At 42.9% G+C, this 46,473-nt stretch carries 64 protein-coding genes; 52 read left to right on the top strand and 12 right to left on the bottom strand.

Going from position 1 to position 46,473, the window contains the following annotated elements:
- Positions 1-196 precede the first annotated feature (196 nt).
- Positions 197-2,764 (top strand): DUF1542 domain-containing protein, encoded by a 2,568-nt coding sequence (locus H7198_RS06235; protein WP_274458903.1) that lies wholly within the window; start codon positions 197-199, stop codon positions 2,762-2,764.
- Between the two features lie 144 nt (positions 2,765-2,908).
- Positions 2,909-3,454: a GNAT family N-acetyltransferase gene (locus H7198_RS06230; protein WP_274458902.1), complete on the top strand. Its 546-nt coding sequence runs from the start codon at positions 2,909-2,911 to the stop codon at positions 3,452-3,454.
- Between the two features lie 47 nt (positions 3,455-3,501).
- Here H7198_RS06230 and H7198_RS06225 read toward each other — a convergent pair whose 3' ends face one another.
- Together H7198_RS06225 and H7198_RS06220 are read right to left on the bottom strand one after the other, a co-directional pair.
- Positions 3,502-3,762 carry a hypothetical protein gene (locus H7198_RS06225; RefSeq protein WP_274458901.1) on the bottom strand — a complete coding sequence of 87 codons (261 nt, stop codon included), beginning with the start codon at positions 3,760-3,762 and terminating at the stop codon, positions 3,502-3,504.
- Between the two features lie 103 nt (positions 3,763-3,865).
- On the bottom strand, positions 3,866-4,255 hold the full coding sequence (locus tag H7198_RS06220) for a ribonuclease HI family protein (protein WP_274458900.1): 390 nt from the start codon (positions 4,253-4,255) through the stop codon (positions 3,866-3,868).
- A gap of 94 nt (positions 4,256-4,349) precedes the next feature.
- Here H7198_RS06220 and H7198_RS06215 point away from each other — a divergent pair, with 94 nt between their 5' ends.
- The 8 genes from H7198_RS06215 (at position 4,350) to H7198_RS06180 (ending at position 13,795) form a co-directional block, all read left to right on the top strand.
- Complete coding sequence (locus H7198_RS06215) at positions 4,350-4,742, top strand: EbsA family protein (protein ID WP_274458899.1); 393 nt, start codon at positions 4,350-4,352, stop codon at positions 4,740-4,742.
- The gene (locus tag H7198_RS06210; protein WP_274458898.1) at positions 4,729-5,643 is read left to right on the top strand and encodes an RluA family pseudouridine synthase; all 915 of its coding nucleotides are present in this window, start codon (positions 4,729-4,731) and stop codon (positions 5,641-5,643) included. The genes H7198_RS06215 and H7198_RS06210 overlap by 14 nt, the downstream gene beginning before the upstream one ends.
- Before the next feature lie 30 nt (positions 5,644-5,673).
- Positions 5,674-6,201 carry a bifunctional pyr operon transcriptional regulator/uracil phosphoribosyltransferase PyrR gene (gene pyrR / locus H7198_RS06205; protein WP_274458897.1) on the top strand — a complete coding sequence of 176 codons (528 nt, stop codon included), beginning with the start codon at positions 5,674-5,676 and terminating at the stop codon, positions 6,199-6,201.
- A 35-nt stretch (positions 6,202-6,236) separates the two neighbouring features.
- Positions 6,237-7,316 (top strand): carbamoyl phosphate synthase small subunit, encoded by a 1,080-nt coding sequence (locus H7198_RS06200; protein WP_091501423.1) that lies wholly within the window; start codon positions 6,237-6,239, stop codon positions 7,314-7,316.
- The gene (locus H7198_RS06195) at positions 7,297-9,813 is read left to right on the top strand and encodes an ATP-binding protein (protein WP_274458896.1); all 2,517 of its coding nucleotides are present in this window, start codon (positions 7,297-7,299) and stop codon (positions 9,811-9,813) included. The genes H7198_RS06200 and H7198_RS06195 overlap by 20 nt, the downstream gene beginning before the upstream one ends.
- Before the next feature lies 1 nt (position 9,814).
- Positions 9,815-10,081, top strand: a complete 267-nt coding sequence (locus H7198_RS06190; protein WP_274458895.1) for a DUF7671 family protein — start codon at positions 9,815-9,817, stop codon at positions 10,079-10,081.
- A 136-nt stretch (positions 10,082-10,217) separates the two neighbouring features.
- Positions 10,218-11,387 carry a metallophosphoesterase family protein gene (locus H7198_RS06185; protein ID WP_274458894.1) on the top strand — a complete coding sequence of 390 codons (1,170 nt, stop codon included), beginning with the start codon at positions 10,218-10,220 and terminating at the stop codon, positions 11,385-11,387.
- Positions 11,384-13,795, top strand: coding sequence for an ATP-binding protein (locus H7198_RS06180; RefSeq protein ID WP_274458893.1), 2,412 nt, complete (start codon positions 11,384-11,386; stop codon positions 13,793-13,795). Before H7198_RS06185 ends, H7198_RS06180 begins: the two co-directional genes overlap by 4 nt.
- A gap of 47 nt (positions 13,796-13,842) precedes the next feature.
- Here the strand turns inward: H7198_RS06180 and H7198_RS06175 are convergent, their stop codons facing one another.
- From H7198_RS06175 to H7198_RS06165, 3 genes are read right to left on the bottom strand one after another with little or no spacing between them, the layout of a single operon-like run.
- Positions 13,843-14,739 carry a peptidyl-prolyl cis-trans isomerase gene (locus tag H7198_RS06175; RefSeq protein ID WP_274458892.1) on the bottom strand — a complete coding sequence of 299 codons (897 nt, stop codon included), beginning with the start codon at positions 14,737-14,739 and terminating at the stop codon, positions 13,843-13,845.
- A 47-nt stretch (positions 14,740-14,786) separates the two neighbouring features.
- On the bottom strand, positions 14,787-15,002 hold the full coding sequence (locus H7198_RS06170) for a hypothetical protein (protein WP_274458891.1): 216 nt from the start codon (positions 15,000-15,002) through the stop codon (positions 14,787-14,789).
- Positions 15,002-15,430 carry an HIT family protein gene (locus H7198_RS06165; protein WP_274458890.1) on the bottom strand — a complete coding sequence of 143 codons (429 nt, stop codon included), beginning with the start codon at positions 15,428-15,430 and terminating at the stop codon, positions 15,002-15,004. Before H7198_RS06165 ends, H7198_RS06170 begins: the two co-directional genes overlap by 1 nt.
- A 72-nt stretch (positions 15,431-15,502) precedes the next feature.
- On the opposite strand from H7198_RS06165, the gene H7198_RS06160 reads away from it, so the two are divergent.
- The 3 genes from H7198_RS06160 to trmB are packed head-to-tail and all read left to right on the top strand — an operon-like array spanning position 15,503 to position 17,988.
- Complete coding sequence (locus H7198_RS06160) at positions 15,503-16,213, top strand: ABC transporter ATP-binding protein (protein ID WP_274458889.1); 711 nt, start codon at positions 15,503-15,505, stop codon at positions 16,211-16,213.
- The gene (locus H7198_RS06155) at positions 16,210-17,313 is read left to right on the top strand and encodes an ABC transporter permease (RefSeq protein WP_274458888.1); all 1,104 of its coding nucleotides are present in this window, start codon (positions 16,210-16,212) and stop codon (positions 17,311-17,313) included. The genes H7198_RS06160 and H7198_RS06155 overlap by 4 nt, the downstream gene beginning before the upstream one ends.
- A 15-nt stretch (positions 17,314-17,328) precedes the next feature.
- Positions 17,329-17,988 (top strand): tRNA (guanosine(46)-N7)-methyltransferase TrmB, encoded by a 660-nt coding sequence (gene trmB / locus H7198_RS06150; RefSeq protein ID WP_274458887.1) that lies wholly within the window; start codon positions 17,329-17,331, stop codon positions 17,986-17,988.
- Positions 17,989-18,036: 48 nt separating this feature from the next.
- Here trmB and H7198_RS06145 read toward each other — a convergent pair whose 3' ends face one another.
- The 7 genes from H7198_RS06145 to H7198_RS06115 form a co-directional block, all read right to left on the bottom strand.
- Complete coding sequence (locus H7198_RS06145; RefSeq protein ID WP_274458886.1) at positions 18,037-18,294, bottom strand: hypothetical protein; 258 nt, start codon at positions 18,292-18,294, stop codon at positions 18,037-18,039.
- A 606-nt stretch (positions 18,295-18,900) separates the two neighbouring features.
- Positions 18,901-19,977, bottom strand: coding sequence for a site-specific integrase (locus tag H7198_RS06140; protein WP_274458885.1), 1,077 nt, complete (start codon positions 19,975-19,977; stop codon positions 18,901-18,903).
- Between the two features lie 80 nt (positions 19,978-20,057).
- A complete protein-coding gene (locus tag H7198_RS06135; protein WP_274458884.1) occupies positions 20,058-20,303 on the bottom strand; it encodes a hypothetical protein in 246 nt (81 codons plus the stop codon).
- Entirely contained in the window at positions 20,303-20,449 is a 147-nt protein-coding gene (locus tag H7198_RS06130; protein ID WP_274458883.1) for a hypothetical protein, read from the bottom strand. Before H7198_RS06130 ends, H7198_RS06135 begins: the two co-directional genes overlap by 1 nt.
- A complete protein-coding gene (locus tag H7198_RS06125; RefSeq protein ID WP_274458882.1) occupies positions 20,446-21,141 on the bottom strand; it encodes a potassium channel family protein in 696 nt (231 codons plus the stop codon). Before H7198_RS06125 ends, H7198_RS06130 begins: the two co-directional genes overlap by 4 nt.
- A gap of 4 nt (positions 21,142-21,145) precedes the next feature.
- Positions 21,146-21,553, bottom strand: coding sequence for an ImmA/IrrE family metallo-endopeptidase (locus H7198_RS06120; protein WP_274458881.1), 408 nt, complete (start codon positions 21,551-21,553; stop codon positions 21,146-21,148).
- Positions 21,553-21,915 carry a helix-turn-helix domain-containing protein gene (locus tag H7198_RS06115; RefSeq protein ID WP_274458880.1) on the bottom strand — a complete coding sequence of 121 codons (363 nt, stop codon included), beginning with the start codon at positions 21,913-21,915 and terminating at the stop codon, positions 21,553-21,555. Before H7198_RS06115 ends, H7198_RS06120 begins: the two co-directional genes overlap by 1 nt.
- Positions 21,916-22,171: 256 nt before the next feature.
- Between H7198_RS06115 and H7198_RS06110 the strand changes: the two genes are divergently transcribed.
- The 39 genes from H7198_RS06110 to H7198_RS05920 all read left to right on the top strand — a co-directional run.
- Positions 22,172-22,396, top strand: coding sequence for a hypothetical protein (locus tag H7198_RS06110; protein ID WP_274458879.1), 225 nt, complete (start codon positions 22,172-22,174; stop codon positions 22,394-22,396).
- 229 nt (positions 22,397-22,625) lie between these two features.
- Positions 22,626-22,814, top strand: coding sequence for a hypothetical protein (locus H7198_RS06105; RefSeq protein WP_274458878.1), 189 nt, complete (start codon positions 22,626-22,628; stop codon positions 22,812-22,814).
- A 93-nt stretch (positions 22,815-22,907) separates the two neighbouring features.
- Positions 22,908-23,072, top strand: coding sequence for a hypothetical protein (locus H7198_RS06100; protein ID WP_274458877.1), 165 nt, complete (start codon positions 22,908-22,910; stop codon positions 23,070-23,072).
- Between the two features lie 93 nt (positions 23,073-23,165).
- Positions 23,166-23,384 (top strand): helix-turn-helix domain-containing protein, encoded by a 219-nt coding sequence (locus H7198_RS06095; protein ID WP_274458876.1) that lies wholly within the window; start codon positions 23,166-23,168, stop codon positions 23,382-23,384.
- A 54-nt stretch (positions 23,385-23,438) separates the two neighbouring features.
- Positions 23,439-23,738 carry a VRR-NUC domain-containing protein gene (locus H7198_RS06090; protein WP_274458875.1) on the top strand — a complete coding sequence of 100 codons (300 nt, stop codon included), beginning with the start codon at positions 23,439-23,441 and terminating at the stop codon, positions 23,736-23,738.
- Entirely contained in the window at positions 23,719-24,876 is a 1,158-nt protein-coding gene (locus H7198_RS06085; RefSeq protein ID WP_274458874.1) for a DNA helicase, read from the top strand. The genes H7198_RS06090 and H7198_RS06085 overlap by 20 nt, the downstream gene beginning before the upstream one ends.
- Entirely contained in the window at positions 24,877-25,290 is a 414-nt protein-coding gene (locus H7198_RS06080; protein WP_274458873.1) for a hypothetical protein, read from the top strand. It begins immediately after the preceding gene.
- Positions 25,280-25,693: a hypothetical protein gene (locus H7198_RS06075; RefSeq protein ID WP_274458872.1), complete on the top strand. Its 414-nt coding sequence runs from the start codon at positions 25,280-25,282 to the stop codon at positions 25,691-25,693. The genes H7198_RS06080 and H7198_RS06075 overlap by 11 nt, the downstream gene beginning before the upstream one ends.
- Entirely contained in the window at positions 25,686-26,435 is a 750-nt protein-coding gene (locus H7198_RS06070; RefSeq protein WP_274458871.1) for a PD-(D/E)XK nuclease-like domain-containing protein, read from the top strand. The genes H7198_RS06075 and H7198_RS06070 overlap by 8 nt, the downstream gene beginning before the upstream one ends.
- Positions 26,428-26,622 (top strand): hypothetical protein, encoded by a 195-nt coding sequence (locus H7198_RS06065; RefSeq protein ID WP_274458870.1) that lies wholly within the window; start codon positions 26,428-26,430, stop codon positions 26,620-26,622. Before H7198_RS06070 ends, H7198_RS06065 begins: the two co-directional genes overlap by 8 nt.
- Positions 26,615-26,827 (top strand): hypothetical protein, encoded by a 213-nt coding sequence (locus H7198_RS06060; RefSeq protein ID WP_274458869.1) that lies wholly within the window; start codon positions 26,615-26,617, stop codon positions 26,825-26,827. Before H7198_RS06065 ends, H7198_RS06060 begins: the two co-directional genes overlap by 8 nt.
- Before the next feature lie 3 nt (positions 26,828-26,830).
- A complete protein-coding gene (locus H7198_RS06055) occupies positions 26,831-27,523 on the top strand; it encodes an AAA family ATPase (protein WP_274458868.1) in 693 nt (230 codons plus the stop codon).
- Positions 27,524-27,537: 14 nt separating this feature from the next.
- The gene (locus H7198_RS06050; RefSeq protein ID WP_274458867.1) at positions 27,538-28,014 is read left to right on the top strand and encodes a hypothetical protein; all 477 of its coding nucleotides are present in this window, start codon (positions 27,538-27,540) and stop codon (positions 28,012-28,014) included.
- The gene (locus tag H7198_RS06045; protein ID WP_274458866.1) at positions 28,014-28,718 is read left to right on the top strand and encodes a bifunctional DNA primase/polymerase; all 705 of its coding nucleotides are present in this window, start codon (positions 28,014-28,016) and stop codon (positions 28,716-28,718) included. Before H7198_RS06050 ends, H7198_RS06045 begins: the two co-directional genes overlap by 1 nt.
- Entirely contained in the window at positions 28,718-29,935 is a 1,218-nt protein-coding gene (locus H7198_RS06040; protein WP_274458865.1) for a VapE domain-containing protein, read from the top strand. Before H7198_RS06045 ends, H7198_RS06040 begins: the two co-directional genes overlap by 1 nt.
- 319 nt (positions 29,936-30,254) lie before the next feature.
- Positions 30,255-30,446, top strand: a complete 192-nt coding sequence (locus H7198_RS06035) for a hypothetical protein (RefSeq protein ID WP_274458864.1) — start codon at positions 30,255-30,257, stop codon at positions 30,444-30,446.
- 26 nt (positions 30,447-30,472) lie between these two features.
- Positions 30,473-30,607, top strand: coding sequence for a hypothetical protein (locus H7198_RS06030; protein WP_274458863.1), 135 nt, complete (start codon positions 30,473-30,475; stop codon positions 30,605-30,607).
- Between the two features lie 12 nt (positions 30,608-30,619).
- Complete coding sequence (gene pnuC / locus H7198_RS06025; protein ID WP_274458862.1) at positions 30,620-31,312, top strand: nicotinamide riboside transporter PnuC; 693 nt, start codon at positions 30,620-30,622, stop codon at positions 31,310-31,312.
- Positions 31,312-31,653: a DUF3310 domain-containing protein gene (locus tag H7198_RS06020; RefSeq protein ID WP_274458861.1), complete on the top strand. Its 342-nt coding sequence runs from the start codon at positions 31,312-31,314 to the stop codon at positions 31,651-31,653. The genes pnuC and H7198_RS06020 overlap by 1 nt, the downstream gene beginning before the upstream one ends.
- On the top strand, positions 31,650-31,829 hold the full coding sequence (locus H7198_RS06015) for a hypothetical protein (RefSeq protein WP_274458860.1): 180 nt from the start codon (positions 31,650-31,652) through the stop codon (positions 31,827-31,829). The genes H7198_RS06020 and H7198_RS06015 overlap by 4 nt, the downstream gene beginning before the upstream one ends.
- A gap of 122 nt (positions 31,830-31,951) precedes the next feature.
- Positions 31,952-32,401, top strand: coding sequence for a DUF722 domain-containing protein (locus H7198_RS06010; RefSeq protein ID WP_274458859.1), 450 nt, complete (start codon positions 31,952-31,954; stop codon positions 32,399-32,401).
- Between the two features lie 180 nt (positions 32,402-32,581).
- Positions 32,582-32,788 (top strand): hypothetical protein, encoded by a 207-nt coding sequence (locus H7198_RS06005; protein ID WP_274458858.1) that lies wholly within the window; start codon positions 32,582-32,584, stop codon positions 32,786-32,788.
- Positions 32,789-33,019: 231 nt separating this feature from the next.
- Positions 33,020-33,421 carry a hypothetical protein gene (locus tag H7198_RS06000; RefSeq protein WP_274458857.1) on the top strand — a complete coding sequence of 134 codons (402 nt, stop codon included), beginning with the start codon at positions 33,020-33,022 and terminating at the stop codon, positions 33,419-33,421.
- A 205-nt stretch (positions 33,422-33,626) separates the two neighbouring features.
- Positions 33,627-34,067 carry an HNH endonuclease gene (locus tag H7198_RS05995; protein ID WP_274458856.1) on the top strand — a complete coding sequence of 147 codons (441 nt, stop codon included), beginning with the start codon at positions 33,627-33,629 and terminating at the stop codon, positions 34,065-34,067.
- Positions 34,068-34,261: 194 nt separating this feature from the next.
- Positions 34,262-34,711, top strand: coding sequence for a phage terminase small subunit P27 family (locus H7198_RS05990; protein WP_274458855.1), 450 nt, complete (start codon positions 34,262-34,264; stop codon positions 34,709-34,711).
- Complete coding sequence (locus tag H7198_RS05985; RefSeq protein WP_274458854.1) at positions 34,708-36,594, top strand: terminase large subunit; 1,887 nt, start codon at positions 34,708-34,710, stop codon at positions 36,592-36,594. Before H7198_RS05990 ends, H7198_RS05985 begins: the two co-directional genes overlap by 4 nt.
- Complete coding sequence (locus H7198_RS05980) at positions 36,587-36,781, top strand: DUF1056 family protein (RefSeq protein WP_274458853.1); 195 nt, start codon at positions 36,587-36,589, stop codon at positions 36,779-36,781. Before H7198_RS05985 ends, H7198_RS05980 begins: the two co-directional genes overlap by 8 nt.
- Positions 36,781-37,947, top strand: a complete 1,167-nt coding sequence (locus tag H7198_RS05975; protein ID WP_274458852.1) for a phage portal protein — start codon at positions 36,781-36,783, stop codon at positions 37,945-37,947. Before H7198_RS05980 ends, H7198_RS05975 begins: the two co-directional genes overlap by 1 nt.
- The gene (locus tag H7198_RS05970; RefSeq protein WP_274458851.1) at positions 37,934-38,674 is read left to right on the top strand and encodes a head maturation protease, ClpP-related; all 741 of its coding nucleotides are present in this window, start codon (positions 37,934-37,936) and stop codon (positions 38,672-38,674) included. The genes H7198_RS05975 and H7198_RS05970 overlap by 14 nt, the downstream gene beginning before the upstream one ends.
- 14 nt (positions 38,675-38,688) lie before the next feature.
- Positions 38,689-39,897, top strand: a complete 1,209-nt coding sequence (locus H7198_RS05965; protein WP_274458850.1) for a phage major capsid protein — start codon at positions 38,689-38,691, stop codon at positions 39,895-39,897.
- A gap of 69 nt (positions 39,898-39,966) precedes the next feature.
- A complete protein-coding gene (locus H7198_RS05960; protein WP_274458849.1) occupies positions 39,967-40,308 on the top strand; it encodes a head-tail connector protein in 342 nt (113 codons plus the stop codon).
- Entirely contained in the window at positions 40,289-40,627 is a 339-nt protein-coding gene (locus tag H7198_RS05955) for a phage head closure protein (protein ID WP_274458848.1), read from the top strand. Before H7198_RS05960 ends, H7198_RS05955 begins: the two co-directional genes overlap by 20 nt.
- Complete coding sequence (locus tag H7198_RS05950) at positions 40,624-41,043, top strand: HK97 gp10 family phage protein (RefSeq protein WP_274458847.1); 420 nt, start codon at positions 40,624-40,626, stop codon at positions 41,041-41,043. Before H7198_RS05955 ends, H7198_RS05950 begins: the two co-directional genes overlap by 4 nt.
- Entirely contained in the window at positions 41,040-41,405 is a 366-nt protein-coding gene (locus tag H7198_RS05945; RefSeq protein WP_274458846.1) for a DUF806 family protein, read from the top strand. The genes H7198_RS05950 and H7198_RS05945 overlap by 4 nt, the downstream gene beginning before the upstream one ends.
- Entirely contained in the window at positions 41,405-42,040 is a 636-nt protein-coding gene (locus H7198_RS05940; RefSeq protein ID WP_274458845.1) for a major tail protein, read from the top strand. The genes H7198_RS05945 and H7198_RS05940 overlap by 1 nt, the downstream gene beginning before the upstream one ends.
- A 78-nt stretch (positions 42,041-42,118) precedes the next feature.
- Entirely contained in the window at positions 42,119-42,514 is a 396-nt protein-coding gene (locus H7198_RS05935) for a phage tail tube assembly chaperone (RefSeq protein ID WP_274458844.1), read from the top strand.
- Between the two features lie 62 nt (positions 42,515-42,576).
- Positions 42,577-42,741 (top strand): hypothetical protein, encoded by a 165-nt coding sequence (locus tag H7198_RS05930; RefSeq protein WP_274458064.1) that lies wholly within the window; start codon positions 42,577-42,579, stop codon positions 42,739-42,741.
- A gap of 12 nt (positions 42,742-42,753) precedes the next feature.
- Positions 42,754-45,852, top strand: coding sequence for a tape measure protein (locus tag H7198_RS05925; protein WP_274458843.1), 3,099 nt, complete (start codon positions 42,754-42,756; stop codon positions 45,850-45,852).
- An 11-nt stretch (positions 45,853-45,863) separates the two neighbouring features.
- Positions 45,864-46,473 (top strand): phage tail domain-containing protein (locus H7198_RS05920; RefSeq protein ID WP_274458842.1); only part of this gene is annotated, 610 nt, incomplete at its 3' end.

Here is a 46,473-nt window from a genome sequence, read left to right as displayed (position 1 = left end):
AAGAGTAAATTTGAGCTGGTTACGCGAATATCACGCTATATCCATCGATATAATCATGAACGGATTCATACCTATGAATCGAACCTAGTGATGTAAAAAAAGTGTCTAACTTATTGACATACGAGCACTACTGTATCAAGCTGCTGACCAACGGATTAAGCGTTTCGAGGCCATTGAACACGTTGACCCTGTTAGCTTGAAGAAGCAAACAGAAGAGGTTCGGACGATTGAAGGAAAGGCAGCGGATGATATTCAAGCTTCTGCAACACGTGGTAGTGTTGATCAGACTTTGACATCGGCTATCCAATCAATTAATGCCGTTAAGGAGCCAGCCTTATCCGCAGGATTCGAACCAATTACACCTGAAGACAAGCGATCAGCAACTAGTCAGGTTGTTGTTGCTGGTCGAACTAAGAAAGAAGAGTTTACACTAATTCCTTATGTTGACCAGGGTTCATTGAAGCAACAGATGGACCGTGTTGATGCAATCGTAGATAAAGCCACGGAAGATATTAATAATGCAAACACGAAGAGTGAATTAGATGGCTTGATTAGTAAGGCAATTATGGATATTTCTCAAGTGCCTGCACCAAAGGCTAAGCCAGCTGACCAACCGGCTAGCCAAGAGATGAAGGATATCTACAAGGCAATGCTCCAGCGCTATGCTGATGAAAAGAAGCAGAAGTTTGAGGCCATTGAACATGTTAGCCAAGTTAGTCTAAAAGAAGAACTTGACATTATGCAGGATATTTTAACTAAGGGTCAAAATGCTATTCAAAAGGCAGATACGAATTGGTTCGTTATCTTCCAGTATCGTCAATACATTGGTTTGATTGACACAGTTCCAACTCCTGAGCTGGAATATGACTACCAGACACCAACAAGTTTGGATATTAAGGCAGCGACAAACCGTTTGACTTGGGATGGTGATAACCGTAAGTATATCTTCAACCATATGGCACGGGTAAATCCAGATAGTTTGGCTCAGCGAAAGGCGGAAGTTGATCAGTTAGTTAAGGAACGAATTCCATTGTTTAGTCAAGCAAAGACACATTTGGTGCTAAACGCCATCGTGAATAAGGCTGTTCAAGACCTCTATAACATTCCATTCCCAGATGTATTGCCAAAGGATGACCATCCAAGTAAGGAAGAGATTGCAATGGCTATTTCATCTCTAGAAAAGGCAGCAGAAAATAAGCGTGCTGACTTCGAATCAATTGTCCACGTTGATGCTCAGTCATTAGACCGTCAAATCAAGGTATTAACTGAGACGTTGAGAAAGCAAAAGTCGATTATTCAAGATAGTCAAACCCAATCTGATTTACAGAAGAACTTGGTTGATGCCTTATCTGCTATCCAAGCAGTGGCTCGACCAGATGTTGAAGATGGTTACCAATCTTTGACGGATGCTGAAAAAGAGCAGGCTGTATCCGAGTTGGAAAAGCTGGTTAGTGAGCGGACTGATGAATTTGAACACCTTCTTGGTGTTGATCCTGATTCACTGGCTAAGCAAAAGCAACTTTTACAGGATACATTCGGTCGAGTTAAGACGACGATTATGGCATTGGTACAACGACAAGAATTGGCACCAGCAATGAAGGTTGCCCGTGCCGAAATTATGGCGGTCGAAAAGCCAGCATTGAGTCGTGACTACCAGACGCCAAGCCAGCAGGATCGCGATCAGGCTATTGAGCAGCTGAAGCGTGTTGCTGAAACGAAGAAGTCTGACTTCGATAACATTATTGGTACACAAAGTGATTCCTTAGCTGCTCAAAAGCTTGAAGTTGACCAAACGGTGGTTCTTTACCAAGAAAAGATTGCTGGAGCGCAAACCATTGCTGGTTTGAACCAAGTACTCTTGGCAGGTGAAGAAGCAATTAATGCGGTTGAGTCTCCAAAGCTGGACCGTGACCATCGCCCGGCAACAGCGCAGGACCTTGCGGAAGCAAATACAGCTGTACAGCAAGCTGGGGACGAAAAGAAGCAGTCTTTCGATAAGATTGACCATGTTGATCCAGAAAGCTTGGAACGTCAGAAGCAAAAGGTTGATAAGATTATTAACGATAACCTATCTGCTCTGGATGCCTCAAAGACTCTTGGTGAATTAACTCGAGTGAAGAACGTTATTATCTTCGTTATTCAAGCGGTTGATGACCCTGACCGTCTTCCAGTCGTTAATGACGATAAGGAAAAGGCAAAGGCGGAAGTTGCTGAGGCGGCCAAAGAAAAGAAGGCTGCTATCGATGCTGTTCCAAATGCGAATGCTGGTGAACGAGATGAAATTGAAAAGGACCTAGCGGCAATCGTTGAAGACGCGGATGCTAAGATTGATGCGGCTGATACACACGATAAAATTGACGCAGCGGTTCAAGAAGCTTTGGATAAGATTGCACAATTACCATTACCAAAGTCTGGTGACAATCCATCAGGTGGCGGTGGTGATAACGATAACGGTGGTGGCGGAGATAATCCGGACAACCGTGGCGGTAACGATGACGGTAATGGTGGCGACCACTCTGGTGGTTCAGATGCTGATGCCAATGCTGCCCGACGGGCGGCTGAAGATGCTGAACGTGCAAAGCGGGAAGCAGAATTGGCAGCTCTTGAAGCAATGAAGAAGCGGGGTGGTGCAGATTCATCTGCTGCTTCACCTGCAACGGCTAAGCAAGATAATGTCAGTGGAAACCGTGCGATGGTGGCACTTTCCGCAATGGCAGCAGCTGCTTTTGGATTTGTAAAAACTAAGAAGCGGAAGCAAAAGTAGTTGAAAATAGTTAAATAACTGCAGGAAGTCTAGTTCAATTTGAACTAGGCTTTTTGTCATCGAATTCTTTGTGCTATAATATTCTTCTGATGATTGAGAGAAAGGAGCCGCACGTTTGACTCATTGAACGTGCAAACAAATAATATGCCAGCAGTATACATGCGGCGGGCCAAGGCTCGCGACATTGACGCCATTGTCGAAATTTTACAAACGGCCAAAGCTTATTTGAAAGAACAAGGATTGGATCAATGGCAGGGAGATTACCCAAACGCAGATACAATTCAAACTGATATGGATAAGCACCAAGCCTTTGTGTTGATGGTTGATAACCAAGTTGCAGGATATGCAGCTGCCTTTGAAGGTGAAGATCCACTTTACACAGCCTTGGAAGACGGTTCATGGTTGAAGGAAGGGCATGATTACGCCTCACTTCACCGTGTTGCTATGTCAGATAAGTTCCGTGGACAACGTTTGACACCACGTTTCATCACTGCCTTGATTTCATACTTCTATGCACAAGGGGCACGTGATTTTCGAATTGATACGCACCCAGGTAACTTACCAATGCAAAAGGTTATTAAGAACAATGGTTTTGAGCAGCGTGGAACGGTTCACATGCAAGAAGCGCCTCACGTTTCAACAGCACGTTGGGCTTACCAATTGTTGATTGAAGACGAAACTGAAGCTTAAATTTAATAAAAAGTCGTTTAGGATTTTTCCTAAACGACTTTTTGTGTTTATTGACTTTTTACAACCATGTGGATTAACCAGATTCCCAAAATGAAGTAGAGTATCGAGGGAATGATGTTGATATCTAATAGAAAAGTTAAATTATGTTCCTGCAATGCCAACTGGGCAGATGAATAGATAGACATGAGTGAAATCCAAAGGGCAAAGCAGGCGACTGCAATGGTAATTTTGGGCTTCGTTTTATATTCATTTGACTGTCTATAAGCCAATAGGATAAGGGGAAAGATGGCGAGTTGTACTGCTAACATTGAACCTCCGATAATACTAATTCTCTCTTGCATAAGATTTAACCAGAGAAAGGGATTTGTATCAAGGGTGTGAACTGGATTGTTATGTTGGCATTCAAGTTGTTTAGTCTTGATTTAAAACCTGCCAGGCAAGCTGGTGGGGACCCTTATTTTTACTATCTGGTACCCAGATAACGAAAACCATGTCGGGATTTGGGAACAGGCTAAGAATCTCGTCGACCTCTTTTTGATAGTGTTTAGCGTACTTCTTTTGAAGAGAATTGACCAGGATTTCAGAGTCTGATTGAATCTGGATCATTTCATTTTCGTTCAATTCAGCTTGAATTTGTTTAAGTCCCCAGATGAGGGCTTGAAACTCTGCTTCCTGGTTGCTTTGGCAATTATTTAATGAACCCTTCAGTGGCATTTGCTCTTTATTTTTGACAAAAACAATGCCGGCTGCAGCTTCCTTTGTGGATTGTCGGAAGGCGGCATCAGTTTGGATTTGAATCATGCAACTTTCTCCTCATATTTACCAGTCTTACAATAACAGAAGCGGGTAGAAAATGGTAAAATAGAACCAGTATATTTCACTTTAAGGAGTTATCATGACGAAAATTAAAGCATATTATCAGCCGGCCTCTGATTGGGCTGCAATTTGCTGGTTGATTTGGGGCTGCTTTTTGGCAGTTAGCCCAATTTGGGCGTCAGAACTCTTTTATAAGGTTGATGGTCTTTGGCTGGCTTATACCGTCTTCATTGTCTTAGTTGGTATCTACCGATTTGGAATGCGGCGGCTAGTCTTTGATAAGAAATACATTCAGATTTTGCAGTTACGTTTCTGGAAAATGAAGATTATCGAACTTGGTGAAGAAGGACAATCAGCCGAAGTTGATGGTCGTACACTAACGATTAAAGATGAAAACGGCAAAGAAAAGCGCTATCGTTTGACACGACGCTCCTGCCGTAAAATAAAGGATGAACTGAATGAGCAACAGTAAGCAAATCACAATTAAGGAGGGCGGTAAGCGTCTGGATGCGGCATTGGTAAACGCTGGTCTTGACCATTCACGCTCGACTTTGGCAACCTGGATTAAAGAAGGAGCCGTTTTAGTTAACGGGAAGCAAGTGAAGTCCTCTTATAAGGCCAAGGCTGGTGACGAGATAACCATTACGGTGCCTGAAACGAAGGAGACAGCCATCGAAGCGGAGAACATTCCGCTTGATATTGTTTATGAAGATGATGACCTAATTGTGGTGAATAAACCACAGGGAATGGTTGTACATCCTGCTGCTGGGCACGCGACTGGGACCTTGGTGAACGCCTTGCTCTACCATGCACCACTGTCAACGATTAACGGGGAGTTCCGTCCAGGAATTGTACACCGGATTGATCGGGATACGTCGGGCTTACTAATGGTTGCCAAAAATGACAAGGCTCATCAAGCACTGGCTGCCGAATTGAAAGCCCACAAAACGGAACGTTATTACTACGCTTTGGTGCGTGGTGAATTCAAGGAAGATAAGGGAACGGTGGATGCACCAATTGGTCGCCATCCAAAGGACCGTAAGAAACAAGCGGTTGTTCCTGGTGGCCGTGATGCGGTGACTCATTTTGAAGTCTTGGAACGTTTCAATGGTTATACACTTTTGAAGCTAGCCTTGGAAACTGGGCGAACACATCAAATTCGTGTCCACATGCAATATATTGGACACCCAGTAGTTGGTGATTCAACCTATGGTCACCAGCAGGTAATTGCCGATATTAAACTGAAGGGCCAGTTATTACACGCTAAGACTTTGGTATTAACACAGCCAAGCACGGGCGAAAAGATGACTTTTGATTCAGAATTACCCGCAACATTCGAACGAGTATTAAAAGCATTACGTAAAGAACAATAATACAAGCAAACTTATAAAAAGGAGTGAAAGATGGTTAACAAAATCGTTTTAGACCAAGCTTCCATGCAACGCGCACTAACGCGAATTACTTATGAAATTTTGGAACACAACAAGGGTGGCCAGAACTTGATTTTGGTCGGTGTAAAAACCCGTGGTGAGTATTTGGCACACCGAATTGCTGACCGTTTGGAACAACTGGAAGGCGTTAAGATTCCGGTGATGGCCATTGATATTTCCGACTACCGAGATGACCGATTGAGTAACCATACCAAGTTGGGATTGGACGAAGACGACCGTGTCAACATCATCGATAAGAACATTGTTCTTGTTGATGACGTGCTCTTTACCGGACGTACAACTCGTGCGGCTTTGGATGCTTTGATTCAAATCGGCCGTCCAAAGACGATTTCATTGGCGGTTTTGATTGACCGTGGACACCGTGAATTACCAATTCGCGCCGACTTTGTTGGGAAGAACATTCCAACTGCGCAAAACGAAAAGATTCAAGTGCGTGTGAAGGAGATTGATGACGTGGACGAAGTTGAAATCGTTCACTAATTCATTGAACTTGCTGCGATAAAACAGGGGACAAAATGGAACGGCATCTGATTCTAGAAGACGGGACAGTTTTTTCAGGCCAAGGATTTGGCGCACCAGCGACAACCTTTGGTGAGATTATATTTGATACGGCGACCTCTGGTTACCAGGAAACAATCACGAACCCAATTTACGATGGGCAGATGATTGTTTTTGCCATGCCCGTTGTTGGAGCTGATGGGATTCACGCCGAGGCCTACGAGTCCATTAATCCTAAAATTCGAGGCATGATTGTTCACGATTTGGCCGAGGTTTCGACTAACCGTCAACGACGAATGAACCTGGACCGTTTTTTGAAGCAGCACAATATTCCGGGGCTCTACCAGGTGGACACCCGTAAGTTGATTCGGCACCTTCGTGAAACCGGTTCACAGAAGGCGACGATTGTCGACGTGGTTGATGACCATGCTCGTGATCAGTTGCAGGCGACTGTTCTGACTAATAAGCAAGTGCAGAATACAGCAACGACGAAGGCCTATTCAAACCCGGGACGTGGTTTCCACATTGTCGTAATTGACTTTGGATTGAAGAATGGCATTCTGCGTGTCCTTGGCGATTATGATGCGAACGTAACTGTTTTGCCATACACGACCTCGGTGGACGAAGTATTGACCTTGGATCCTGACGGTATTATCTTGTCGACTGGACCAGGAAACCCCGAGGATTTGCCAGAGTCAGTGTTGACTTTGATTCGTGTCTTGCAGTCAAAGGTGCCAATGCTCGGTATTGGTTTGGGACACGAGCTCTTTGCACTGGCAAACAACTCGGAGTTGACGACTTTGCCAGCTGAATATCACGGGATGAACCATCCGATTCAGGAAATTATTTCGCAAGAAATGATTTATGCCCGACAGGGACGTGGATACGTGGTTGACCCAGACGCTTTGGACACAAAGAAGCTTTTCGTAACTCACCGGGACATGGTGGATAACTCGATTCAAGGGTTGCGTCACCGTGACTTCCCAGCCTTTTCGGTTCAGTTTTTCCCCGACGGGGCACCAGGGCCACTTGAAGCAAAGCGGGTTTTTGCGGACTTCTTCGAAACGGTAGTAGATTATGTACAAAAGAACAACTGATGAAAACTTAAAGCGCATCCTGTTCTTGGGTGCTGGTGAAACTGACTTTGGTATGCAGGGTGAAAACGATGCAGCCATTTATCAGGTTTTGCCCATTTTAAAGTCGCAGGGGTACCGTCTCTTTTTGGTGGATGATAACCCTTATTCGATGGCGTTGGAATCCTCAGAGGCGGAGACCATTGTTTCAACGCTGACGGTTCAAAACATTAAGTCCATCATTAAAGAAAAGCAAATTGACGCGGTTTTTCCTGGATTTGCTGGTATTCGTGGGCTACGGCTCTGGCAGCAGATTATTTCCGAATGGCGTGAAGAGGATGGCGCTCGTCCAGTTGGATTGGGGATGCCTGATTCCACTGTTGAATTGTTAAACGATTCTGCGGCACTTTTTGAACGCCTGGAGTCTGCTGGATTATCAATGCCAAGGGCAACAATTGTTCGTAATCAGGCCGAAGCCAATGAACTCTTACGTGATTTAGAGCTGCCATTGCTGGTGCGTGCACACAACCCAGCGGCAGGGACGACACGGAAAATTGTCCGGCGCTTGGACGACTTTGAAGATGCAATTGATCAGGTGATGTCTCAGTCTTTGACTGGGGAAGTGGTGATTTCGAAAGCCATTAATGGGTTGAAGGAAATTTCCATTCTGGTTCTTCGCGATAGTAATGGAAACTGTATGCAAGTTGGGGCCACAGAGGATATGGATCCGGTCGGTATTCACACGGCGGATTCACTCTCCGTGGCACCCGTGTTAACGATTTCTGATCAAGTGCTCCAAGAAATGCGCTCGCAGGCTTTCTTAGTCGCTAATATTTTGAACATTCAGGGTCCTGTTCACGTTCAATTGGCTTTGAACGAAAAGACCAACCAGTTATACATCATTAAGGTTTCGCCTTACTTGGATAATCTGACTAATCGAATGGCCTTGATGACCGGGTATCCGGTCATGCTGGTGGCTGCCCAGTTGGCTGCTGGTCGTGTCCTGCAGGATGTAGAATTACCAGATTCTTATCACGCTAAAACAGCGATGATGGAACCGGTAATGGACCATATTGTTGTTAAGTTACCAGTTTTCTCTTTTGGTGATTTGAAGGCGGCAGGGGTTGAAGTTAACCGTCAGTTGAATTCGATTCAAAAGTCCGTCGGTTCAGCCCTTGGATTTGGTCGAACATTTATTGAAGCCATGGAAAAGGCGATTCGTGCGGCCCACTTTAACAACCGTTCTTTCTCACCAAAGTACATGAAGAACGTGTCAGATGATGAGCTAATTCAACAGTTAATTCATCCCCACGATAACCGTGTGCTCTTGCTTGTTGAAGCACTTCGACGGGGTTACGAAGTTGATGAATTGGCTGAATTAACTAAGATTGATGAATTCTATTTCTACCAATTAAAGCAATTGTTGAAGATTGAGAGTCAGATTGTGGATGGCGAAGCCAGCCAGGAATTGCTTTCAGTTGCTAAGCAATCCGGCCTTTCAGACGGCTTGTTGGCTCGTTTTTGGCAGTCAGACTTTCAATCGATTCGCGCGATGGCAAAGCAATCTGGTGTTGTTCCGACTTATAAAGCCTTGGAGCCATCAGCCGGTGAGTTTCCTGAAAACGCCCACCAGTTCTTTGCGACTTTTGAAGAGGAAAATGAGTCCGAGCCCGTTTCGGATAAGTCGATTTTGCTTGTTGGGGCAGGGGCCTTCCGAATGGGGGATGGAGCCGCCGCGGGTTATGTGACTTCGGTTGTTTTGTCCGAGTTACGTAAGCTTGGTTATAAGACGGTGATTATGAACAACAATGCAGCCGATGCCTCCTTGTTACCACACTTGTCTGATAAGCAGTATTTGGAACCATTGGAAGTTTCTGACGTGATGGCCGTTGTTGATCAGGAACATCCGGAGGCCATCGTGGTAGCTGGTAATCGACGGAAGTTGATTGAAGCTCTAGTGGCCTTAGGGCAAAAAGTCATTGTGCTACCAAAGGAAAAGCATCAGCCAGCCGGTCCTGAGTCGGATGAATCCGAGTTTGCTTTGAACATCTTTTACGATGGCGAAGCAGCCTATCCACTGGTACTAACGCAGCACCAGGAAGGCGAGGTCCGTTTGATTGACCAGGACGTCTTCGATGCTGATTTATCTGGCATTAAGCTACCTTACTCTGGCGTCTATCAATTAATCTGGCGTGAGAAGCGGACGGATTGGCCAAAGGAAGTGGCACTGCCTAATTTTGCCGTAGATACTTGGTTACGGCCAATGCCATTTGGTGAAATTGCCTTCCTGTCAAAGATTTTGCAACTGTCTTTGATTCGATTGGTTGTTCGCTCTTGGAAGGGTGGCTTGGATGGCAGTGATTTGGAAGCCTTAGTTGCGCATATGCCAGCTTTGCGTGGATCGGACTTTGCCATGGTCTCTGACCGAACGGATTTCAACTTGCATTTGAAGCCTGATTCGCCAATCGACTCAACCCGTTTTGAAATGGGTGCAAAGATGATTCGTTTACAGGAGAATTAGGATGGCAAAGGGAAAGTACGACACGGCGATTCTATACGGACAGCCTTTGACAGAAGATGCCTCTGGTAAGCTTTATGTTGCTGAAGGTGAGAAAGAGCATCCCTGGCGGATTGGTAAGCACACAAAAGGTAAGTTAATCGGTCCAGGTCAAGTATTTTTAACCGAGCAGAACCAAAAGGTGCGTTTGGTTAAAACGGCACCGCTATCGTTTAAGGACCGTCATGATTATCAGCCAATGGGGCGTTTTACAAAGGACGTTCTAGACTGATTAGTCTAGTAATAAAAGATTATATTGAACAAAAAGTCTTAGAAATTTTCTGGGACTTTTTTAGTGCAGTCTTTTGAAAAGCGTGCTGGCTCTTGTATAATAATGATACGAACATCTGTTTGGAAGGAGCGAGCTTATGTTGTCATTTATTCACGCGGGGGATGTCCACTTAGGCAATCCCTTTACTGGCCTATCAAAAAACTTACCAAAGTCTTTTCAGGAGGCCGTGGCGGATGCTGGCTACGTTGCCTTTGACCGCTTAATTCAGCAAGCCATCCAGAAACAGGTGGACTTTGTTCTTTTCCCTGGTGATCTTTTGCACGGTGCAGGTCAGACCGCCCGTTTACAGGCAACCCTGGTAAAGGGCTTTTTAGCGTTGAAAGAGGCTGGCATTCAGGTTCTTCTTTCCTTTGGAAACCATGATTATCAGGCTTATGAAACGGTGCAAAATGCCTGGCCGGATAACGTCCATATTTTCAGCCACGAGGTTCAAGAAAAAGTCCTGATGACTCGTTCTGGTGAGCGAGTGGCCTTTGTTGGCTTTTCATATGCTGACCGGTCTGAGCGACGAGACCGTTTAGCGGACTTTCCAGTTCGAAACGAGTCGGTCGATTATGAAGTTGGCCTGTATCATGGGGCAGTTGGTCAAGTTGGGGATGATTATGCCGCCTTCTCGATTGAGGGGATGCTGCAGAAGAATTATGACTATTGGGCCCTTGGGCACATTCATATTCGAGAGATTATGCATGAGCAACCGGTGATTGCTTATTCTGGTAACTTACAGGGGTTAAATCGGAAAGAGACGGGTCCCAAGGGGGCTTTATTAGTAGAAGACAGAGGACAGGGTTTAGAGCCAACATTCCTGGATTTGGCACCGGTCCGATTTCAAACCGTTGAAATCGCGGATTGCCTATCCTTTTTAGATTTGATGGAGCAGTTAAAGCAAGAAAAGTATGATGGTCAGACACTGTTATCTGTTGAATTAAAGGGAACGATTCCAGCTGATCTACAAGCAGATCAGGCAAGTGGGCGTTTGCTCGATAAAATTCAGTTGTCATTATCTGATAGTGACACCGTTTGGCCAATTTATGTTAACTTGACGACGAGTCAGCAGTTAGTTAAACCGGCCTTTGCACAAATGGATTTTGAGCAAGCGATACAGCAAACCGTTGCTGGGCAATCGTTGACAGACTCTTTATCCGATGAGGTGCCCCTTTCAATCCGAGAGTACTTTGCTCGTGAAGAAGGTCGGACAGCCGTTCAGGAAGCTTTGAAAGAACTATTTTCTGAAGGAGGGGAAGCATGAAAATCGAATCCATTCATATTTCCGGTTTTGGAAAATGGTCCGATGTGACTTTTGATTTAAATGACCAATGGCAGGTGGTTTTTGGACCAAACGAGGCTGGAAAGTCGACCGTAAAGGCCTTTATTTTAGGTGTTCTCTTTGGCTTTCCAAAGGGGCGTAAGGCGGGAAATCAATTGTATGTTCCTCGTTCTGGGGCTCAGTATGGTGGCTCCCTTGTTTTATCTACTAAAAAGGGTCGATTCAGGGTAGAACGGTTGGGACGAACGAAATCATCGTTGACCGTGACTGCTCTTGATAGCGACTTGGAAATGCCGAATCCCGAAAAGTGGTTGGCTGATTTAATTGCGCCCTTGGAAGAAAGTGATTTCAGACAAGTTTATTCCTTTGATGAGTCAGAATTGAGTGCCGTGGCGGACTTAACCGCGGATGACTTTGACCAAGTATTACTATCTTACACCCGCCCTCAGGCGCAGCGCTTTTTGAAATGGGCGAGCGACAGGCAGGAAGAGGGGCAGGCGCTTTTTGCTCAGGGAAAGAACGGCAAACGGCCACTCAACCTTGCTAACCGGGAATACCAGGAGTTGTTGGCGCAGCGGCCGGTGGAACAGGAAAAGTACAGTCGCTATCAAAGGCTTTTAAAAGAACAAAAGTCTCTGAATGATGATTTAGAGCAGGTAAAGCAGTCAGAACAGGAGCTTCTTAATCAAATTAGTGAGCAGGAAAGTTTGGCCAAAGCCTGGCCGCTGTTTGAACAAAGCTTGAAGTTACAGAACGATGGTGGTTCAAAAACTGTTGACCAGGAAATTCAACCAGAAATTGTTCAGCAAGTGCAGCGCTTCGAACAGTCTGAAAAATGGTTGTCTGAGCAGCAAGAGGCGAATCAGGAGAAAGTTAACCAGTTACGAGCGGTTCTTGATGAGCCAAAGGAAAAGAATCAAGATCAGTTAATGATTGCGGATTTCTTGGAAGAGTTAATGGCGATTCGAACTAAGAAACAGGAATTCGTTCAACAATTGACGAACTTCGCTGCACAATTTGATCATGGTTTACCGAAAACCTTGTCTGTTCAAGAACAGGAAAGGGCGAATAAGTCCTCTGTTTTGACAACTTCTTTGGGTGGCATGGCTCTTGTTTTGGCCATTATTGTTGTCGCCACGTTTTCAGCACCACTTGGACTTGGCATTGGGCTGGTGGCAGCCGTTCTCTTGGCTAAGGCCTACCGTGATTATCAGGCAAGGCAAGTGATTTTTGACCGCTACCAACCCTTTAATTTGGCAGAAGCCATCGAGAAGCAGGATGATGTTGCCTTAGCTTGGCAAAAGCAGGCAAAAATACAGGCGCTGGACAAAGAAGAAACATTAGCGAAAAAGCAATTGTCTGATAGCTTGCTTTTTTATCAGATTATTGATCAAGGGGATTTTACTAATTGGTCATCAGATAGACTAGTTGAATGGACCAATAACTGGTTACAAAGTCAGGAAAGTGCGAGCGCTGACAAGACAGAGCAAGTCTTGAATGAGTTGCTTACGGCGGGTCAGACTTTGGCGAAAAAGCTGGCAGACCAAAAGCAGTCTTTGAACCAGGTACTGTCGCAGTATGGGGTTAGCCAATTAGTGGATTTCTACCAGTTGGTTGATGAGAAGAAGGCGGATGAAACGGCTCAAGAAAAGCGCCAGTTGATTCATGAACAGATTGGCCAAAAACGATATGACCGCTTGCAAACGCTTTTTCAAAAGTATGGTGAGCAGAGCGCTTTCCAGCTTGAGGGAAAATTAAAGAATCTCCGTCAGCACTTACAAGCAATCCGAGAAGAAGAACGTTCAAAACAGCAACAATTGGCTAACCATCAGTCAGAAATGAACCGGCTAATTGCAGATGGTGGCTTAGCTCAGTTGGAACAGCAGTTGGCGAACCAAGAAAGCGATTTAGAAGTCGCCTATACTCGTTATTTAGCAAAGGTCTTGGCTAAAGATGTTGTTAACCAAGCCTTTCTAGGACAGGAAGATTCCCTATCCGAGCAGGTCTTAGAGCAGGCTTCTGCTTACATCGCCCAGTTAACAAGGGGGCGTTATCAGGAACTAAAGTTGGAAAAGGGGCATCTGTTCTTGAGTGAAGCTGCCGATGAAACGAAGATGGCTGATTCGAAGCAGACTTTTCAAACAGCTGAATTATCTGCAGGAACCAGGGACTTACTCTTCCTATCTCTTCGCCTAGCATTAGCTAATACACTCCATGAAGAAGAGCCTTTGCCAATCTTGATTGACGATGCTTTAGTTCATTTGGATGCGGAACGGCGCGAAGCGACTTTGGCATTGCTACAAGAAGTCGCACTTGATCAGCAAGTTCTCTTTTGGACTTTTGATGAAAAGTTGAATACCGGTCAAGCGATTAATTTATTAGAGTACTAAAAAAGCAGTTCGATTAAGACAATCGAACCGCTTTTTATTTTGTTGCATTAACTTGCAGTGTAGTAGCCAGAAAGGGCAGATTTCAAATCAGAATCCTTCACATTGACATTGGCCTTCTTGAGCAACTTACCAATGATCTTCTTCATGGCATCCTGGTTGTTGGTATCGTTGATGAAGTCGTTGGTTAACTTGTCCTTCAACTTCTGTTCAACCTTTGATTGCGCTGGCTTGTCGGCCATTGAATCGGTACGGACAACGTAGTAAGTTCCGTTAGAACCCTTAACAGGTGCGGAAGAGTAAACGCCATTGTCCTGGTTGAAGGCGGCCTTTCGAATCTCTGAATCAACGTTGGTGTTGGTTGAATCAAAGGCGGCCATTTGACCAGTTCCAGAAACTGCTGAGTTAGTCTGTGAGTACTGCTTGTAGACGTCATCCCATGATTCGCCAGAATCCAAGGCATCGATGGCGGCTTGGGCGTCATCTTCGCTCTTAGCAGTGATCAAAGAAATCTTAGTGTCGGGTACGTAGTTCTCGTAGGCTTCCTTTAACTTATCTGATGAAATCGTGTAGTTGGCCTTAACGGCAGCTTGCATGACTTGCTTATCACGGAGTGATTGCTTGTACTGCTTTTCGGTCATGCCAGACTGTGAAAGGTACTGCTTAAACTTGCTGTCACCGTACTGGGCACGAAGTGTATTGTACTGTGTGTTAACAGATGAAGTAGTGACTTCCTTACCGTACTTCTTGTCCAAGACCTTGTTGATGACCATCTGAGCAAAGACTTGGCGTCCAGCAGAAGATTGCTTGACTTCATCGTAGTATTCAGACTGTGTGATTTTTCCGTTATCGGTCGTTACCAAAGTCTTGCTTCCACTAACAGCTAAGTAGGTTAGTCCTGAAACAAAGACAAGGGCAATGACCACCCAGATTACTTTACGAAACATGTGGGTCGGTCCTTTCTTATTTATGATAATTCAAAGAGTATTTTGAATTACTTCTTGTGCTTAGCTAAAGTCTCGTTGATACGATCAATTTGAGCTTGGTTCTTAAAGGTAAAACGTTTTACATCCCGTTGAATGTCTGCGACGTCTTTTTTGCTACCTTCTACTGCTTTTTTGAGGACAGCCGTTTGAAATTTGGCACGTTTTTGAAGGGTGTTAATTTCCTTAAAACGGGCAATCATGCGCTTCATTCCTGTCATTGCCATTAAGATAACGCTTTCTTGATATCATCTGCGATTTCTTGATAACGGGCTTCTGTGTATTCAGAAGAGTGATCAATGGTTGGAGCAAGCGTATCGTTCAAGTTGTCATCGTCGTAGCGGGGAATCAAGTGCCAGTGTGAGTGGATAACGGTTTGACCAGCTGAGACACCGTTGTTGGAACAGATGTTCATTCCCGTAATCTTAGGGTTGGTTGCACGGATGGCACGGGCTAACTTTGGTAAAGTCAAAAGGACGTGTTCTGCCGTTTCTTCGTCGTAATCAAAGATGTTGTCAACGTGGTTCTTTGGCACCAAGAGTGTGTGCCCTGGGGTAACTTGTGAAATGTCCAAAAAGGCCAAAACGTATTCATCCTCGTAGACCTTGTAGGATGGAATCTCACCTGCAATAATCTTGTCAAAAATATCTGCCATTAGAAGAACTCCTTTATCGTTTTTTCTACTTATTATTATATCAAAGCGAAGGGGGCCTGGTATAATAAAGACATGGGATTAGAAATAAAGAACCTTTCTGCCGGCTATGCAGGCCAGGCAGTTGTTAAAAATTTAACCTTCTCAGTTGAATCGGGACAGATTGTGGCCTTGATTGGTCTAAACGGTGCCGGGAAGTCTACGACTCTAAAACAGGTGATTGGATTAAAGCAGCCCTTAGCCGGTTCGCTGGTGCTTGACGGACAGACTTTGACAGAAAATCCAGCTTCTTATAAAGAAAACTTGGCTTATATTCCAGAACAACCCGTTCTTTATGATGAGCTAACCTTGGACGAACACCTACACCTTGTTTTGGCAGCTCATCGGCAAGACGATGCTTCGCACTGGGATAAGGTCCAGGAATTATTGGCACTTTTCCGTTTGGACGGCAAGGGGCACTGGCTTCCTCAGCATTTTTCGAAAGGGATGAAACAGAAGGTCATGCTAGTGGCGGCCTTTGCACTGGATACGCCTTTATTGGTAATTGATGAGCCCTTCCTTGGATTGGATGTCTTAGCTCAAAAGCAGCTGATTGATTTGATGAAAGAAAAGGCTATCAAGGGGACGGCGGTTTTGCTGACGACGCATTTGCTAGCGCAAGCGGCTGACTATGTTGATGATTTTGCACTTCTGGAAGACGGGGAAATGACCTACTTCGGTACCCCTGAGAAATTAGCCGAATCACGTCATTTAACAGTTGATCGTTTGGATGATTTGTTCTCATGAGTCAAGAAAAACAAAAAATTCAATTAAGGAATCTTTATTCGATTCGGGCCGAGCAAAAGCAAATCGAAACAAAGCGTTACCTGAAGCTTTTGTTCAACGACCACTTTCTGGTTTTCTTGATGATTGCCTTTGGTGCGCTTGTCTTGGCTTACCGTAATTTACATGGTCACACCTTAGCACTTTTTGGAACTGCTGTTACTGCTTGGCAGTTGTTGGCTCTTGTTTTTCTTGTTAGTGGACTTTTTTTAGGACATTTACAGACTAATCTAAAGCCAGCAGACCGGATTTTCCTGCTTGGGGCGGACCAGTACTTAATTAAGGACTATTTGCCTAAAGCCTACCGACAATCTCTCTTCGTTGGAAGCAGCATTCAGCTGATATTCTTTCTTTTGGCCCTACCGATTTTGAAAGAAACGGGCCTAGAGAATGGTTGGATTATTTTGGTTCTCTTGGTAGTGTTGACCATTAAGTATGGCCAGCTTCGGTTCGAGTATTCTCAAGTTCGCTTTAATCCTTCTAAACAGGAACCAACAGTCAATTGGGAATGGGCAATCAGTCAGGCAGAACGAATGAGTAACCGTCGTTACCGTTTCTTTGCACTTTTTGCTCAGGTTCCAGGACAGGGTGTTGTGATCAAGCGACGGGCTTACCTCGACCCAGTGCTGAAAAAAGTACCGTTTTCAAAGCATCCGATGAAGGCGCTGGCAATGCGACAGTTGATTCGAAACCAATCGGCTTTAAATTTGATTGTTCGTCAGTTTCTATTGGTCGCTGTTTTACTGTATACTATACGGAATCAGGCCTGGTATTTGCAGGCTGCTTTGATTGTCGCTTTTCTATACATTGCAAACCGTCAACTATGGCCGGTCTTTGACCAGTCAGAACGTGTTTTGTGGAATAGCTTGCTATCCGCCAACTTGGCTGATAGAAGGCGAAGTTTCAATGGGGCGGTTCAGACTTTCTTAATGTCCTTTGCCATCCTGCTTATTATTTTAATTAGCATTTTTTCTGGGATTCAGGCAGGGGGAGTAGCCTTACTTTCAACCCTGTTGATGCTTCTTATCTTTCAATCACAAACAACATCTAAAAAAACAAAATAGTTTAGGAGATTCATTATGCATTTACGTTCAAAACCATGGGCAAAGCCTTGGCTTGAGGAACATACAGACCTTGTTATCGACCAGACCCGTGCCCAAGAACAAAAGGGTCACTGGCAGGAACTGTTCGATAAGGAACAGCCAATCCACGTTGAAATTGGTTCTGGTAAGGGACAGTTTATTCTTGGGATGGCCTTGGCTCACCCTGAAATCAACTACATCGGAATGGAAATTCAAGAGACTGCCGTGGCTATTGCCGCTCGTAAGTCCTTTGACCAAGTGGGTATCTTGCCTAACTTGCGCTACCTTTATGGAAACGGTTCTGGTGTTGAAACATACTTTGAGAAGGCCGAAATCCAAAAGATTTACTTGAACTTCTCTGATCCATGGCCAAAGACCCGTCATGAAGCACGTCGTTTGACTTATAAGTCATTCTTGGCCTCTTATAAGGCCGTGTTGCCTGATGGTGGTGAAGTAGAATTTAAGACGGACAACCGTCACTTATTTGAATATTCACTGGTTTCATTCATGAACTTTGGTATGCGTTGGACAGCCGAAGACTACACGATGGACTTGCATGCCGACGCTGATAAAGTCGAAGGCAATGTAAAGACCGAATACGAGGAAAAGTTCCTGGCAAAGGGTCAGCCAATCTATAAGATTAAGGCACACTTTTAATTGAAAAAAAGCACCGCTCATTTGATTTGAGCGGTGTTTTTCTTTGACTTAGTCTTCTTCGCGTAAAAAGTTACGGGTGTTTCGGAAACCGTCAATGGCAAGCTTTGCTGATAGTTGATCAGGGAAACGTTGAACGTGAACGTTGACAATATCAGAATTGGCAAAGAGCTCGACACGGTGGACGAGATAGTGGGGGCTGGAAACACCGAGTGAAAGAGAAATCACGTCGCCAATTTGTGGACGAACTGGGAGTGAAATCTCTGTTTCAATACGGGCCGAAGCGACAATAAAGTTATATTTAACCATTAGAAAGCCTTTCAAATATAGGTTGTGTTTGATTATCTTTTAAGTGGGTTGATTCTAAAAGAATTAGACACCTCCATTGTATTGATTTGGTGTGAAAATGCAAATGAAGGATAGAAAATTGAGGGAGTTTTATTTAATAGGAAACAGTCAAAGAATCGAACTATTCCATCCAGTTCAGAATAAAAAAAGCGGTCACTGATTTCATCGGTCGACTATGATAGAATTTAAACTGTTCCTATTTCTGTTTCGGAACGTTGTTTATTACAGGCTCGTCAATTGTGACGGGTCTTTTTTGTGTCTAAAAAATAGATAAAGAACTTCCATAAGAAAACACCCTAGCCTTAATCGGTTGGGGTGCTTTTTTTGTTTATAAAATACTGTAAAAATACTGTAAATACCTATTAAATGCTGATACATCAGTACATTCAATGCGCTGAGGGGGCATTTTTAGTATATTTGCTACAAATGTTGATATATCGCTGTTTGTGGAGCTAATACGCTGCAAACGTTAATATAAAAGGGCTTAAATACACTGTTATTGTGTAATGTTTTGTCATGTTTTGAAACGTTTTGAACATTTATTTTCTACCGTTTGCTACAAATTTGCTACAACTTATTCAAATTATTCAAATTATTCATTACACGCTGATTTTCGGCCTTTCGTTTATCTTCCAAAAGGTGGGCGTAAATACCTAGCGTAATATTCACGTTAGCATGTCCTAGACGCTCGGAAACGTATTGGACGGATATATTATGCGCAAGTAAATAACTAGCGTGTGTGTGTCTTAGAGCGTGAAATGTGACTTGCTTTGAATCATCTTTCTTCAAATAGTTAGCCAATGTTTTATTGCAGGCATTGTTAGTCGGTGGGAAACCATCTTGACCCTCAAAAACAAACCGTTTTCCAAATCGCCACTTTTTGAACAAATCTACTAATTCATCTGGAATATAGATTGTACGAACTGAACCAGTTGTTTTAGTTGGCTTAAACTGATGGACGACCATGTCCCATGTTTTTTCGATGGATATTGTCTGTTCTTTTAGATCAACATCATCTGGTGTTAGTCCAGCTATTTCAGCATAACGCATCCCCGTGTAACAAGCCGTCACAATCATTCGTGATGAAACACCTTGTCCAGCTTTTGCACGGGCCAATAGTTTCTTTAATTCCTTACTTTCAAGAAATTTCATGTCAGCTGATTTGCTTTTTTTCATACCACTAATGTAGACGTTACGTGAAAAATCACGGGTAATATACTCCTCATCCATGGCATAGCGACAAAACTCCGAGATGATGTTTTTAACACGCTTAGTTGATACCTTAACGTGGGTTTTAGCATAGTTGTTCAATAACTCTTGAAAATCTGAACTTCGGACATCTTCAATTGGTTTGTTGGGCCATTCGCGTTCTACTATTTTTAAAACTGCCTCAAACCATTTTTTAGTTGCACGGGCGACTTTTGGTTCTTTAAAGACTTCGTACCACTTCTTCATAGTGGGGTAGAAGAGTAGTTTTTTCTTGTTAAAAACACCCTTAGCCTTAGCTACTTCGTTTTCATTAGCCCATTGTTCGGCCTCTTTTTTAGTTGGAAAACCAGACTTCGTTTTCTTGCGGTATTGTCCATTTAACTTTATCGAAACACTTGCTGTCCAACTGTTAGAACGTTTGTATATACTAGCCATTTTGATTATTCACTTTCATACTTTTTTATATTGATTTATTAAGTTCAGTAAAAATGGGTTTAACAAAAAAGCCTGTCGGCTTAGTCGTTAGATTCTTCTTTTTTAATATTGTTTTGGGCCTCATCACTTAGTCCAAAATACAAAAGAACAGCGAAGATTGTGTACAAAATCAATGTGATTATCCAATGATCTAACACAAAATCAATAATCATAAAGATACCTGTAGCCAATAATAGCCATGGTATCCAAGTAAATATTTTATAACTCGCCCAGAACATGAAATAAATACCACCAAAGGCAATAAATAAGAAACCAAGCAATACCATTAGTTACTTCCTTTCTTAGCCGTCTGACCGCCCTTGTAGTTGACACTGCTAGGGTCATTAGCATCAATAATGTGTAGCCCGATAATAGCCACATATACAATTACTGAAATAGCGATAAGCCATTTTTGTTTGCTGTTCATTTTCATTTGGATAACATCCTTTCAATTCTGTCTAATTTTTCGTCCATTTTGTTTAAGCGTTCTTTTAATTCGGTGTCAGATTCTTCTGATTGCTGTTGCGTGAAAAAGGAAGTCACAGTACTTGTTATTGTTCCAATTAAACCAATACCCACAAACATTAGCACTACGGCGATGCCACGCCCTAATTCAGTAGTGGGGGATATATCTCCATATCCAACAGTCGTGGCGGTCACGATAGCCCACCAGAGCGAATTAGCATAACTAATATTTTCAGCCAGTGAATATACACCAGCAGAAATCAGAATCAGAACAACCGCAAAACTCATCAAATAAATAAAGCCATTTGTGTTGATGAACTTAGCTAAATTCCTTTTAAATCGTCCAGCAAATCCGACAATACGGACAAAGCGCAATAACTTTAGCAATCGAATAGTTCTAGCAATCCGGAACATCGAAAACATTGAATCAAAGGGGATGATTGCTAGTAAATCAAAAATGTTCGATTTAAAGAACTTCCACTTGTTATCAGATTTAGTAAATCGTGCGATGTAATCAACCCAAAAGAATATAAGGATAAACTTATCAATTAAGAAATAAGGTTCTTTACTAATTGATATTAATCCGCCTATATCTAATCCAGCTAGAGCAACCGAAACAATAGCAAATGTGAAAACTGCTGCATAATAAAGTTGCTTCATTTAATCACGCTAACTGTTTGAAAGTTTCAGAAACATAACCATCAAGCCAAGCCGGAACCTTGTAACATTCCATGAATGAAAGTGGAGAAGCTGGTTTCTTTATTTTCATCAATAAAGAAATAGCATGTTTATGTGCTTGTAATTCTTCACCACGTTTTCCAAATTCACTAAAATGATAAACGCTTTGTGCGCTTGGGTCGCCATACAAGATATGGCTGATTTCGTGTGCTAAACGGAATGGGTACGCTACTCGGTTATAATTACGATTCATAAAAACCGAACGCATAATAACGATGGATGTATCAGATGTGGTTGGGTCTAAATCAAAAATATCTAAAATTGTAATATCATTCTCCCAAGCTAAGTTATTTAGCGCTTGAATAACATCTTCAATTTCGTAGGTTTTTTCCATTAATTGATTTTTCCTTTCTTTCCTTGCTGGCGTTGATCCATAACATATTGCGCGTATTGCAAAAGCTTTTGACGGTCCTCGTCGGGAATTTCCATTCCATTAAAGGCAAGAATAACGTTTTCGTCCAATATGTCAGTGGTCTTGTTATCAGAATCAAACTTATTCATATCTGTTGTGCGACCTAATAAGTAATCAGTCGATACATTTAGGACATCAGCAACTTTCTGTAAGTTTTCAGCTTTTGGGCTACTTCTATCCCATGAATAAATAGAATTTTCGCCTAATCCGGCCTTTACGGCGACCTCTTTTAAAGAAATTCCCCTTAATTTGGAAATTCTTTTAGCGTTGTCTAACAGCGTCATATCAATGTTTCTCGCTTTCTTAGACAATATTTATCTGAAAGTTTGATGATTTAATGTTGACAGTTATTAAACTATCAGATAATATATGTCTTGTAAGTTATTTACGCAAACAAAAAACAGTTAAAACAAAAGTTGTCTTGGCGGGCGTCTAATGTAATAGCTAACTTGTTTTGTGTTGCTTTTGTTTAGAATTATAGTACTAAACTTTCAGAAAGTAAAGTTAAACTTACAAACTTTTATAGAAAGGAGAAACCATATGTCTGTTCAAGAAGCAAAGACAGTTTTGGAAGAAGCACGATTCAAGTTTCAATTCTACCTAAAACAAAAAGGTATGAAGCCGGATATGCTAGCGCCAGTAATTGGCCGTTCAACTACTTATGTTCGTCAATTATTGTCTGGTGCGGCAAGTGGCCCTGCAGCTCGCGAGCATCTGAAAAAGTTGTTTGATTTTACCGGATACCACGGTGAAATTTGGTTTTAAGGAGTGATTATGAATCGCAAATTCGACATCACCAAGCACTACACGCAGGCCGAAATAATGAAAACTTTGGAAATCAAGTCGTATGCCACATTTAGACGACATTTCAAAAGCAGACGAGATTTTCCAAAGCCGATTATGGATAGTAAGACCCACCCGTTATGGGACGGGTTAGCTTTGCATAATTACTTCTTTAAAAAGGCCAATAAGTACGCATAGAAAGGACAAGTAAATGAACGACATCATGATTAGTAATTATTTAGTAGTTGGAACGTGTTTGATCGCAGCAACTATTGGACTAGTTATTTTCATCAAAAAAGCGCTCAAGCCATCTTGGACCTACAACGATGTAAAGTGTGATGCGATGAATAACGATTTGCACGAATTGTTGCAAAAAGAAAAAGCCCACTTCGCAAAGTGAGCTAGGGCATAAATATTCCACTACAAATATTTATGTTTCCATTCTAACACGAAAGGGAGCAAGAACATGTATTACCGATTATTAACGATAACCATGGAAGGTGTCGTTATGGACACGTTCGTGGCGGACGACAAAGACAACCTGTTCAAGCAGTTTGAAGATGCTAAAGCAGACGGTCGTCTAAAGCCATATTATCGTGCGCATCTGGAAGAAATCAGAGTGTTCGATGCGACCGACAAATTGAAAGGGGATGCGTAATGCCAGATATTGAAAATCACATGGTAACGGAACAGGACGAGTTGAATGCCAAAGGTATTGGATACATCGATGAGTGCTGTGTGGGGGATGAAGATGAGTGAAATTGGTAAGCGCATTAAAGCGTTACGTGAAAAAGAGGGCGTGACCCAGCGTCAAATGGCTCATCATTCTAACTTGTCACAAGGCACTATCGGGAACATTGAGGCCGGCATATCACTTCCGAATTATTACACGCTAATTGATTTTGCGGATTATTTTCAAGTGTCACTGGACGACTTGGTTGGGAGGAATCCATGGAGTATCAACATTTAAGTCAGATTTTAGACAACGGAAGTGTGGCAGATAGCTACACATTGGAGGCGTTCGATGAAGCCTGAACAACGTTTACAGTCACAAATCACGGCTTATCTACGCCAGAATGACCATTTTATCAACAAGACCCAAGCAGGGCCGGGTACTGACATTGGCACGCCAGACATTATCACGATTGATAAGCACGGCCGATTCTTAGGGCTGGAGATTAAAAGGCCAGACGGTAAGGGAACAGTTTCGGTCGAGCAGAAAGCGGTTGGTAATCAAATTAAACGCAACGGTGGCCGATGGGAAGTGATTGACAGCATGACCAAATTTTTGGAGGTTATGACAGATGTCGAACAGCTATTTTAGCCTTTACGATGCACAAGCCAAGCAGGTTGCTAAGTCAAAACCTAATTACTATTACGTTATGAAAATGGGAACTGGAAAAACCGTTGTTGGTCTTAGCCACGTTATGAAACACTTCCCATTATCAGATGTGATAGTTATAGCGCCACGGCAGGTTGTTAAATCGAAGTCGTGGAAAAAAGATGCGGACTTAGTTGGCTTTAAAAACGGTCTGCAAGTGATTACCACAGACGGAGTGAAGAAGTTAAACAATGCCGATGTTGTCGGTAAGGTTTTGATTGTCGATGAAGCTCACAAGTTTAAGAACACTTCGGCACGATCAAAGAAATTACTTACACTACTCAAGTGTTGTACAGGATTTGTGTTCTTGTCTGGAACACCTAGCAATGGTAAATGGGATGATTTCGAAATGTACGCCTTGTACTTCGGACACGTCAAGAACAAGAAACAATTTAAGGACTTGTACAAGATAGCCGAAACACCTTACTGGTCAAAATTTCCTATCTGGAAAGTTGGTAAGAATACCGAGCAATTGGGGAAGTGGTTTAAGACCATCTCATCTGATGTGGTCACATTGGACGATATAGCCGAACTGCCACCAGTAGTTGAAAACACAGTTACATTTGAGCCAGACCGAGATTATCGCAAGACGAAAATGTCTTACAAAAAGGACGACAAGATTATCTTCCCTAATCCGTCTGCTCGCCGTGTTTATCAACGACAGAACCAGAATAACAAAGCCAAGGTCGAATGGCTGGACAGTGTAAAGGAAGAATACGCGCAAGATAAAACAATTATCTTCTACACCTATAACGTTGAACTGGAACTACTGGACGAGGCGTTGAAAGACTACGATGTTGGACATGTCAACGGGTCAGAATTTAACGCGACTGGCGACTTTATTCTCATCCAGATGTCGGCTGGTTCAGGGATGACTTTGAACGACTACAAGCACGCCATTTGGTGGTCCTTGCCAGACAGTTTCATCGACTTTGACCAGTCTAAATATCGTAACTACCGAATTGGACAAGACAGCAAAGTGACCCGTGATTACTTAGTAGTCAACAGAACAATTGATGATGCCATTCTAGCATCGCTAATGGCTAAGCAAGATTTTAATGAAGAAAGGTTTGAGGATTAGATGGAAAAAATTACAGAAGAACAATACCAGTCTATTATTGAAAGTTTTACTTTTTCGAACTATAAAAATATCACTGAAAAAGGATGGAAACTCGAAAGTAAATTCAAAAGCTATATCAACGAAGATTTATCTATTGATGAAATAGAAAAAATAAGCAACAGATTGGCTATGGCTGTTGCTAATCCACTTACCTGTGAATGGGCGCATGAACAATTTGTTGAGAAAGAAAAGATATACAAGTGGAAATATAAAAAGCAAGACAGTGATGGGGATGAGTATCGATTGTCTAATAATTTTGGTGTAATAGCTCTTAATTGCACAATATTTGGTAGTCCTTTCACTGAAAAAGAAGTGATTGATGCAGGGTATAACCCAGATATGTTTGAACGCATCGAGGTAGACAATGATAAGTGAAAAAGATTTTTTTGAAATTATCGACGCCTTTGAAAAAGCAAATGAAGAAACCGGAAATGGTTTGATAGACGTTGAAACCGTCTGCAATTTCAAAGCCAGATTATATGGAAACTATCTATTCTCACGCGACTGGCAAAAGATTCTTGCAATAGCTAACCCGCTGACTAGGAGTTGGGCATACGAAGAATATATAAAGAAAGACAAAAAATTTTATTGGTGGTACAAGCAATTAGATGATGATGGTGAAAGTTGGTATTTAACTAATAAATACGGAATTATCACAACATCTTGTTCAGGTGACTTTTACGGTGAAAATCAAAAAGCACCATTGACTGAAAAAGAAGTATATCTGGCAGGTTATAACCCACATAAGTTCCGTAAGGAAGAGGTAGACAATGACTGACCAAATACACATGTCACCAACTCGGGCGTTCAAGTTTAGCAAAAACCCATTGCGAGCCTATCAAGACTACATCGGTCAAATCGACTGGTGGGAGGGAAGTAAGGATGCTGTCCTATTCGGGACTCTTGTTCACAACGTAGCCGAGGGGATGGACTTATTAACAGGTCTGTCTGATGAAGAAAAGGACTTACTCATCAGTAAAACTGGCAAGACCAAGGGCCAACTAAAAAAGCAGTATCAAGATGCCGAGATTATCGGGAAGCACTTGCGTGACTACGCTAGCCAATTTGGTCAAGCAGAATACGAAGTACCTTTCGATGAAGAAAGCGAAACTGGTAACGGTATTCAATTCACTGCCACTGGTCGAGCGGATATGCTGACTGAAAATGCAGTATTCGATTTCAAAACAGTAGCGCCAATGGACTTTAATCATTTCCGAGAAAATGATTATCAGTATTTTAGGGACAATCGTCAAGAAGAGTATAAAAAACAAATTGCTTGGTACGCTTTTATCTTTGAAAAGGAAGAAGCACATCTATTATATGTAGCAAAAAACCCTGACAAGCCATTCATCTACGATTACAAAATGGATAGTGATGAGATTAAGCGCTATGCCGATGAGATGGGTGATGAGATTGAACAGGCAGTGAACTACATTAACGACCCAGACAACATTCCAGCCGTGAATGATGGGAGCAAATGGGCGTTTGGCTATTTCGGGGGTGTGATTACAAATGATTAACTACATTTACTTAACACGTGACCAGAAACGAATGGTCGAGCAGTCAGTTGATCTAAACGCTTTGCAAATCAAGATGTTCAAGGCGGGATATAACCCAGATATTGATAGCGAGTTATTCCATGCGATGAAGAAAGCGTATGAGTACCCAGAGCTAATCAGAGTGAAGTTGGGAGCGGATGATGAGTGACAATAAATTATTCCTAAGCGCCACGTTTGTTGACGGGAAAGTTAAAAATATCAGTAACGTGAAAAACTTTGAAATCGAAAATGGATTACTTATTTTTGAACATAACGTTGAATATGCAGATGATGAAATTATTTTGATTAGAGAATATTTCAATCTGAATGAATTGAAGAATTTTCATTTTTCACGAACACAAAAGAAAGGATAATGAATGATTACGATTAAAAAGCCAAGTGGCAACATTCAACTAAAAAGCCCATTGCCAACTAAGATGATTGTGTCTGGTGAAGCAATGGCAGGTAAGACAACTTTTGTCGGGAAGTTTCCAACACCGTTCTTCCTATCATTTGACGGTAACGCCATTAAGGAGGGTCGCGATGGTGTAGACCTACGTGGAGCATTCGATTACCAAGATGTGATTAACGCCATCCCAGAAATCGTTAAGGCAGGTTACAAGACTATTGTCGTTGACACGATTGAAGATATGCTAGACGGTATTGAACGCGGTGTGGCGAATGGTGGGTCGATTACGGACATGACCAACTCATTTAACGGTTGGGCCAAGCTCAACGGACGATTTAAGAAGTTGGTAACAGCCATTGATGATAGCAAGTTGATTACCGTTTTCATCGCTCGTACAACCATTGATGCAGACGGGAACATCAAGTCCGATGCCCGTGAGAAGAATTACTCATGGCTAAAAGGTCGTATTGATGGGGAGATTTTTATCAACAAAGACCACACAGCCGAATGGCGTGCGCATCGTGGCTACTGGAAACAAGACGAATTGCCAGACCACTTGAAAGATGTTGCTGACCCAGAACGTGAGGGACAGGAACGCAAGGAAGCAGCACTTAAACGACGTGAAGAAATTTTAAAGCAAGCAGCAGAAAAGAAGAATTAAGAGGAGATTAACCAATGACTAACTATAATGATATTTTCAAGCAAGCCGCACAAGTGACTAATGAAACAGTTATCAAGGAGGGTGGCTTTGAACCAGTCAAGGAGGGAACTTATGAATTGACCATTACTGATGTTCGCTTTGATCCGTTCAAGAAAGGTCACTCATTCTCAGTTGACTACGAAACGAACGATGGCCAGCAAGGTGGCGAGATTTTCTCAATCAACACAAAGGACGCATCTGGTGTTGATGTTAAGGAAAGTCGTTTGGTCAACAATGTGAACCGTTTGAACGCCTTGATTGTTGCGGTTGAAATGGCCGGTATCTTGACCGAATCTGATTTCATGCAAGGGGATGAAAAAGTGTCCGAAGCATTACTACCAATCGTTGACTTGAAGTTCTATTCAACTGTTACCCACCGCACTTACGAAAAGCAAGACGGTTCCGAGGGTATCAACGTCAACTTCACTCACGAAAAGAACCCAATTGACTAATGAAAAAAATAGAGGCAATTAACGTTTTAAATAAAGGCTATCGCATTACACCGGTCGTCGATAAAAAGCCAATTTTGCCTTTTGCAACAGTTGAGTGTGACAAGAAGTGGGTCTTGCGAAACTGGAAGCCAAACTATGACATTGCCATTGTCTGTGGTGGTGACGATTGGTTCGCTGTCGATTTCGATAATAAAGACGTCTACGAAAAACTAGCGCCATTAGTTGTCGGTGGTCACATTGAACAGTCAAAACGTGGTTATCACGCTTATTTCAAACAGCCAGATGAACCACTGACACAAAAAATCGGACTAGTTCACGATGTGGACATTAAGGCCAGTAAAAATAACTATGTCGTTATCCATTCCGAATTGCCAGAATTGGACGACCTACCCGATGCAGGGGATGAGTTGTTAGCCTTTATTGAAAACACCGAACCAGAACACAAGCAGACGATGAGCAGTGATGGCGAAATCAATTTCTTGCATCAGCCATTGTTTGATGTAATTAAGAACGGTTGGGGAGAAGTTGGCACGCACGATGATACTATCAAGGATTACATCTGGTTATTACTAATGACCGGTGTTAGTCCAGAAACGGTCTTACACATGGTCTTACTGGCCGATGCCATGACTCCTACATCAACTTACAAAAAGGAAGAATTAGCCAAGAAAGTCGATTACGCATGGCAGAAATGGAGTAGTTAATGAAATCAGTTGAAATAGCAGAATTGATTAAGAAAACTGGTCTTGATTTCGCCATGGATGAATTTTCCGGAAAAGTGATTAACCGGAAACGACAACTTATCCAGAATATCTGGGTTGAAGAGGGGCCAATCACTGACCCGTTATTCTCAACCTTACAGATGCACTTGGAACGCAAGTACGACAAGCCGTTTTCGATTAACAAGATTCGAGAAGCACTCAACATGATAGCTGTTGAAGAGAAGTTCAACGAACCAGCTAAGCGCTTTGATAGCTATGAGAAGAAGTGGGATGGCGTTCATCGATTAGACACGCTTGGAACAGTTTTCTTCGGAAACCCAAACGCTAACGAGGCCATTCGATTGATGTTGCTGTATATGGTTGCAGGTGCTTATGGGGCCACAGTCAACTGGCAATACACGTTAGACTTTATCGGCCGTCAAGGAACTGGTAAGACCCAATTCTTGAAGAAAATCGGTGGTGAGTATTACACGGATCAGATAACGTCGTTCCGTGACAAAGACAGTCTGGAAGTGATGTCTGGCAGCTTACTAGTCAACGATGATGAAATGTTGGTTTCATCTGGTAAGTCAGCGATTGAGTTTAAGAAGTTTGTTTCATCAACCAAGCTGACATTTCGTGCATCATATGGCTATGTATCGCAGACGCACCGCAGGCGTTTCGTTATCGCAAGAACGACTAACGATTTTAGTTACATTAAGGACTTAACTGGTAATCGTCGTATCGTGCCGATTATCGTCTATGAAAACGAACGAAAACGACACCCAGCTTCTATCACTGAACTGGAAGCGGAAAAGATTATTGGCGAAGCAGTCCACGAATACGACTGGGACGAGTTAATGGGTGAATCACGCAAGTTTGATAGACAAATTGGCGAAGTGATGGCCGAAACAATTGAAGAGCTATCAAGCGATGGTGATTTTGTCGACCGAGTTCGGAAGTTCGTTGAGTTGCAAAACGAGTCCTTTACGAAAAAGGAAGTCTTGCAGTTCTTAACATCGAACGACCCGAACTTGCTAGAAGGTAACTCGGTACGTTTCTTGAATAAGAAAATCGTTGATGTTTTATCGTCAATGGGCTATCGAGAACGGGTTACAAAACGAAACGGCAAGTCAATTCGTGTAATGGTCGACGACAACGCTAAAACCGTTGATACGACTAAGGCGAAAGAGATTTTTAGCAGTCTACAGAAACAGTAGATAAATTGTAGAAAAGGTCGAAAAAGCTACAAAACTATTCTTGTTATTCTTAAAAGTACAAACTAATTACCAACTGAACTTGTAGAAAGTGTAGAAAACAAACCGCATTAGAATGGGAAAGCTACAATTTAAAAAAAATTTGTAGCTTTTCTGTAGACGGTTCAAACCGTTGCGGTTCTAAGGCTAGTTTCTACTCTTCTACAAGTTACAAGTAAATATATATATATATATATATATTTTATATAGGTATAGGGGTATATATACGGAATATGTGCGAAAAGTTTTGTAACTTGTAGACAGATGCAAAATTGGAGTAAAAATGTTTAATAAAAAGCAAAAGCGAATTAAGTTTTTAGAACGCCAAAATGAAGAATTAGAGGATGAACTTGTTCGGACATCATTCAAGTATTTTGATTTGAAAGCAAAGTATGAATCAGATGATATGACCTCGGAAGAAGCATCGATTGTATCAGAAATCAAAATTGGACGTTTGATAGGGTTCTTTGAATGATGAAAGATATAGAAACTTTACGAATAGTGATATTCACCATTATTGGCGTGATTGTTGGAAACATTCTTTGGTTATTGACTGAAAAATGCTCGATTGAACGTAGTCGTAAGCGTGCTGTCCGCAAAATTTTAGAATTGCGTGACCAGTATGAAAAAGAATAGGAATATAAAAATATGAAAAATTACTTTACATGGCTTAAAGATGAATTGAAGTCATTGAACACAACGGGTGCTGTGATGTTGGCATTCATGACAGGCGCACAGTTGATGTTCTATTTATTGAACGAAATCACAGTGTTATCAACTGTCACATTATTGGCAACACTACTTGGTTCGGCATGTACGGTCTACATGATGATTGGGAAGCCGATTAACGGACTGCTTGGTCTGATTAGTGCTGTCGGCTTTATCTACGTCAACTGGACGGCAGGACACTATGCTAGCGTTCTAGATCAGTTAGTCTTTGTGACACTGATTGACATCCCCTTAATTGTCACTTGGAAGAATTGGGGGCATCGTATTGAAAACGGCGTAAAGCATTTGTCTGTCGCTGGTTGGTCTGCAACCTTTGCCTTGATGTTGGCAGGTTGGGCCGTTGCGTTCATTATCTATCAACACATCGGTGACACGAATCCGCTATGGGACTCATTGACTTTGATTATTGGGGCAACAGCTTCACTGTATGTCTTCCGTGGCTATGGTGACAGTTACACATTGTGGCTAATGGCGGACTTCGTGAACATCGAACTGTGGTTTACGGCTTTGACTACTGGTTATTCTGCTAGTTCATTGCCTATGTTACTAACGATGGCCTTCTACTTAATGACGGCTTTGTATGGACGATTTAAGTCAGTTTGGAGTAAGTGATGAGTGAGCAACTTAAAAAGCCTGACCGCTACACTGGTAAATCTGGTATGCAGGTGTTCGACATTTGGGACGAGTTTGACTTGGACCCGTATGAAGCGAACGTAGTTAAGTACGTTATCCGACACAAGAAGAAAAACGGACTAACAGATTTGAAGAAAGCGCGTGTCTATCTTGATTACATGATTGAGGGGGGACAAACAGCGAAAGAATACACAGCACGCATTGTCGATTGGGATGCGTACAATCCTGTTCTTAGTATGGAAAATAAACCGGAAGAGATGCGAGCGTTGAAAAACAGTTATCGAGTCAAGGTTATTCCGTTGGACGAGGCACGTAAATGATGAAGGTATATGAAGACCGAGATGGTTGCCGATATCTGATTGGCCAGTATAAAGAGAACGTTTGGCGGATTGAAGATATGCTGTTAGGTACTTATCTATCAACTGATTTCGATGGAATGATTAAGTACATCGGCGAACACGGATTAAGAGAAGTACGAAAGTGGGAGAAAGTATGATGTTTTGGTTTGGATACTTCTTCGGTGCGCTGATGTTCTTCGTTTCAGACGGAATCGCTCATCACATTGACAAGAATTGGTCTTGGTTTAGGCCGGAAGAAGAATAAACATAGGAGGTAACAATGGCAGACGAAGTAGACCGCCTGTTTTCAGAATTTTTTACCGGTCTGACTGAACGCCAGTTAGCCTACTTGAAATGGGAAATACGGCAACGTGTCGGAAACGGTGACGAGAACATCGGTGGTAGTCGAGGAAGTCGGCGGAACGGGCAACGTGATTTGGTTGAAGGTAACCTTATCCGTGAAGAATCAAACCCACTGATTCAATCATTAGAACGCAAGCAACGGTCAATGACTGACTTTTGTTTAACGCTAGACGAAGGTTCGTTGTCACTATTGCACTACCGATATGACAAAAGAAATTGCTATCCGTGGTATGAAGTGGCGAACCGAATGTGTAAATCAGAACGGCAATGCAAGCGACAAATGCACAACATCAAGCAGATGTTCAAGCAGTCTGTTTGGTACACACGCGAGCTGGTTACCAAGTACACTTATAGCAGAAACGTTTAGAGCGTCACTTTTTTGGCACTTTTAATGCCCGAATGACCCTAAAAACCGTGTTAAATTAGTAGAGTAGTATTTTATATAAATACAACAAAGAACAAGGCAAACGTCACAAGCACCCAATCGAACTCTTTATTTATTTTACTTAGTCGACGGGTTGCCTTGTTCATACATAGGAGAACAAGAATGTACGAAGAATACGAAGGCATCTATTTAGACAAGCACCAACGATCACAGATTCGTGCGAAGAAGTCGAGCGAAGTTAATCGACGTGAGATTAAGTCGAGTCGACAAAGTGACGTTCAAAAGCAACGTCGACGAAATCAAATGCGCCGTGACTTAAAACACGGTGGTGTTGATTACTCGCAACACATGTCGTGGCTGAAGGATTAAATATGCGTGCCTACCAACGGGCCTTGTACATTGGAAACTGTCCCGACTGTGACCTTTACAGTCAAAACAAAAGCAAAGCAACGATAGGAATGATAGGTAGTAATTGATTGGTTCATCTTCATAGCAGCACCTCCATCAATCGTCTTAGTTAATTTAGCAATCTTTGCGCTCTGCTTTGTGTACATATGACTGTTTCCAGTGTGGGAATAGTCTTTTTATTTGGAGGAAGTTATGGACAAAATCGTTTTCAAAAAAGAAACAATGAACAACCAACTACCTGAAACTTTGTATGCGGTCGAAAGTCACATGGGTAGTGTTTTCTTTGACGATGTTGATCTAGATGTATACGATAATTATTCATTCGATTTATATGATGACCCTTATTATTGTGAAACATGTGGTGATAGTGATTGGCCTCTTGGTCCAATTGATACACCATTAGAATTACTGGCGCTACTAGTTGAACGGTATGACTGGCGCGAAGACATTCGAGATATGTCTGATGAAGACGTTGCAGACTGCTTGGTTCGATTTATTGAAGACGGTGGTGATGAGATTGTTGTTGAAAAGAAAGACTTTAACGATGCGCTATGGGCGTTAATTGCATACAGAGAAAGTGAGAAACAAAAATGATTCTATTACTGATTGCGTTAGCCGGGATCTATCTCGTCATCTCATTCTTTGAATTCTTGTTTATCGCGGTCGTAGCGTTGCTGATACTCGCTTATTGTTTGTTCGGTGGTGTTGGCTTTATCATCACGTTAGCTGTACTACTAGTTCTGTTCGGGTGGTACAAATGCCAAGAGTAAAACGGTGTAGAGCGAATGGCTGTCACAAGATGGTGGCATATGAGTCACGTTACTGTAAGCAACACGAATACCTAGCCAAGGAAGACAAACCGAAGCGTGACTACTCAAGGTACAACCAGATAGAGCGGCATAAGGACGAGAACAAGTCCAACCAGTATGCGTTCTATCGGACAAGGCAATGGGTTCATCTAAGACAGCAGGCATTGGAACGCGACCACTACATCTGTCGATACTGTCAGTTGTCTGGTTTGGTTACGCCTGCTAAGACGGTGGATCACATCGTACCTGTGGAAGCTGACCAAGGAATGGCAACCAAGTTAAACAACCTAGCAGTCGTCTGTCCGTCTTGTCACACGAAGAAGACACGTTGGGAACAGAGCTGGTACGGAACCGGAAATGGTCGGGATTTAAAACCTGTGCGACCGATTAACGACCTCACTTTAATCAACAAACTAATGAATAGCGTTTAAACGTCATATAAGACGATTTAAGCGTTTTTATTTTGTAGCGGTGTAACTGCACTAAAAATAATTAAAAATGTAAACAACCCCCGCCCCTGTTCGTCTGACGAAGAGAGCGCACACATATCGTCATCTTATGTAAAAGTTTGATTTTCAAAAATTTTAGGGTAGGGGGGTCAACCGAACAGAAAGGAGGTCGCGCAATGCCTAAAAAATCGGATAAAAACGTAAACGGTGGGAGGCTACGCAAAGACCCACCGGACTATTTTGGTCGATTAGCAGGTAATGCCTGGCGTAAGGTTGTCGATTTTTTAAACGATAATAAAGAGATTGTCCGAGTGGATAGCGGACTGGTTGAAATGTATTGCACCCAGTACGAAATGTACCGGAATGCCTATCAACATATCCAAGAAAACGGAGAAGTCCAACCAATCTATGAATCAGTGCAGAACGCCGCTGGAGAAATTCTTGAAAAAGACTTCAAAGGGTATAAACGAAACCCCATGACCCAGATTTATTCTGATTCGATTAAGAACTTGAATAACATCGGTCGTGAGCTTGGATTGTCCCCTAAAAGTCGCAAAGAATTGTTCGATGGCTTAAATGACGGCAAGGAAGATTCGTTGGCTATTGTTAAGGAAATGTTCAAATGACAAAGATTGATTTAACCGTCAGCCATGATGTGGTTGGCGCGTTTGAACAATTGAATATAGAGGATATACGTAGTAAGTACACTGACGAAGGTACAAAGTATGCGTTAAGCGTTCTCGATGGATATGAACAAGCTGGCTACTTAATGAGGTTGGCTTGCTTCCGACATATTCGTGACTTGCAACGCCAAGGTCAAGACGACTTTCCATTCGTTTATGACTTGAAAAAGGCTGACCAGATATTAAAGTTTGCTGCCTTGTGTCCGAACGTTGATACTGGAGAACCAACCGAGTTAATGGCATGGCAACGTTTCATCATGACTCAGTTGATTGCTTGGCGTGATCTAAACGGAGGTAAACGATTTAGTCGTGCCATTGTTTCGGTCGCACGTGGTCAAGGGAAAACTTACTTGATGGCTATCTTGATGGCGTACTCATTCTTAATCGAAAGTCTTGGTCTTGAGAACCAGGACTTTTTAGTTTCTTCAATCAATTACAAGCAGACGAAGAAGTTGTTTGGCTATGTCAGTACGATGTTGAAGTCGCTAGCTAAATCGAAACTGTTTAAAGGTTTAGCAGAAAACGTTGAACTGGCTGTACAGAGCGACCAAGTCATCATGAAGAAAACAAACAACGTGATTCGAGCAATCAGTTATGAGTCCGGGCAATATGATTCGTACCACTTTACTACAGCGATTGTTGATGAGATTGGTGAAATCACAAGCCGAGAACGAATATCAAAGATTGTCTCTGGTCAAGTCAAAGTAAAGAACCGACAGTTCGTGCAAATATCGACTGCCTATCCGAATCCAAACGTGCCATTCCATGATGACCAACGCATGGTTCAACAGGCAATGGAGCAAGATTGGAAGCGTGATGCTGACACTTATCTCGGACTTATTTGGGCACAAGATAGCCTCGAAGAAACGTTCCAACCAGAAACTTGGAACAAGTCAAACCCGTTACTAGGTCTTGACAGTCAACGAGACAACTTAATAAGTGGACTTACTGATAAACGAGACTCTGACGCGTTGTCTGGAACAATATCTGACTTCCAAAACAAGAACTTGAACATGTGGCTACAAGAATCAACTAACGCTTTTTTGAAACTTGCTGATATTGAACGGTCAATTATTCCAGACGAACAGTTCAATATTGACGGTCGCCAAGTATACATCGGTTTTGATTACTCAATGTTCTCTGACAATACGGCAATCGCGTTCGTCTTCCCATATATGCAAGATGGCGAAAAGCGTTGGCATATTTACCAACACTCGTTTATCCCTTGGGAAAAGGCAGGTTCGATTGAAGCAAAAGAAAAGCAAGACGGTATCGAATACCGACATTTGGAAGCGCTCGGATATTGTACTGTAACAAGCCACCCGCAAGGTCTGATCAATGACGACCAAGTGTATCAATGGATACGAGAATTTGTCGAAGACCACGAATTGAAAGTGGTCTTTTTTGGTTATGACGCATGGGGCGCAACAGCAGCGATTAAGCAGTTGGAGAACAACAGTTCGTGGCCCTTGCTTGCGGTTCGACAAAGGACGAGTGAGCTAAAAGACCCAACTAAGTTCTTACAGTCGTCATTGGTTGAGGGTTCGCTAACACGCTTTGACGACAAAATCATGGAAAAAGCGCTGGTTAATGCTCGTGTAGTAGAAGACAAGATTGGCATACAGGTCGATAAGGCTAAAGCAACGCTAAAGATTGATGTTGTCGATGCCATTATTGATGCCATGTACCAAGCGATGTTCCATTTCGAGAGCTATTCGCCTGTTAACGACCCGAACAAGGCGTATGACTATATGTCTGATGACGAAAAAAATAAGCAACTATTAGAACAATGGGGCATCCCAGAGGAGTTTTTGAACAATGGTTAAGCAATTATTGACCCTTATTTGGGGATATTTTGATGTGATTTTCTTCGGATTTTTCCTTATTTTTGGCAATTTATTCGCTTATTCCTTTGGAATCCGTTGGTTTTGGTTGTCCTTTGCAATCACATCAATTCTGATCGCGCTGGCAAGTGAAATGCTGGCGTCAGTAAATGAAGGAGGTAAAAACTAGTGCCACTATTTAAGCCAAAAATCATGAACGGCTTAGTAGTTTCTAATGGTCAAGAGATTGGCTTTGACAATGCAGATGTTGTTAGCTTTCTGAACGTCGATGGTCAGAATAACGATTATGTGACAGCTGATAAAGCGTTACGTAATTCGGATGTTTATTCAGTCGTCTTTCAACTGTCTTCTGACTTGGCTTCATCGGTTTTGAATGCTGATAAGAAGCAAGCACAGGCAATGATTGACAACCCAACAAATAACTGGTCGAACGCGCATAGCTTTTGGCAGGGTGTTTTCGCTCAGTTGTTGTTGGGTGGCGAAGCGTTCATCTACCGATGGCGGAACGTGAACAGTAACGACATGCGCTGGGAGTATTTGCGACCAAGTCAAGTTGGTGTCTATGCCGAGCAAGATTATTCCGGCCTGTATTACAGTGCAACTTTTGATAGTCCAACGGTTGGCTATATGCCAGTCATCCCCATGGAAGACATGATTCACTTTCGATTGCTTAGCCAGAACGGTGGAGCAACTGGAGTTAGCCCTTTGCGTGCATTGGCTAGCGAGTTCCAGATTAAAGACGGGTCAAACAAGTTGACGTTGAAAGCATTGGCGCAATCAGTCACTAACAGTGGTGTCTTGAAAATGGATACGGCTGGTCTGAACGCTAAAACTAAGGCGGCCGTCTCTCGTGGTTTCAAAGCACAAGTTGACAATTCAAACGGCGGACCAATTGTACTTGATAAGTTGTCTGATTACACACCTTTGGAAATCAAAAGTGATGTGATGGGTATCTTGTCACAGACTGATTGGACGGGAAAGCAGATTGCCAAGGTTTATGGCGTTCCAGATTCAATTATCAACGGAACAGGAGACCAACAGTCGTCCGTCCAGATGATGTCTGGCGAGTATGCTAAGTCGCTAATGCGCTTTGCTAACTCGGTTGTCTCGGAGCTAAAGAACAAATTAGGAACGAACGTCACGATTGATATTAAGCCGGCGATTGACCCGGTTAATACTGATTACACGAAGAACATTGCTGATTTTGCCAAGAACGGCATGATTGACCCTAAACAGGCGCAATGGTTGTTGAAGAACTCTGGATATTTGCCAGATAACATGCCAGATTTTCAGAGTGAACTAGTAGGAAAGGAGGAAAAGAATGACAGTAATTGATATTAAGGGTCCCGTTGTCGACGACCAAACGGCTTTGATGTACAGCTGGTTGGACTTAACTTGCGTTAATCCATCCAATGTATGTAAGAAGGTACAGGACGGAAACACAGATGACCTTGTTTTGAACATTGCGTCAAACGGAGGGGACGTCTTTGCAGCATCCGAGATTTACACGATGTTGCGAGACAGTGACCGAAACGTGGTGGTCAACATTCAAGGTTTGGCAGCAAGTGCCGCTTCCGTGATTGCAATGGCTGGGGACCAAGTCAACATCAGTCCAACTGGTCAAATCATGATTCACCAAGCGTCAACAATGGCGGAGGGGAACCAAGATGATATGGCCAAGACCATTAACGCTTTGCAAGGTATTGACGAATCAATCGCCAGTGCTTATGAGCAGAAGACTGGTATTGATCAGGGACAGTTGCTGAACATGATGAGCAACGAAACTTGGCTAGGAGCTAAGGATGCTGTTGATAAGGGATTTGCTGACAACATCATGTTCCAAGAAGCGCCACAGTTGGTTAATGCAGCAGCAGGAGTTATTCCAAAGTCTGTTGTTGAGAAGTTTTTGAACTTAAAGGCAAAAGCCGAGTTGGAAGAACGGGAAGAAAAGCCCACGTCAGACAAGACGGAAAAATCAAAAACTGAAGAAGTAACGAACGAAAGTCGTCTTACTGATTTGCGAAATCAGAAGGCGGCTATTTTGTTAGCCTCATTTAACTAAAAAGGAGAAGATACATGAACTTAAACGAACTACAAAAGGTTTACGCAGACGCTGGAAACAAGGTTTCTGATTTGCGTTCCGAAATGCAAGCCATGGCTGTCAACGATGATGTGACAGTTGAACAAATCCAAGCTAAGAAGGCAGAAGTTGAAAACGCTGTTGCTAAGCGCGATTTGGCTGAGGAAAACCTGGACGCTTTCACTGATGAAATGGCAACGCAAGCTGTTAAGGCAGATGTTAAGCCATTGACTAAGTCGGAAGAAAAGAAGAAGGCAACCTTCATTGACGACTTTAAGAAGATGGTCATGGGCGACATGTCTTTCAAGAACTCTGTCAATTCAACGACTGATGACTCTGGCGTAAATGCTGGACTGACGATTCCAAAGGACATCCAAACAACCATTAACAAGTTGGTTCGCCAATACGATTCATTGCAAGAATTGGTTCGTGTTGAACACGTTGGTACTACTAACGGTCAACGTGTCTACGAAAAGTGGTCTGATGTTACGCCACTTGTCAACTTGGACGCAGAAGATGGTGAAATTGGTGAAATCGACGAACCAAAGTTGACGTTGGTTAAGTACCTCATCAAGCGCTATGCAGGAATCCAAACCGTCACTAACTCATTGCTCAAGGATACTGCCGAAAACATCATGGGTTGGTTGACTGGCTGGGTTGCCAAGAAGGTCGTTGTTACTCGCAACGCTGAAATCTTGAAGGTAATGGCATCACCTGATCACTCCGTTGATGTTGCAAAGTTCGACGACTTGCACGACCTCATCAATGAACTTGACCCAGCGCTTAAGGCAACGGCTAAGTTCGTCGTTAACCAGTCTGGATTTAACACATTGTCAAAGGTCAAGACGGGAACTGGTCAATACCTCATCCAAAAGGATGTTACTCAAGGTGCGGTCGATACCATCTTGGGATTCCCAGTCAAGGTTGTTTCTGACAAGTGGATGCCAACGCTTGAAAACGGCAAGAACATTATCTACTTCGGAGACTTCACACAAGCAATCACGTTGTTCGACCGTGAGAACATGTCAATTGCCACGACTAACGTGGGTGGCAACTCATTCACGACTGACACGACTAAGTTGCGTGTTATTGACCGCTTTGATGTACAGCCAACGGATGGCGACGCCTACATCGCTGGTGGCTTTACTAAGATTGCTGACCAAGTGTTCAACTTGCCTAAGCAAACCGCTGACGCTTCTAAGTAAGCGCGCTACCTTGTCGCCGAATAAATACACAGTACCCAAAGAGATTGGGGCGGCTTGAAAGGAGGACAGATGATTGAACCACTAGTATCAATTGATGATTTGAAACTGTCCTTGCGTGTTGACACGAACGCAGATGATACGTTGTTACATGGCTATGCAATTGCTGCCGAAAACTACATCAAAAACGCTGTTGGAAACGATAAGCCAGCCTTTTATCAGCAAGACAATGTCGTCGAGTTGATTAGGGTGGCAGTTATCGCTCAAGCGAGTGCTTATTACTCATACCGAACGGCCTTGTCGCTCGTTCAGTCCTATCCAATTGAACTGGCAGTTGATTCGATTGTCAGTCAATTGCAGGGCGAGTATGCGCGATTTGAGGAGGAGAATACCGATGCAAATAAATCCACTTGAGTTCACAGACCGGTGCGAGTTTGGAACGTACACCACAAAGCCAAACCCCAAGAATGGAAACCCTGTTCCGACATTTACACCTAAGTTTTCACGATGGTTTGGTTGGCGAAATCAGACCTTTAACCAGCAATATCAGTTGCTTGGTGTTACTGATACAGACACAAAGCAGATTGCTGTTCGTCATGATGGTGCGATTACGCCCGACTTACGGGTTCGTATCAAAGACGTGGTCTATCAGTTTGTTTTGTTCAGTCCAGATAACCGTTCTATGCGTGAAACCTTTGACCTATTAACACTCAAGGTGGTAACCAAGCCATGAGCGATTTTGAAAGTCAATTAGGGGGATGGTTAAACAAGGTAGGTGGGCTGGTCAATCTAACAGTGGAAGAGCGTGAAGAGATTACTGGTAAGGGTGCCGAAGAGTTGAAAGACAGTTTGGCAGCAACAACTCGTTCTAATCACTACAATGCGAGTCGCCGTCAAGGAAAGATGAAGCACTTAGCTGATTCATTCGAGATTGGCCGATTAGATGGTGAAAAAGAAAATGGGAATACGGCGGTTGGCTTTAGCAAATCTGATGCTAATCATGCTCGTATTGCCCGTTTTTTGAACGATGGTACGGTCAAAATGAAAGGTGATTCATTCTTGGATAAGGGTGTGATTGCTGCTCAAGAAAAGACCGGAAACGCTATTCAAAAGGCACTGACGGAAGTTCAGCAAAGGAAGAGTAAATGACAGCACTTAGTAATTTATACGGTCTGTTATCTGGCCACTTTGATTGGGCGGACGATGTCTACATCAAGTCGGTACCAGATACAGCTAAAAGCAACAGCACGTTCATTTTTATGCGTGACAGCACGCAACAACTAAAGGACTTCGGGTCGAATGCTTTTCGAAGCATGCAGTACGACCTAGAAATTCAAATTTATTATTCAACAGAAAGCGAATTAGATTACGACTCAGTTGAGTTAGATCTGATGCGCTTTTTAATTTCAAAAGGATATGTCGTGGAAAACGTCCGTGGTCGCATTCAAGACCCAGACACCGCTCAAGACTATCAAACAATAATCGTCGGTAAGACAGAAAGAGGTATTTAATGGCCACATTAGGTATTAAGCGAGCATGGGTTGCTCGTGTTGATAGCAATTTCAAAGTTATCACGGGCGTTGACGGTATTAACGGTGACGTCAACGATAAGGACGGTAAGTTCTTAATTGATGAATCAACTTCTTATGGTTTGGCATCTGCTAACATGACCAACCTACAAGGTGCTTTATCTGACATCTATGGTTCAAACAAGATTGTCTACAAGTCAGCCGCTAAGGGTAACGTGCAGACTGTTTTGACGGTCAACCACTTGCCAGCAGAAATCAAGCAGCGCATGATTGGTAACCAATCAGATGGTAAGGGTGGTTATGGCATCACTGGTAAGTCTAACTCAAACAACCGCATTGCCTTGTTGGTTGAATCAGCAGACGCCTTTGATGAAACACAACCTGTTTACGTTGGTTTCTACGCAGCCGTTGTTACTGAACCAAGCCAAAATATGGCAACGAACGATGCAGCTGAAAAGCGCACAACTGATGCGTTGACATTCGGACACATCGAACGTGGGGACGATGGCTTTGGTAAGTATTACTTCTCTGAAGCACAAGGTTTCGACAAGGACAAGATGTTCGGCGAAATCTTCCCAGCAACTGCATCATCTGCAACGGTTGTTCCATCCAAGTGATTTTTTTACAGGTCGGCCTAACGGTCGGCTTTTTATTATGGTCTTTCTAGGCCGCCAAAATATCGTTAAGGAGAAATTATGACAGTTAAAATTAGTGTTTTACAAGAATTAGGTATTCGCAAGAAGATTGAAATCAAAGAAACTAACGCAAACATGCGCAAGACCTTTGAATTTCAGCGTGGACAGGCTCGTTTGCAGGTCAAGCAAGCCCAGATGCAAAAGCAAATGGAAAAGGCGTCTGATGATACTAGCGCCGCCAAAGGCGTGGACACGATGTTCACTTCAATGTTGGAAAACATGGTCAACACGCAAGAATACATCACTGACATGCTTGGTTTGGATGAAGAGCATCAAGAAAAGCTCGATAATCTTGACTTTAATGAAACCATTGATTTGTCCACTAAGATTACATCAGCCATCTTAAAGGTAGAACCCGAAGAAAACACGGGAGAGGTGGACGATTTAAAAGCCTAACCCAGCGTTTTGATTTCTTTGATGAAGCGCTAAAAGATTTCGATTATACCTACCAACAGGCATTGTCTGAATTACACATCTTGCCCAGTGACTTTGATCAACAAGACTATTACCGAATGGCCGAAATCATGAACGCTAAAGAAAAGAAAGACCGACCATTATCAACGGGTGCTTTCTTGCGTTCAATGGGCCTTAACTCGGACGGCAAGACTGCACAGAAAATATGAAAGGAGGTATAAATGGCTAATAAAATTGCAACAGAAATGGCGACCAACCTAACCCTTGATGTGACACAAGCTAAGTCGTCACTGAAAGAGTTGGGAAATGAAGTTAAGTCCACCAACAACGCTTGGAAAGTGCAAGAAGCGCAGATGAAGTCAGCAGGGGATGCTGTTGGCGCATCTAAGGCCAAGTATGATGGACTGACTGATACGGTCGCAAAGCAAAAAGAAAAGGTCGATAGCCTTAAAACGGCCCTTGGGAATGTCAATACTGACACACAAAAGGGTAAGGACTTGCAGACCTATTTGACCGCTGAATTGGTGAAAGCTGAACGGCAATTAAATAGCTACAATGGTCAATTATCCAAGGCCAGCGAATCATATAAGTATCAGTCGTCCGGTTTGTCTAAGTTGAATGGCGACATTCAGCACAATACCGAAATGACCAATGCCAATGTGAAAGCACTGGAGGCCGAGGGGAAGACGAACGAAGCCAATAAGGCTAAGTTGTCTGGTCTGCAAAAGACCCGTGAGAGCTTAAACAGCATCTTGAAAATTCAGCAGTCCGAGTTGAATAAGTTGTCAGAATCTGGCGATAAAAACTCGGAGGCGTACAAGAAACAAGAGTTGCGCGTTGCTCAAATGAAAGCCAAGATTGCCGAGGCGAACAAAGAGATTAAGACCATGAATAACCATGGGATTAAAATCAACAGTTCTAGCATCGACAAGACACGCGAAAAGCTAAATAAGATGAATGAAAAGGTCAATAAGACCAATCATTTATTCGCTAAGATGTTGGGTGCTAACTTGGTTGCTAGTGGCGTCACTAATGCCTTATCAACCGTTACTAGCCACATCACAGGGGTTGTTTCGGCCGGTGTTGAATACAACAAAACGATGCAAAATATCCAAGTCGGTTTCGATACGTTTACCAATGGAAATAAGGCGCTGTCAGCATCACTGACGGATAACGTGAAGAAGATTCGTGAAACATCTGGTTATACCGAATCAGTCGGTGCAGCCATGACTAAAACGGCCTATGGCATCACGAAAAACAAGGAGCAGACTGAACAGCTGACAAACTCACTGGGAATCTTGGGACGTGCATACGGAAAGAATGACGACCAGATGGCTGACTCGGTTAAGATGCTTAGTCAGATGTCCGCAACCGGTAAGATTAACGCTGGTTCTATCACGAAGATGGAAAAGCAGTATAAAGGTTTCGGTGACCAATTGGCTAAGACGATGGGTGTTTCACGTACCCAGTTGAATGATTTTGCTAAGAACGGCAAGATTTCAATGAACGATGTAAAAAACGCCATGAACGACTTAGCCAAGACCAAGCCAATGGCCTTGGATAACTATTACAAGACTTTTGATGGTTTTACGAACCATTTTAAGTCCCGTTATCAAGTGTTATCGGGCGAGATTACTAAGGGATTCTTTAGTAATTCAAACGCTATGCTTGCCAGCTTGTCAAAGTCACTAGACGGTAAAGGTGTTGATGATGCCTTTAATCGCTTTGGTAATTCGGTCAATAAAGCAGCGAACACGATTTTTGGTGCATTTTCTAAGTCCTTTGGAAAGAAAGGACAGAACCCAGTTGTAACATTTGCAGATGCAGCAAGCCGTGGAGTGGAAAAGTTAGCCAATTTCATCGCAGCACATGCTAAGGATATTCAAAACTTCTTTAGCGCTATGGGAACGGCAGCCAAAATAGCAGGAACAACCATGGGCGTTGGCCTTAAAATTGCTATTCCTTTGCTGAATAAACTTGGCAACTTGGCTAAGAACCATAAGACAACCTTTAAGGTGCTGACTGGTGTTATTGCTGGTTTTGTTGTCGCTTTAAAGGGACTGATGTTCGCGCAAAAGGTAGCACCGGCATTTAAGATGCTAGGTGTTGCCATTAAAGCAGTTGGCGTATCTATGGCGGCCAATCCAATGGTTTGGTTTGCGGCTGCCGTTGTCGGATTAGGTGTGGCTGTGGTTCAGGCATACAAGCACTTTAAGCCATTCCGTGATGCAGTTAATAACATCGGAAAAACGATTAAGAGCGTGTTCGGTGGAATTGTTGGATTCGTTGGCGATGTGATGGGTAACATCGGTAAGTTTATCTCATCCGCATGTAAGACAATTGGTAACGTTTGGAACGCCACATGGGGTGGAATTAACTCATTCTTCAGTGGTATTTGGAACGGAATCAAGTCCTTTGGGTCGTCAGTTGTTAAGTCATTGTCTACCCTAATCGGTAACGAAGTCAAAGGTATTCAAGTGGTTTGGAACGCTGTTTGGGGCGGTATTTCTTCTTTCTTCGGTTCAATCTGGGGTGGAATTAAATCAGTCGCAAGTGGTGCAATGAACCTAGTGAAGTCAGTGATTTCTGGTGCTGTACATGGCATTGAAAGTGTCTGGAATGGCGCTTGGAACGGTATTTCTAGTGCGTTCACTAGTATCTGGGACGGTATCACTTCCACGGTAGAAAAGGCCGTGAATAAGGTCAAATCCATTATTAAGGGCATTTCTGACACTATCGGTAAGGTCGGCAAGTCAATCGGTAAGTTGATTCCACACTTCGCCATGGGTGGTATCGTCAAGGAAAATAACCAGATTGTTATGGTCAACGATGGAACTGGTCCCGACTGGAAAGAGTTGATGCACCTACCTACTGGCGAATTGATGATGTCTAATCAGCGTAACGTCATCATGCCTTTGCCGGTCGGAACTCGTATTTATTCGGGAGCTGACACAAAGCGAATCATGGATAAGCAGGGCATTAAGAAGTACGCAACCGGTGGAGTTGTTGGTTCACACGATGGGCTATATGACGTGTCTAGCGTGATTAACAATTTCAACCCAAGCAAAATAATTCCAGTCGCTGGCGTACAAGCGTCAAACGGGTATAACTTGCTTAACCAATCAAGCGAACCGCGATCAACGCAACCAGTTCAACAATCAGTTGACAGCTCAAAACTTGACCAAATCATTTCACTGTTGGCACTCATCTTGGGCGTCAATAAGGAACAATTGGCAGGTAGCGGACAGGCAGGCTCATTGGTTGGGCTATATCAGCAAATGTCAAAAGATAATGCCATGCGTAATTGGCAACGAACTTAGAAAGGGGAAACATGTCAGATTTATATATCATGCCTAAAGACGGCAGCGAATTTTGTCTAACAGACAAGTACCCAAATATTGATTTGTTGGAAATGAATGTGGGTGCGCCACAGATTACACCGGCTTATAATTCTATCCAAGGCAGTGACGGCCAGCTGTTACAGACAGTAGCGTTTAACTCGTCCACAGCGACCGTTTCAATGCTCATTAAGGCAAATACACGGCAAGAGTTTAATCTTGCTAAGAGCGCCTTACAGGGCGAATTGTATAGCCGTAAAACGATGCGGATTCGTTCATCTGACGACCCAGGGAAAGCGGTCTGGGTGTTGGCTAATCCGACCGACATTAATCCCTTGGATAGGGCCGATGATGCGGTTGTTAATTTCACGTTTACCGTGATTTCTGGAACAAAGGTCACGCCGTTTAATTCGGATGAATTGGCCGATAACTTGGATAAGTTATCATTTGGAATGAACTTAGATTTGGACAACTTGCCAAGCTATCATTTCACTTCTAACTCATTTGTTGTCAACAATCCGAGCGACCTAGCCATTGACCCATACCGACAGCATCACGATATGATTATTCGTATCAAAGGAGTTGGTTCATCGGTAACGGTTG

The organism is Fructobacillus sp. CRL 2054 (genome assembly GCF_028764065.1).
Classification (GTDB): Bacteria; Bacillota; Bacilli; order Lactobacillales; family Lactobacillaceae; genus Fructobacillus.
This window is presented reverse-complemented; position numbering and strand designations above follow the sequence as displayed.

Coding starts and splice junctions, on each gene's coding strand:
- H7198_RS06230 (WP_274458902.1), top strand. CDS start 2,909: ATGCCAGCAGTATACATGCGGCGGGCCAAGGCTCGCGACATTGACGCC.
- H7198_RS06225 (WP_274458901.1), bottom strand. CDS start 3,762: ATGTTAGCAGTACAACTCGCCATCTTTCCCCTTATCCTATTGGCTTAT.
- H7198_RS06220 (WP_274458900.1), bottom strand. CDS start 4,255: ATGATTCAAATCCAAACTGATGCCGCCTTCCGACAATCCACAAAGGAA.
- H7198_RS06215 (WP_274458899.1), top strand. CDS start 4,350: ATGACGAAAATTAAAGCATATTATCAGCCGGCCTCTGATTGGGCTGCA.
- H7198_RS06210 (WP_274458898.1), top strand. CDS start 4,729: ATGAGCAACAGTAAGCAAATCACAATTAAGGAGGGCGGTAAGCGTCTG.
- pyrR (WP_274458897.1), top strand. CDS start 5,674: ATGGTTAACAAAATCGTTTTAGACCAAGCTTCCATGCAACGCGCACTA.
- H7198_RS06200 (WP_091501423.1), top strand. CDS start 6,237: ATGGAACGGCATCTGATTCTAGAAGACGGGACAGTTTTTTCAGGCCAA.
- H7198_RS06195 (WP_274458896.1), top strand. CDS start 7,297: ATGTACAAAAGAACAACTGATGAAAACTTAAAGCGCATCCTGTTCTTG.
- H7198_RS06190 (WP_274458895.1), top strand. CDS start 9,815: ATGGCAAAGGGAAAGTACGACACGGCGATTCTATACGGACAGCCTTTG.
- H7198_RS06185 (WP_274458894.1), top strand. CDS start 10,218: ATGTTGTCATTTATTCACGCGGGGGATGTCCACTTAGGCAATCCCTTT.
- H7198_RS06180 (WP_274458893.1), top strand. CDS start 11,384: ATGAAAATCGAATCCATTCATATTTCCGGTTTTGGAAAATGGTCCGAT.
- H7198_RS06175 (WP_274458892.1), bottom strand. CDS start 14,739: ATGTTTCGTAAAGTAATCTGGGTGGTCATTGCCCTTGTCTTTGTTTCA.
- H7198_RS06170 (WP_274458891.1), bottom strand. CDS start 15,002: ATGGCAATGACAGGAATGAAGCGCATGATTGCCCGTTTTAAGGAAATT.
- H7198_RS06165 (WP_274458890.1), bottom strand. CDS start 15,430: ATGGCAGATATTTTTGACAAGATTATTGCAGGTGAGATTCCATCCTAC.
- H7198_RS06160 (WP_274458889.1), top strand. CDS start 15,503: ATGGGATTAGAAATAAAGAACCTTTCTGCCGGCTATGCAGGCCAGGCA.
- H7198_RS06155 (WP_274458888.1), top strand. CDS start 16,210: ATGAGTCAAGAAAAACAAAAAATTCAATTAAGGAATCTTTATTCGATT.
- trmB (WP_274458887.1), top strand. CDS start 17,329: ATGCATTTACGTTCAAAACCATGGGCAAAGCCTTGGCTTGAGGAACAT.
- H7198_RS06145 (WP_274458886.1), bottom strand. CDS start 18,294: ATGGTTAAATATAACTTTATTGTCGCTTCGGCCCGTATTGAAACAGAG.
- H7198_RS06140 (WP_274458885.1), bottom strand. CDS start 19,977: ATGGCTAGTATATACAAACGTTCTAACAGTTGGACAGCAAGTGTTTCG.
- H7198_RS06135 (WP_274458884.1), bottom strand. CDS start 20,303: ATGGTATTGCTTGGTTTCTTATTTATTGCCTTTGGTGGTATTTATTTC.
- H7198_RS06130 (WP_274458883.1), bottom strand. CDS start 20,449: ATGAAAATGAACAGCAAACAAAAATGGCTTATCGCTATTTCAGTAATT.
- H7198_RS06125 (WP_274458882.1), bottom strand. CDS start 21,141: ATGAAGCAACTTTATTATGCAGCAGTTTTCACATTTGCTATTGTTTCG.
- H7198_RS06120 (WP_274458881.1), bottom strand. CDS start 21,553: ATGGAAAAAACCTACGAAATTGAAGATGTTATTCAAGCGCTAAATAAC.
- H7198_RS06115 (WP_274458880.1), bottom strand. CDS start 21,915: ATGACGCTGTTAGACAACGCTAAAAGAATTTCCAAATTAAGGGGAATT.
- H7198_RS06110 (WP_274458879.1), top strand. CDS start 22,172: ATGTCTGTTCAAGAAGCAAAGACAGTTTTGGAAGAAGCACGATTCAAG.
- H7198_RS06105 (WP_274458878.1), top strand. CDS start 22,626: ATGAACGACATCATGATTAGTAATTATTTAGTAGTTGGAACGTGTTTG.
- H7198_RS06100 (WP_274458877.1), top strand. CDS start 22,908: ATGGAAGGTGTCGTTATGGACACGTTCGTGGCGGACGACAAAGACAAC.
- H7198_RS06095 (WP_274458876.1), top strand. CDS start 23,166: ATGAGTGAAATTGGTAAGCGCATTAAAGCGTTACGTGAAAAAGAGGGC.
- H7198_RS06090 (WP_274458875.1), top strand. CDS start 23,439: ATGAAGCCTGAACAACGTTTACAGTCACAAATCACGGCTTATCTACGC.
- H7198_RS06085 (WP_274458874.1), top strand. CDS start 23,719: ATGTCGAACAGCTATTTTAGCCTTTACGATGCACAAGCCAAGCAGGTT.
- H7198_RS06080 (WP_274458873.1), top strand. CDS start 24,877: ATGGAAAAAATTACAGAAGAACAATACCAGTCTATTATTGAAAGTTTT.
- H7198_RS06075 (WP_274458872.1), top strand. CDS start 25,280: ATGATAAGTGAAAAAGATTTTTTTGAAATTATCGACGCCTTTGAAAAA.
- H7198_RS06070 (WP_274458871.1), top strand. CDS start 25,686: ATGACTGACCAAATACACATGTCACCAACTCGGGCGTTCAAGTTTAGC.
- H7198_RS06065 (WP_274458870.1), top strand. CDS start 26,428: ATGATTAACTACATTTACTTAACACGTGACCAGAAACGAATGGTCGAG.
- H7198_RS06060 (WP_274458869.1), top strand. CDS start 26,615: ATGAGTGACAATAAATTATTCCTAAGCGCCACGTTTGTTGACGGGAAA.
- H7198_RS06055 (WP_274458868.1), top strand. CDS start 26,831: ATGATTACGATTAAAAAGCCAAGTGGCAACATTCAACTAAAAAGCCCA.
- H7198_RS06050 (WP_274458867.1), top strand. CDS start 27,538: ATGACTAACTATAATGATATTTTCAAGCAAGCCGCACAAGTGACTAAT.
- H7198_RS06045 (WP_274458866.1), top strand. CDS start 28,014: ATGAAAAAAATAGAGGCAATTAACGTTTTAAATAAAGGCTATCGCATT.
- H7198_RS06040 (WP_274458865.1), top strand. CDS start 28,718: ATGAAATCAGTTGAAATAGCAGAATTGATTAAGAAAACTGGTCTTGAT.
- H7198_RS06035 (WP_274458864.1), top strand. CDS start 30,255: ATGTTTAATAAAAAGCAAAAGCGAATTAAGTTTTTAGAACGCCAAAAT.
- pnuC (WP_274458862.1), top strand. CDS start 30,620: ATGAAAAATTACTTTACATGGCTTAAAGATGAATTGAAGTCATTGAAC.
- H7198_RS06020 (WP_274458861.1), top strand. CDS start 31,312: ATGAGTGAGCAACTTAAAAAGCCTGACCGCTACACTGGTAAATCTGGT.
- H7198_RS06015 (WP_274458860.1), top strand. CDS start 31,650: ATGATGAAGGTATATGAAGACCGAGATGGTTGCCGATATCTGATTGGC.
- H7198_RS06010 (WP_274458859.1), top strand. CDS start 31,952: ATGGCAGACGAAGTAGACCGCCTGTTTTCAGAATTTTTTACCGGTCTG.
- H7198_RS06005 (WP_274458858.1), top strand. CDS start 32,582: ATGTACGAAGAATACGAAGGCATCTATTTAGACAAGCACCAACGATCA.
- H7198_RS06000 (WP_274458857.1), top strand. CDS start 33,020: ATGGACAAAATCGTTTTCAAAAAAGAAACAATGAACAACCAACTACCT.
- H7198_RS05995 (WP_274458856.1), top strand. CDS start 33,627: ATGGTGGCATATGAGTCACGTTACTGTAAGCAACACGAATACCTAGCC.
- H7198_RS05990 (WP_274458855.1), top strand. CDS start 34,262: ATGCCTAAAAAATCGGATAAAAACGTAAACGGTGGGAGGCTACGCAAA.
- H7198_RS05985 (WP_274458854.1), top strand. CDS start 34,708: ATGACAAAGATTGATTTAACCGTCAGCCATGATGTGGTTGGCGCGTTT.
- H7198_RS05980 (WP_274458853.1), top strand. CDS start 36,587: ATGGTTAAGCAATTATTGACCCTTATTTGGGGATATTTTGATGTGATT.
- H7198_RS05970 (WP_274458851.1), top strand. CDS start 37,934: ATGACAGTAATTGATATTAAGGGTCCCGTTGTCGACGACCAAACGGCT.
- H7198_RS05965 (WP_274458850.1), top strand. CDS start 38,689: ATGAACTTAAACGAACTACAAAAGGTTTACGCAGACGCTGGAAACAAG.
- H7198_RS05960 (WP_274458849.1), top strand. CDS start 39,967: ATGATTGAACCACTAGTATCAATTGATGATTTGAAACTGTCCTTGCGT.
- H7198_RS05955 (WP_274458848.1), top strand. CDS start 40,289: ATGCAAATAAATCCACTTGAGTTCACAGACCGGTGCGAGTTTGGAACG.
- H7198_RS05950 (WP_274458847.1), top strand. CDS start 40,624: ATGAGCGATTTTGAAAGTCAATTAGGGGGATGGTTAAACAAGGTAGGT.
- H7198_RS05945 (WP_274458846.1), top strand. CDS start 41,040: ATGACAGCACTTAGTAATTTATACGGTCTGTTATCTGGCCACTTTGAT.
- H7198_RS05940 (WP_274458845.1), top strand. CDS start 41,405: ATGGCCACATTAGGTATTAAGCGAGCATGGGTTGCTCGTGTTGATAGC.
- H7198_RS05935 (WP_274458844.1), top strand. CDS start 42,119: ATGACAGTTAAAATTAGTGTTTTACAAGAATTAGGTATTCGCAAGAAG.
- H7198_RS05925 (WP_274458843.1), top strand. CDS start 42,754: ATGGCTAATAAAATTGCAACAGAAATGGCGACCAACCTAACCCTTGAT.